44 protein-coding genes, 1 tRNA gene and 1 pseudogene (2 of these 46 cut by a window edge) are annotated in these 57,671 nt (G+C 26.7%); 28 read left to right on the forward strand and 18 right to left on the reverse strand.

The window, feature by feature from the left end; translation table 11 throughout:
• On the forward strand, positions 1–439 hold the final stretch of the coding sequence (locus HL033_RS00475; protein WP_218194464.1) for a hybrid sensor histidine kinase/response regulator. The gene continues 2,030 nt to the left of window position 1, outside the view; 439 of the gene's 2,469 nt are visible here — the last part of the coding sequence; its start codon lies off the left edge, out of view; its stop codon occupies positions 437–439.
• 61 nt (positions 440–500) lie between these two features.
• Positions 501–824 (forward strand): divalent-cation tolerance protein CutA, encoded by a 324-nt coding sequence (gene cutA / locus HL033_RS00480; protein WP_218194159.1) that lies wholly within the window; start codon positions 501–503, stop codon positions 822–824.
• A 188-nt stretch (positions 825–1,012) separates the two neighbouring features.
• Here cutA and HL033_RS00485 read toward each other — a convergent pair whose 3' ends face one another.
• The gene (locus HL033_RS00485; protein WP_218194160.1) at positions 1,013–1,867 is read right to left on the reverse strand and encodes a 4-(cytidine 5'-diphospho)-2-C-methyl-D-erythritol kinase; all 855 of its coding nucleotides are present in this window, start codon (positions 1,865–1,867) and stop codon (positions 1,013–1,015) included.
• Between the two features lie 336 nt (positions 1,868–2,203).
• Here HL033_RS00485 and dusB point away from each other — a divergent pair, with 336 nt between their 5' ends.
• Positions 2,204–3,172 (forward strand): tRNA dihydrouridine synthase DusB, encoded by a 969-nt coding sequence (gene dusB, locus HL033_RS00490; protein ID WP_218194161.1) that lies wholly within the window; start codon positions 2,204–2,206, stop codon positions 3,170–3,172.
• A gap of 419 nt (positions 3,173–3,591) precedes the next feature.
• Positions 3,592–5,502 (forward strand): RNA polymerase sigma factor RpoD, encoded by a 1,911-nt coding sequence (gene rpoD / locus HL033_RS00495; RefSeq protein ID WP_218194162.1) that lies wholly within the window; start codon positions 3,592–3,594, stop codon positions 5,500–5,502.
• A 332-nt stretch (positions 5,503–5,834) separates the two neighbouring features.
• Here rpoD and dnaG read toward each other — a convergent pair whose 3' ends face one another.
• Positions 5,835–7,586, reverse strand: a complete 1,752-nt coding sequence (gene dnaG / locus HL033_RS00500; protein ID WP_218194163.1) for a DNA primase — start codon at positions 7,584–7,586, stop codon at positions 5,835–5,837.
• 317 nt (positions 7,587–7,903) lie between these two features.
• Positions 7,904–8,929, reverse strand: a complete 1,026-nt coding sequence (locus tag HL033_RS00505) for a class I SAM-dependent methyltransferase (RefSeq protein WP_218194164.1) — start codon at positions 8,927–8,929, stop codon at positions 7,904–7,906.
• 209 nt (positions 8,930–9,138) lie between these two features.
• Here HL033_RS00505 and HL033_RS00510 point away from each other — a divergent pair, with 209 nt between their 5' ends.
• On the forward strand, positions 9,139–9,414 hold the full coding sequence (locus tag HL033_RS00510) for a DUF2610 domain-containing protein (protein ID WP_218194165.1): 276 nt from the start codon (positions 9,139–9,141) through the stop codon (positions 9,412–9,414).
• A gap of 530 nt (positions 9,415–9,944) precedes the next feature.
• Here the strand turns inward: HL033_RS00510 and HL033_RS00515 are convergent.
• Both HL033_RS00515 and HL033_RS00520 read right to left on the reverse strand, forming a co-directional pair.
• Positions 9,945–10,532 carry a TlpA family protein disulfide reductase gene (locus HL033_RS00515; protein WP_218194166.1) on the reverse strand — a complete coding sequence of 196 codons (588 nt, stop codon included), beginning with the start codon at positions 10,530–10,532 and terminating at the stop codon, positions 9,945–9,947.
• A 238-nt stretch (positions 10,533–10,770) separates the two neighbouring features.
• A complete protein-coding gene (locus HL033_RS00520; RefSeq protein WP_218194167.1) occupies positions 10,771–11,745 on the reverse strand; it encodes a ribonucleotide-diphosphate reductase subunit beta in 975 nt (324 codons plus the stop codon).
• 370 nt (positions 11,746–12,115) lie between these two features.
• Here HL033_RS00520 and HL033_RS00525 point away from each other — a divergent pair, with 370 nt between their 5' ends.
• Positions 12,116–13,795 carry a hypothetical protein gene (locus HL033_RS00525; RefSeq protein ID WP_218194168.1) on the forward strand — a complete coding sequence of 560 codons (1,680 nt, stop codon included), beginning with the start codon at positions 12,116–12,118 and terminating at the stop codon, positions 13,793–13,795.
• A 383-nt stretch (positions 13,796–14,178) separates the two neighbouring features.
• Here the strand turns inward: HL033_RS00525 and cysS are convergent, their stop codons facing one another.
• The 3 genes from cysS to HL033_RS00540 form a co-directional block, all read right to left on the reverse strand.
• Positions 14,179–15,561, reverse strand: a complete 1,383-nt coding sequence (gene cysS, locus HL033_RS00530; protein ID WP_218194465.1) for a cysteine--tRNA ligase — start codon at positions 15,559–15,561, stop codon at positions 14,179–14,181.
• On the reverse strand, positions 15,561–16,193 hold the full coding sequence (locus HL033_RS00535) for an exopolysaccharide biosynthesis protein (protein WP_218194169.1): 633 nt from the start codon (positions 16,191–16,193) through the stop codon (positions 15,561–15,563). Before HL033_RS00535 ends, cysS begins: the two co-directional genes overlap by 1 nt.
• A gap of 591 nt (positions 16,194–16,784) precedes the next feature.
• Positions 16,785–18,137: a phosphomannomutase/phosphoglucomutase gene (locus HL033_RS00540; RefSeq protein WP_218194170.1), complete on the reverse strand. Its 1,353-nt coding sequence runs from the start codon at positions 18,135–18,137 to the stop codon at positions 16,785–16,787.
• Between the two features lie 526 nt (positions 18,138–18,663).
• Between HL033_RS00540 and HL033_RS00545 the strand changes: the two genes are divergently transcribed.
• The 14 genes and pseudogenes from HL033_RS00545 to ccmE all read left to right on the forward strand — a co-directional run bounded on the left by HL033_RS00545 (position 18,664) and on the right by ccmE (position 36,210).
• On the forward strand, positions 18,664–23,451 hold the full coding sequence (locus HL033_RS00545) for an NAD-glutamate dehydrogenase (RefSeq protein WP_218194171.1): 4,788 nt from the start codon (positions 18,664–18,666) through the stop codon (positions 23,449–23,451).
• The gene (gene tatB, locus HL033_RS00550) at positions 23,444–23,755 is read left to right on the forward strand and encodes a Sec-independent protein translocase subunit TatB (RefSeq protein ID WP_218194172.1); all 312 of its coding nucleotides are present in this window, start codon (positions 23,444–23,446) and stop codon (positions 23,753–23,755) included. Before HL033_RS00545 ends, tatB begins: the two co-directional genes overlap by 8 nt.
• Positions 23,730–24,218 (forward strand): annotated as a pseudogene (locus HL033_RS00555) (response regulator); the annotation flags it as partial. The gene tatB and the pseudogene HL033_RS00555, both read left to right, overlap by 26 nt.
• 601 nt (positions 24,219–24,819) lie before the next feature.
• Positions 24,820–25,503, forward strand: coding sequence for a phosphatidylserine decarboxylase (locus tag HL033_RS00560; RefSeq protein WP_218194174.1), 684 nt, complete (start codon positions 24,820–24,822; stop codon positions 25,501–25,503).
• A 13-nt stretch (positions 25,504–25,516) separates the two neighbouring features.
• The gene (locus HL033_RS00565; protein WP_218194175.1) at positions 25,517–26,278 is read left to right on the forward strand and encodes a CDP-alcohol phosphatidyltransferase family protein; all 762 of its coding nucleotides are present in this window, start codon (positions 25,517–25,519) and stop codon (positions 26,276–26,278) included.
• A gap of 530 nt (positions 26,279–26,808) precedes the next feature.
• Positions 26,809–28,527, forward strand: coding sequence for a membrane protein insertase YidC (gene yidC / locus HL033_RS00570; RefSeq protein WP_218194176.1), 1,719 nt, complete (start codon positions 26,809–26,811; stop codon positions 28,525–28,527).
• 11 nt (positions 28,528–28,538) lie between these two features.
• The gene (locus tag HL033_RS00575; RefSeq protein ID WP_218194177.1) at positions 28,539–28,997 is read left to right on the forward strand and encodes a 6,7-dimethyl-8-ribityllumazine synthase; all 459 of its coding nucleotides are present in this window, start codon (positions 28,539–28,541) and stop codon (positions 28,995–28,997) included.
• Between the two features lie 5 nt (positions 28,998–29,002).
• A complete protein-coding gene (gene nusB, locus HL033_RS00580) occupies positions 29,003–29,524 on the forward strand; it encodes a transcription antitermination factor NusB (protein ID WP_218194178.1) in 522 nt (173 codons plus the stop codon).
• 22 nt (positions 29,525–29,546) lie between these two features.
• Complete coding sequence (gene uvrA / locus HL033_RS00585) at positions 29,547–32,405, forward strand: excinuclease ABC subunit UvrA (RefSeq protein ID WP_218194179.1); 2,859 nt, start codon at positions 29,547–29,549, stop codon at positions 32,403–32,405.
• A gap of 345 nt (positions 32,406–32,750) precedes the next feature.
• Positions 32,751–33,113, forward strand: coding sequence for an NADH-quinone oxidoreductase subunit A (gene ndhC, locus HL033_RS00590; RefSeq protein WP_218194180.1), 363 nt, complete (start codon positions 32,751–32,753; stop codon positions 33,111–33,113).
• Positions 33,104–33,625, forward strand: a complete 522-nt coding sequence (locus HL033_RS00595; protein ID WP_218194181.1) for a NuoB/complex I 20 kDa subunit family protein — start codon at positions 33,104–33,106, stop codon at positions 33,623–33,625. The genes ndhC and HL033_RS00595 overlap by 10 nt, the downstream gene beginning before the upstream one ends.
• Before the next feature lie 161 nt (positions 33,626–33,786).
• Complete coding sequence (locus HL033_RS00600; RefSeq protein ID WP_410522106.1) at positions 33,787–34,329, forward strand: complex I 30 kDa subunit family protein; 543 nt, start codon at positions 33,787–33,789, stop codon at positions 34,327–34,329.
• Positions 34,330–34,926: 597 nt separating this feature from the next.
• A complete protein-coding gene (surE, locus tag HL033_RS00605; RefSeq protein ID WP_218194183.1) occupies positions 34,927–35,688 on the forward strand; it encodes a 5'/3'-nucleotidase SurE in 762 nt (253 codons plus the stop codon).
• A gap of 102 nt (positions 35,689–35,790) precedes the next feature.
• Positions 35,791–36,210 (forward strand): cytochrome c maturation protein CcmE, encoded by a 420-nt coding sequence (gene ccmE, locus HL033_RS00610; RefSeq protein ID WP_218194184.1) that lies wholly within the window; start codon positions 35,791–35,793, stop codon positions 36,208–36,210.
• A gap of 497 nt (positions 36,211–36,707) precedes the next feature.
• Here ccmE and pyrF read toward each other — a convergent pair whose 3' ends face one another.
• The 3 genes from pyrF to leuS form a co-directional block, all read right to left on the reverse strand.
• A complete protein-coding gene (gene pyrF / locus HL033_RS00615; protein WP_218194185.1) occupies positions 36,708–37,391 on the reverse strand; it encodes an orotidine-5'-phosphate decarboxylase in 684 nt (227 codons plus the stop codon).
• Positions 37,384–38,166: a TatD family hydrolase gene (locus HL033_RS00620; RefSeq protein WP_218194186.1), complete on the reverse strand. Its 783-nt coding sequence runs from the start codon at positions 38,164–38,166 to the stop codon at positions 37,384–37,386. The genes pyrF and HL033_RS00620 overlap by 8 nt, the downstream gene beginning before the upstream one ends.
• A gap of 484 nt (positions 38,167–38,650) precedes the next feature.
• Positions 38,651–41,131, reverse strand: a complete 2,481-nt coding sequence (gene leuS, locus HL033_RS00625; protein WP_218194187.1) for a leucine--tRNA ligase — start codon at positions 41,129–41,131, stop codon at positions 38,651–38,653.
• A gap of 429 nt (positions 41,132–41,560) precedes the next feature.
• Between leuS and HL033_RS00630 the strand changes: the two genes are divergently transcribed.
• The 4 genes from HL033_RS00630 (at position 41,561) to thiC (ending at position 45,022) form a co-directional block, all read left to right on the forward strand.
• The gene (locus HL033_RS00630) at positions 41,561–41,881 is read left to right on the forward strand and encodes a helix-turn-helix domain-containing protein (protein WP_218194188.1); all 321 of its coding nucleotides are present in this window, start codon (positions 41,561–41,563) and stop codon (positions 41,879–41,881) included.
• Between the two features lie 73 nt (positions 41,882–41,954).
• The gene (gene rpoZ / locus HL033_RS00635) at positions 41,955–42,332 is read left to right on the forward strand and encodes a DNA-directed RNA polymerase subunit omega (RefSeq protein ID WP_218194189.1); all 378 of its coding nucleotides are present in this window, start codon (positions 41,955–41,957) and stop codon (positions 42,330–42,332) included.
• Between the two features lie 54 nt (positions 42,333–42,386).
• Positions 42,387–43,022 carry a Smr/MutS family protein gene (locus HL033_RS00640; RefSeq protein ID WP_218194190.1) on the forward strand — a complete coding sequence of 212 codons (636 nt, stop codon included), beginning with the start codon at positions 42,387–42,389 and terminating at the stop codon, positions 43,020–43,022.
• 344 nt (positions 43,023–43,366) lie between these two features.
• Complete coding sequence (thiC, locus tag HL033_RS00645; RefSeq protein ID WP_218194191.1) at positions 43,367–45,022, forward strand: phosphomethylpyrimidine synthase ThiC; 1,656 nt, start codon at positions 43,367–43,369, stop codon at positions 45,020–45,022.
• A 1,248-nt stretch (positions 45,023–46,270) separates the two neighbouring features.
• Here thiC and coaE read toward each other — a convergent pair.
• Positions 46,271–46,858, reverse strand: a complete 588-nt coding sequence (gene coaE, locus HL033_RS00650) for a dephospho-CoA kinase (protein WP_218194192.1) — start codon at positions 46,856–46,858, stop codon at positions 46,271–46,273.
• Positions 46,859–47,593: 735 nt separating this feature from the next.
• Between coaE and HL033_RS00655 the strand changes: the two genes are divergently transcribed.
• The 3 genes from HL033_RS00655 to HL033_RS00665 all read left to right on the forward strand — a co-directional run bounded on the left by HL033_RS00655 (position 47,594) and on the right by HL033_RS00665 (position 49,733).
• On the forward strand, positions 47,594–48,181 hold the full coding sequence (locus HL033_RS00655) for an L-threonylcarbamoyladenylate synthase (protein ID WP_218194193.1): 588 nt from the start codon (positions 47,594–47,596) through the stop codon (positions 48,179–48,181).
• A 2-nt stretch (positions 48,182–48,183) separates the two neighbouring features.
• A complete protein-coding gene (locus HL033_RS00660; RefSeq protein ID WP_218194194.1) occupies positions 48,184–49,068 on the forward strand; it encodes an AAA family ATPase in 885 nt (294 codons plus the stop codon).
• A 389-nt stretch (positions 49,069–49,457) separates the two neighbouring features.
• Positions 49,458–49,733: an HU family DNA-binding protein gene (locus HL033_RS00665; protein ID WP_218194195.1), complete on the forward strand. Its 276-nt coding sequence runs from the start codon at positions 49,458–49,460 to the stop codon at positions 49,731–49,733.
• A 17-nt stretch (positions 49,734–49,750) separates the two neighbouring features.
• On the opposite strand, the gene HL033_RS00670 is transcribed toward HL033_RS00665, so the two are convergent.
• Positions 49,751–50,461, reverse strand: a complete 711-nt coding sequence (locus HL033_RS00670; protein WP_218194196.1) for a pyridoxine 5'-phosphate synthase — start codon at positions 50,459–50,461, stop codon at positions 49,751–49,753.
• A 158-nt stretch (positions 50,462–50,619) separates the two neighbouring features.
• Positions 50,620–51,168: a nicotinate-nucleotide adenylyltransferase gene (locus HL033_RS00675; RefSeq protein WP_218194197.1), complete on the reverse strand. Its 549-nt coding sequence runs from the start codon at positions 51,166–51,168 to the stop codon at positions 50,620–50,622.
• A gap of 117 nt (positions 51,169–51,285) precedes the next feature.
• On the opposite strand from HL033_RS00675, the gene HL033_RS00680 reads away from it, so the two are divergent.
• Positions 51,286–52,200, forward strand: a complete 915-nt coding sequence (locus HL033_RS00680; protein ID WP_218194198.1) for a hypothetical protein — start codon at positions 51,286–51,288, stop codon at positions 52,198–52,200.
• Positions 52,201–52,807: 607 nt separating this feature from the next.
• Here HL033_RS00680 and dnaA read toward each other — a convergent pair.
• From dnaA to gatB, 4 genes are all read right to left on the reverse strand, one after another.
• Entirely contained in the window at positions 52,808–54,211 is a 1,404-nt protein-coding gene (gene dnaA / locus HL033_RS00685) for a chromosomal replication initiator protein DnaA (RefSeq protein ID WP_218194199.1), read from the reverse strand.
• Between the two features lie 868 nt (positions 54,212–55,079).
• Positions 55,080–55,886 (reverse strand): enoyl-ACP reductase FabI, encoded by an 807-nt coding sequence (locus HL033_RS00690; protein ID WP_218194466.1) that lies wholly within the window; start codon positions 55,884–55,886, stop codon positions 55,080–55,082.
• Between the two features lie 60 nt (positions 55,887–55,946).
• Positions 55,947–56,020: transfer RNA gene (locus tag HL033_RS00695), tRNA-Asp, on the reverse strand.
• A gap of 502 nt (positions 56,021–56,522) precedes the next feature.
• Positions 56,523–57,671, reverse strand: the 3' portion of a protein-coding gene (gene gatB, locus HL033_RS00700) for an Asp-tRNA(Asn)/Glu-tRNA(Gln) amidotransferase subunit GatB (protein ID WP_218194200.1). Its footprint extends 291 nt past the window's final position; the window shows 1,149 of its 1,440 coding nt (coding positions 292–1,440); the start codon falls outside the window, past its right edge; its stop codon occupies positions 56,523–56,525.

Genomic DNA, 57,671 nt, shown 5'->3' on the forward strand with positions numbered 1-57,671 from the left:
TTACGATTTTATTCAAGAAAATCCTAAATTATATAATAATAATACCAATACAATAGATAATAAAGAGCTACAATTTTCTGCTAATATATTACTCATTGAAGATGAAGATCCTATCAGAACACTAACATCAAAAGCACTAACAAAAAAAGGATTTAATGTTATAGACATAAGTTCTGGCAAAAAAGCTTTGAATATTATCAAAAATAACAAAATTCATGTTGTAATCAGTGATGTGGTGATGCCAGAAATTAGTGGGCCAGAAATTATACTAGATATACTAAAAATACAACAAGATATTAAAGTTATTTTTATATCAGGATATGCTGAAGAAGTATTTAATAAACATAAAAGCAGTGACTTTAGTAAAGCTAAATTCTTATCAAAACCCTTTACTATAAAACAGTTAGTAGAAACAGTACAAGAAGTACTTACATTATAAAATACTTGTATAAATTAAGTATTTAGTATATTTTGCTACTAATGCATAAGATTTTTTCCATATGAAAGACAATCTTGTTTTAATTTACACAACTATATCAAATAATAAAGCAGCATGTCATATGGTAAATATTTTACTACAAGAAAAATTGATTATATGCGCTAACATATTTCATAATGTAACATCTATTTATTATTGGGAAAATACAATAAAAAATAATAAGGAATATATAATAATCATGAAAACCTCAAAGCATTTATATGAAAAAGCACTTCAAAAAATACAAAATATTCACCCATATGAAATACCACTAATAACTATTATTAACCCATACACAACCAATAATAAGTTTATAGATTGGATGAATTATCATTTAACCAACTAATAAATACATAAATAGCACATTATAGTCGTTGTATTACTTAATTGCTGTCACAATAATTCACACTTTATAAACCACAAACATGTTATATATATACCTACTACAAGAAGACTTAAACCTTACAATGTAATATTAAATTACTGAACTTACATGCAAAATACTGCAATAAAATTCTCAATATAGCTAAAAACTTATGTGATAATTTCAGTATTATATATCCACCATCCTGGATATTTTAATTGGAGATTTCTTTCAGCACATGCAGCCTTATTTGCATCTTCAAACAACCCAAAACATGTTGATCCACTACCTGTCATTCTAGAAACTAAGCAACCATTACTTCTTTCCAAAGCCAACAACATTTCAGTAATATCAGGAATAAATTGCAAAGCAGTACTTGTTAAATCATTACGTGACTTATATATCAAATCCATCCAACCTTCTTGATTTGTAGGTAAATTATTCGCTATAGACTCAGAAAAATTTGATTGCTGATAAGCATTATAAACTTTTTTACTACTTAATGCTTTTTCTTTAGGAGCAACAAGAATAATATATTTAGGTAAACATAATTCTGGCAATGGTAATACGTTTTCTCCTATACCAGTAATAAAGGAAGTTTTTGACTCTAAACATGCACATACATCAGTACCTATATCTAGCGCTATTTTCTTAAGAGTATTCATATCAATGTTCCACAGCTTCCCTAGTAATCTCATAACAGCAGCTGCATCTGCAGATCCTCCAGCTAATCCTGCAGAAATCAATATATTTTTAATAACATTCACACATACATTAGTATTAATCTGAGAAGATTTCATTAAGCATTCTATAGCTTTCTGAATAGTATTATTATATTTACTCACTTTAGTAAACTTTGAAAAATATACTCCTTTCTTACTTGTATCTAATTCTATTTCTAGTAAATCATAAATCTTTACAAAAACAAACAAAGACTCTAGTAAATGGTAATTATCATCCTGTACCCCAATAATATGTAAAAATAAATTAACTTTTGCAGGAGCCTTTATTAAAAATTTCGACATAACTCACCTAATTAATTAACATGCCATTTATATTTACTAACTTTTTAGTGCATATCACATAAGGCATAATTTATCAACTAATAAATCAATTTATTCTTTTTGTTAATATAAAATTTATGCTATAGTGGCAATTTAAATATACATAAAATTAACATTCGTCAATTTATATGTGATTACCTATAATATTAGCCCTAATGTCTGGTATCACAGATATGCAATTTCGCTCAATAATTATGTTCTGGATTATTAGTACTTATCAGGTATAACCCTATTTATTCTTTTTGTTAATATAAAATTTATGCTATAGTGGTAATTACAATGTACATAAAATTAACAATGAATATTCGTCAATTTATATGTGATTACCCTGTAATATTAGCCCCAATGTCTGGTATCACAGATATGCCATTTCGCTCAATAGTTCAAGAGTTAGGTGCTGGGTTATTAGTATCAGAAATGATAGCAAGCCGTGCTATGATAATACAAACGCGTCAAAGTTTACAAAAAGCACAAATAACTAAAAATACATCTGTACAATTAGCAGGTTGTGTTCCAGAAATTATGGCCGAAGCTGCTAAATTAAACGAAGATATGGGAGCAAAGATTATTGATATAAATTTTGGATGTCCAGTAAAAAAAGTTGTTAACGGTTATGCAGGATCAGCATTAATGAAGGACGAAGTTACTGCAGCAAAAATCCTAGAAAGTGTTGTTAAAGCTGTAAAAATTCCCGTAACCTTAAAAATGCGATTAGGTTGGGACTCATCTAATTTAAATGCTCCACAAATTGCAAAAATAGCAGAAGAAGTTGGCATTCAAATGATTACCATTCATGGAAGAACGAAAACACAAATGTTCAGTGGAAAGGCCGATTGGAAATTTATTAATAATATTAAAGAAAAAATTAATATACCAATAATAGTAAATGGAGATATAAAAACTTTTGAAGATATTGATGAAGCTTTAAGTCAATCTCAAGCTGACGGTATAATGATAGGAAGGGGTGCATATGGCAAGCCATGGATTATAAATCAAGCATTACATTTTCTTAAAACAAGAGAAAAACTTCCTAATCCTTCTACTCAGTCAAAACTTAACATTATCATGAATCATTACGACCGTATGTTAACATATTATGATACAGAAACCGGAATAAAATTATTTAGAAAGCATTTAGGATGGTATAGTAATTCCTATGAAAATTCTTCAAATTTTAGAGCATACATTAATACAATAAGTGATCATAAATTAATAAAAGACAAATTATTGGAATTTTTCTCAAATAATACAGTACTTATGCATTGATTTAATTAAATTTATATAATTGCTAAAATAATGAAATTAATTTCACTTAATAAATTTAGTTTCAAATAACTAAATGTTTTTACTAATAAGCTATATTCACTACACTAAAGAATTAATAGTTATCATCAGTATTGTCCAAAATATATATATATATATTAATACTCGCTAATACATAAACTTTAATTTTACGTAAATTAGCAAATAGTTTTTTTATACATAAAAATAAACAATTAGATTTTTTATATTAAGAAAATACTATAGATACCAAGTGCTTTTATATAAATAACATGTTAATTTACTATTGGATAGAGTCTTTATCATATTAAATTTAAAAAATGATCTAGTTACTAGACATATTATAAATTTTATGATAGGATTTATGCCTTATTTTTTCATATATTTTTATTAGTTGTTTTCTTATGAAAGATTTGCAAACAGACAAAGAGCTTATTAAAAACCTTATTAGCAAGGGTATTAAGCAAGGCGGTTTCGTTACTTTTAATGACATTAACGATTCATTTTCTGATGGTATATTATCATCAACTGATATTATAGATGAGACTATCTCTCTATTACAAGATTCTGGTATTAGTGTACTTGAGCAAAGTGATGAAGATGAAGCTAATAGCATAGTTGAAGAAAGTAGAGTAAAAGACGAAGAAGATGATACTAATATCAAATCTTGGGATTTTGGACAGACTGATGATCCTATACGCATGTATTTATGTGAAATGAGCTCAGTAGAGTTATTATCTCGTGAAGGAGAGATTGAAATTGCCAAAAAAATAAAATCAGAAAAAGTAAACATGCTACGGTCTTTAATTGAAGCACCTTTAGTTTTACGAGCATTTATGTCATGGAGGGATGATTTAGTAAATGGACAAATTATGCTCCGTGAATTAATAGATCTAGATGCTAACTACAAATGCGAATTTCCTGAAGGTGAATTCACTGATGATGATACCAATTATCATAATAAGGATAGTAGTAATGAAGTTAGTGATGACGAAGATATTAGTGATGACGAAAATATTAGTGATGACGAAAATATTAGTGATGATGAAGATATTAGTGATGATGAAGATGATGAATCAACACTTGTAAATGCATCTATTATTGAAATGGAAAATGCTTTATTACCTAAAGTCATTAATATCCTAGATTCAATAATTGCATCAGCGGAACAAATTTTAAATTTAAAGAAAAAAAGAAATACACATGACGCAGAAGAGTATCATGATGAGCTATACAACAAAATACATGATGATATTTGGGAAATGATCTCACAAATAAAACTAAGTGATTCAGCTGTTTTATCAATAACTCAACAAATTTACAACTTAAATAAATCAATATCTATAGAAGAAGCAAATATTATTTCACTAGCTGAAAGCTATGGAATAAATCGTAAAGAGTTTTTAGATGCATACAGTAGCAACACTGTTTTTGAAAAAAATAATGCATCACCTCAATGGAACAAACTTTTAACAAATGAAGCACAAACTTTAGTAAATATATATAATAAAATCAAATTATTATCAGGTGAGAATAATCTACATGAATTTAAAACATTAGTAGCAAAAATTCAAAAACATGAAAGAGCAGCAAATCATGCAAAACAAGAAATGATCAAAGCTAACTTAAGGCTAGTTGTATCAATTGCAAAAAAATATTCTAATCGTGGGTTACAATTTCTTGATTTAGTTCAAGAAGGAAATATAGGATTAATGAAAGCTGTTGATAAATTTGACTATAAACGTGGTTATAAATTTTCAACCTATGCAACATGGTGGGTAAGACAAGCTATTACTAGGGCTATTGCTGATCAAGCAAGAACTATAAGAATTCCTGTACATATGATTGAAACTGTAAACAAAATTAATCGTACATTAAGACAAATGCTTCATGAAATGGGTCGTGAACCTACACTTGAAGAATTATCGGCAAAATTAAATATTAATGTTGATAAGATACGTAAAGTAATGAAAATTGTTAAAGATCCTATTAGCCTGGAAAGCCCTATCGGAGATGATGATAGCAGTACATTTGGTGACTGTATAGAAGATAAAAGAGCAGTTAAACCTGAAAGTGCAGCAGTGTTAGCAGATTTACGGGAAATTACTACAAAAGTTTTGTCAACATTAACACCAAAAGAAGAAAGAATTTTACGTATGCGCTTTGGTATAGGTAGAGGAGGAAAAGATCACACATTAGAAGAAGTAGGAAAATTATTTAATGTTACAAGAGAACGTATACGTCAAATTGAAGCTAAAGCTTTAAGGAAGTTACGTCATCCAAGTCGTGCTAGAAAACTCAGAGGATTTTTTTAATAAGTAACACTTCATAATTCTGTAATTTAATACTTCAATTATATTTTTTGTTAGGAAAAACTTTAGAATCTAATATCAATAAATCACTAGTAATTTATTGTGTTTGCTCCTGGTATATTAATATGTATTTTTTAAATTGTAAAAAAATTTTGTATTTTAAAGTGCTTCAATAAGTTTAATATTATATTTTTTAATAATTAATCTACCAGAAAACAATTTTCTACAAAATAAAATTACATAATTTTTTAAACATCATCAACAACTAAAATATCACCGATATTATTATACAATGATTCAGTATACATTTAAACATTCTACTTTATATAAAATATTTAATATCGCCATAATTCTTTTAATTTACTATCTATAATTTGTGCTTGATTAGAAAGTCTTGCTGCAATTTCATCTTTCCCTTCCAGCATTAGTTTTAGTATTTCTGACTGAATGTCCTGCAATTGCTGCAAAAGTATTATTTTTTCCCATTCCTGTTTTACTAAATGTATTTTACAATTAGTAATCATACATCCAGAATTATCAATTGCATTTAATATCACTGTTAAAATTGTGTATAAATTATTATTTTTTAATTCCATAATCAATATATTTTTAGATAACTTATCAAAATATATACTTTGTATATTAATAATATGCTGTTGTAATTTATAAAAATCATTATTATCAATTTTAAATCTAGCAAATTGCTCAAAAATTATAGGATCATTTAATAATTCTGGATATTGAACTATAATATATATAGCTTTCATTTGATTATATTCTTCGACACACGATTGAGGAGTAGTATTTATGAATTTATGTACCATAAACCCTCCTATGGTGGATGACGTACTTTTTAATGCAGAGTTTGTATAACTATTTTGTAATTTTTTAATTTGTTGATAAAAAAAACTTTTATAATACTTTGCAATATGTGTATCACTTATTTCTGCAACATAAGAATTTATCTTACCTTCAAGAATCAAACACTGTTCAGGTTTTATTTGATTATTAATTTTTAAACAAGATAACTCATACTCCCATATAAAATCTGAAGGCAACTTTGCATTATTAATAATAAACTGTATATCATCAACAGAACCATTCATACAAATATCACACGGATCTTTTCCTGATTGACTAGTAATAAATTTAATATTACGTCCAGACTTAATAACCGATAAAGCAAGATGTAATATCTTTAATAACGATGAAAATCCTGCATCATCCCCATCCATCCATACAATAATCTCTGAAGTTATAGCCCACATGCTATCAAGATGTTCTTTATTCATTGACGTACCTAGCAATCCAACTACATTTTCTATTCCTAATTGATGCATTGCCAAAACATCCATATAACCTTCTACAACTATAATACATCCCTGTTTACGGGCACTAGTAACTGCAAAATGCATTCCATAAAGGATATTTCTTTTTTTAAAAAATAGATTTTCCGCAGAATTTAAATATTTTGGATTATTTTTGCTATTAATTACTCTTCCTCCAAAAGCAACTATTTTTCCAGAATAATTAAATATGGGAAACATTATTCTCTCATAAAAATACTCTCGTTCTCCCTTATTTAGCAACCCAGCTTTTTGCATACTTTCAATTGTAGCATTATTGGATAGTAAATGATCTTTTAATCCACTACTTGGAGTATACCCTATTTTAAATTTTTGTATTATATTGTCAGAAATCCCACGTTTTTCTAAATATTCACGTGCTAATTTATTATTATGTAATTGACTAATAAACCACTCACAAGCCATACGAGTTATTATATAAAAACAATCTTCACTACTATTTCTGATAATATCAACATTATAAATTTGTGCTAAATATTCAAGCGATTGCTTAAAACTCATATTTTCAAGATCACAAACAAATTGTATTACATCACCATGTGCACCACAGCCAAAACAGTAGTAGAAACTTCTATCATCATTTACTGTAAACGATGGGGTCTTCTCATTATGAAACGGACATAACCCAATGAACACGTTCCCTTTTTTTAATAACTTTATTCTTTTAGCAACAACATCTGATAGCTTAGCCTTACTTTTTATTAATTCTGCATATCCCATTTACATAAAGAGTTACTTATATATATAAAGATTATACTCAAGATACGACTTTTATCAGTATTTAATTTATAAAATATCAAAACTTATATAAATAATGATGATGAATCAACACTTGTAAATGCATCTATTAATGCTTATACATTTTAAAACTCAATTACATTTACTATATAAAACAATATTATATCATGCAAAGAATTTATACATAAGTAAGATAGACCATATTTTATCTTAAAATAGCATTTCATCAATTATGTACCTCGTATTATAACAAATATTTTACAATAAAATATCTGCTGTATTTATAGAAACTACACAATTCAATATTCCTTTATTACATAATTAATCATTAATACTTTAAAAAGGGTTCCCATATTTTCTGTAAGTCGTAAAAATGCACTTTTCAATTCCTGTTGCTGCTTCTTTGTTGAGTGATTCATTAATATTTTTAATCTTTCTTTAATACCAAAATAATATAAAAATTCCCTTTGAGTAATAATTGAAGACTTTACTTTTTGCAAATTATTTTGTAAAAAAGAAAAATCCACATGAGCTGTAATATCACATTTACCAATATCTTTAAGAAAGAAGTTATATTGATGATTTTTTACAGACTGTATGGTACTTACATATGGAGGAGGATATGTATATCCATAGTCAATAATTATTCCTGCTCCTCCATACTTTACAATTTTATTTTCCATTAAAGTCAACAAAACTCGTCCATCATCAGATATTTCAATAACTGATCCTTCCATCACAGAAGCAATATCAAATATAAAGTTCGTATCCTTCTGTACAACTTGTAATGTATTATTTTTTAATTCAACATAATTTTCTTTCCATATTCCTGCATCATAAACAAATTGTTTAATGGGTAATGCATCAAATACTTCATTTGCTATAAACAATACTGGTAATTCAGGAATTGTTGTAATATCTTTATGCCAAAATACCTGATAATTTTTTAAAAAGTGTTTTTGTATTTCACATAGCATAGGACTTATTTCAATTAAATGAATATCCAATGCTTTAAAACATTCATCAAAATTCTGCAATGTTCTAACAATATCACTCATTAAAGTTCCTCTTCCTGGACCAAGCTCTACCAAAGCAAATTTTGATGGAAACCCAATTTTTTCCCAAGAATATAATACCCACACTGCTATTATCTCTCCAAATAATTGACTTATTTCTGCAGCAGTTATAAAATCCCCTGTTGCCCCAAAAGGCATCCTATTCATATAATAACCATATTCATAATCATATAATGCACTTCGTATAAATTCATCCATTGAAACACAATTTGTATTTTTAAATATTTTATGTATTAAAGCAGAATGCATAATATATTAACTTTTTGTTTATTATTACATGATATAAGTAGTAAATTATATTATAAATTAAAGTTATCACCTAGTTTATTAAAGAGTTAAATAATTGTTATCGTATACGTAATTTAGATAGAAATTATAAATATAATAGAGTATTATATAAAGCAGTATCCATATCAATAATTTTAATATATTTACATAAATAATAAAGGGTATGTAAAATGCCAGGAATAAAAAAATTTATGATTCCATGTGAATTTGGAGGACAAACTTCACAATTTACTATATACATAGGAGAGCCAAAAGTAGAATTGCATCCTATACATCATCAAAGTCATTGGTTAGCTAAAGAGCGAGGTGGCAATATACCAGAAAAAATAATTAATAGCTTAGAAAGGCTATATGAACTATCAAAAAAAAATGGTATCTGTTTTGCTGATCTTTGTGTATATGCATTAAAAATTGTAAAAAAAAGCAATACTACTACCGATTCATAAAACAAGTTATTAAAATACTGAAGCAATTTTTAATTAAATAATACATGTAATATGTTTATTTTATAGAAAAGCTATACATAACTTATTTATTTGGAATAATAGATCCTATCAAAACTTTAGCACAAAATGCTATAATAACTACGATCAATAAATATTGATAAGCTTATATATATATGAAGTATATTAGCCTACATTAATATATAAATTTACATTATTGCTTATAACAATAAAATTGTTCAGCATTTATTCTTTACATTACAAAAACATTTCTTGTACTATAGTCCTTACAATCTATAAGATATACAGCATTTCCTTTTTTATATTTAATATCATATTATATAAATGGTAAACTACCTTATCAGCATCAAAATATTTTAGCATTAAGAATGCTATAAAAAAACCAGTATTTTTATGTATAATGTAAGAATTATACTTACTTTTTTTTGTACTTATATTTTCTTGTCAAGACTTGCAAATTTAATTTTCAAAATCTAAACTTTTAATACAATATTTTTTACTACATTATCACCTTATGACACTTGCTTAATATTATTCATCTTTTCTAAAAGAATTAAAGCATTTACTATATCAGCATTATACCACTTCATATAACTACTTACTTTACCAACAATAACCTTATTCCTATTCACAATTAAAGTAAATGGTATATTCTTAATATTAAAATATTCATATAATTTACGATCACGATCAAAATAGATATTAAAATTTATATTATGGACCTTATAAAAAGATTTAGCAGATGTTATATATTCAATATTAGTAAGAATGGGAATAAAAGTTATATTAAATATTTCATGCTGTTTTAAATACTGGTTAATTTTATGAAATTCTTCCATTAATATTGAGGACTCAGTGCTCCAAGGAGCCCAAAATGTTATTATTAAAAGCTTATCATGAAAATCTTGAATATAAATCTCTTTTCCATCCTCTGTAAAAAATGGTAAATTTACCATTTTTATTCTTTCTATTGACATTGAATCAATAAAAGCACTAGGCAATCCTAAGCTTTTCAACCCATTATCTACTAGTAATGCATCATTTGCAGTCAACTGACTACTTAATAATAAGATACATATTATAATAATTAATACTCTCATAAATATTCAGCATCTCTCTTTAATATAAGTTACCTTCCTATAAATTATATTTACAGAAGTTAATAAGTAATATCACTACAAATTTAGGTTATTATAAGTATAATAAATACATCCCATGATTTTTTTAATAATCTTTAAACATTTCTATATATCCTATTATAGAATAACAGGTCATGCACTATCATCAAAAAGCTTATATAATTAATTCCATACATAACAAAATATCTTTTTTAACACATCAATGATCTTGAAATGCTTCTTCCCATGTACCCTCAGTAGCAGCACGAGTATACTCAGTAACCCTATTTTCAAAAAAATTCGTATGTTCAACTCCATTTAAAATTTCATCCAACCAAGGGAGAGGATTAACATCTATATTATAAATAGACTTTAAATTCAGCTGCATTAATCTACGATTTGCAATATAACGTATGTAACTTTTTACTTGCTCAGCAGATAATCCTTCAACATCACCACAAGCAAATGCTAACTTAATAAATTCATCTTCTAGAGACACAATAATTCTACATGCATCATACAGCTCTTGCTTCAAGCTATCATCCCATATCTCTCGATTTTCTTGAATAAAAGTATTAAATAACTTAATAATTGATTCAGTATGTAAAGTTTCATCCCTAGCAGACCAAGCAATAATCTGACCCATGCCTTTCATTTTTCCAAATCGCTGAAAATTTAGTAAAATTGCAAAAGATGCAAAAAGTTGTAGTCCCTCCGTAAATGCACCAAAAACTGCTAAGGTTTTTGCTATGTGTCTTTTATCATCCTTTTTACATTCTTCAAATCTTTGCATATAATCATATTTTTTTTTCATAACCTCAAACTTTAAAAAAGCTTGATATTCAATCTCTGGCATTCCTATTGTATCTAATAAGTAAGAATATGCAGCAATATGAATTGTTTCAATATTCGAAAATGCTGATAACATCATACATATTTCTGTAGGCTTAAAAATATTAGAATAATGCTTCATATAACAATTATTAACCTCTATATCAGCTTGTGTAAAAAATCGAAATATCTGTACTAAAAGATTCTTTTCCTTTTCGGAAAGCATAGTTTTCCAATCTTGTACATCATCTGCAAGAGGAACCTCTTCTGGAAGCCAATGTATTCTCTGCTGACATAACCAAGCATCATAGGCCCATGGATAATTAAAAGGTTTATAAATAGGTCTAGCATCTAATAAGGACATTTATGTTCACCCTCCAAAAAGCATATTACCTAACCATACAAAGAACTTATAAATTGTCAATAAGCTATATAGTAAAAAAATTTACTGCATTATAATAAATTAAATTTAAAATTATTTTTTAAAATATTTAAAATGATTCTTTTATTTTATGAACGATAAATACGACAAGTTGCAATGTTTGTGTTACCGATATCTTACTATAAGGATGTGATAGTCATAAGTAATGCATATTATCTAATCATGTCAATAAGCTATATAGTAAAAAATTTATTATATGCAATAAATAATTAAATATAGTAAAAAAATTTATTGCATACAATAAATAATTAAATTATTTATAAAATATTAAAAAAATTTATTATTTTATTTTATGAACGAGAATGATCAATATAATGATGAGATGGTTATCAATAATGTAAAATTTGATAAATATATAGTAAAATCATTAATCAATGAATTAATAGATAGCTTAATGCTAAACAGTTTACTAGATCCATTAAATATAATACAAGCATCAGTAATGACATTACTTCATGATAATGAAAACTTTGCAAGTTTTCAAAGTAAAGCAGTAGCATTACTTACAGAGTACTGTTATTGGTGGGTAAGTATTACATCACATACTAATATGGTAATACCTGCACTTTTTGATAAAAGAACATATTCATCCATATGGGGAAGCATAAAAAAATTACACACAATATATCACAGTGGGATATTTACTTATTTAGTAGACAAAAATCATAATGTAGTAATTCAACATTGCTCATCTTACAAAGGCATCAGAGAAGTTACTTCTAAAGTCAATCCATATTTAAACTTATATTCTCAGTATACTATATTACATATACTAAAAACACAATACAATAATGAACTTAATATGTCTTTAAATTTACCTTTTTTACAACGCGCATGCCCACCTATGATATATAAAAGAAATGAATACATATATCAAACCATAAGAAAAAATATTATAACAACTCTTTATAATAGCTTTATACATTACGGAAAACATTGCGTAATACGTATGAGATTATGTTATTTAAATAACTTCCTAGATAATTTTTGTGATCCCATTATACATCCTATACAAAAAGCAAAGGATGTACGCCTCTATGCTGACATGATATTTCTTACTACACCACTTCCTTCTAACAATAAACACATTATTCTAGATGTAGGATGTGACATAGCATTTATTGGAAACATATCAAAGGAAGTTACTATCTTTTTATACACCAGTAATATAATTGTTAGAGGAAAAGTAAAAGGATTAATATTTAATTTATATGGTAACATTAGTATCCACACTCCTCAAATTCATGTACCTGGAATATTTTCTGCTTTTGGTACTGTTTCAGTTAATAACACCATTATTTCTAAACCAAATACAATTACACAATTCTCTCAAAAATCAATAAATGACATAATACACGTTTCAGATTTACACAAAAGAATTAAAGACATCAAAAATACTAGTAATGACAATATTCCTAATGATAGAGATGATCCATCTATTAACGCTCTAAAAATATATAAGCAATATTTTTGCAATTTACCACCACATCCAGTAAGTAACCCTACTACAAGTTTAACATCTGTTATAAATAAAATCTTTTCTGAAACACACTCACCTTCTACACCATCAACTGCTGAATCATTACCTTCTACATCACAAGCATTCACTTCTACACCATCAACTGCTGAATCATTACCTTCTACATCACAGGCATTTACTTCTACACCATCAACTGCTGAACCATTACCTTCTACATCACAAGCATTCACTTCTACACCATCAACTGCTGAATCATTACCTTCTACATCACAGGCATTTACTTCTACACCATCAACTGCTAAATTATCACCTTCTACATCACAGGCATTTACTTCTACACCATCAACTGCTAAATTATCACCTTCTACATCACAGGCATTTACTTCTCACTTTAAATTATCACCCTCCATATCACAGATTTTTCCTTCTAGTCAAATCTTAGTTAATAACTTAAAATCTTGCCTTGATTTACCACATAGTAAAAACACATAAACCCTATATTTTAATGCAGTAAAATAATATTTAAGCTATTAATAATACTAGATTAAAGCACATTTCATCACATGATTCATTTAACCCTACTGTATTTTTTTTTGATCAAATCAATTTAATTTCATCATAATTTTTTACAATTATCAGATTTATTAATAATTAAGTTTCACATTATTATCATATAAAATTTTATGTTAAGTTTAAATTTGATAAACTATTTTACCTTATCACATATTACTATCTTATAACGAATATTCCAAAAAAAAACACTACAATATATAAATTATCACACTTAGTATTTCAAATGTAAAACTTCATTATACTTTGTCAAATTTAAAAGAAATTATAAAAATATATCTATTCCACAATAATTAAATTAATAATTACCTTTTATACCACTTTGTGGAACCATCCTTATCATCAGATAACACTATACCTTTTATTGATAAAATTTTCCTAATACTATCAGCTGTCTCAAAATCTTTTTGTTTCTTTGCTATACTTCTTCGTTGAATTAGTTTTTCTACATCACTATCAGAAGAAATACTAAACCATTTTTCCCAAGAAGATTGAGCAATACCTAAAAAATTAGCACTTTTTTTTAAAACTTTTACTAAAAAACATTTATCATGCAAATTTTGTGTTTTATGAATTCGAGTTGTAATATCATATAATACTGAAAGAGCCTTAGGAGTATTCATGTCATCTTTTAAGTATTTTATAATTTCACTATGTACTTCAATATCATCCCCTAATTGCTCATACTTATCACTCGGCACACAAGATATAGTACTATAAATTCTATTTAATGCTTTACCAGCATTTAAAATAGCTACCTCATTCCAGTCAAGTGGTTTTCTGTAATGCGTACTCAAAAACACATACCTTATCACTTCACCTTTTATACAATTATCAAGTAAGCTTCTCACAGTAACAATATTACCTAATGACTTACTCATTTTTTCACCATTTACTGTTAAAAACCCATTATGAATCCAATGTACAGCATATTTACTATTAGGAAAAATACAACAACTTTGTGCTATTTCATTTTCATGATGTGGAAATTGTAAATCAGCTCCACCACCATGAATATCAAAATCTTCACCCAAGCAGTCATAGCTCATGGCCGAACATTCAATATGCCAACCAGGTCTACCTAATCCCCATGGACTTGGCCAATAACTCATTAAACTAATATCTAATTCTGTCGCAGGCTTCCATAAAACAAAATCACCTGGATGTATCTTATCAGTATCAATATTAACTCTATTACCATAAATCATATCATTAATATTACGCTTAGATAATTGTCCATATGACTTATAAGACTGTATATTAAAATATACGGTACCATCTTTTACATATGCATGTTTACTAGTAACCAATCTCTCAATCAACTGAATCATAACTTGCACCTTTTCTGTTGCTTTTGGTTCAATTGTTGGTGATAAACAATTAAGATGACTTATATCATCATGAAATGATCGTGTATAATAACTAGTAATATCTTTTATTGTTTTATTGCTATTTTTTGCAGTATTAATAATTTTATCATCAATATCAGTAATATTTCTAACATAAGTAACTTTATTATATAAAGTACTCAGTAATCTAAATAATACATCATATACTACTATAGATCTAGCGTTACCTATATGAGCATAATCATATACCGTAGGTCCACAAACGTAAAGCTTAACATGATTTTTATCCAAAGGGAAAAATTGTACTTTTGCTGCCCTTAAAGTATCATATATTTTTATCATGCAAATCTAGATAGAAAAGAAAACATACCTAATACAATTTTAGGACCAGCTATAAGAATTAGAAAAGTAATAAATAATCCAAAAAACGCTAATAACATCCCTAAAATTACTAAAATACCATCTTTATTTAACATACCAAGAGACATAAGAGATATACCCCCAGCAGGAATAAAATTAGTTAATGGGAGAGGTATAGCAATTGAAATAGCACATAAAAAAGAAATAAATGCAATAACTTTATCTCCAATATTATTAAAAATAAATAAGATTCTAGGTCTGGTAAATTTTTCCATTTTTTTTAAAATAGGAGCAGTTTTTTCAATGATCATAGCTAAAGTTGTACGTTTAAAAGACTTTCTTTCTAACCATCTTGGTAACCAAGGAGATTTTAATCCCATAAGCAACTGTAGTGAAAACAAAAGTAACGGCATAGATAAAATCGTTGTATATCCAGGAATAGTTGGCAAAGGTATTGATAGTGGTAAAGCAAACAATAGCATTAATACACCAAACCCACGTCCATGTAATGCTTCTTTAAGCTCAAATAACGTAATTTTATCTGCATTAATAGAGCTATTAACGCTTACCTCCTTTAATAAATCTGATATAGCTTTTTTATCTCCGCTCATTATATCTGCACTTATTTTTCTATAACATAAAAATGTATAAAATGCATAACATAATAGAGAGATTATGTATAGTAATTTTTAATATTAAAACAAATCTCTTATATGTTATATATCATTATTTTGAATGTTTTATCTTAAAAAACATCCTATTTGCAATTCAGACTATTGATAAGTAAATTCACAAAAATCAAAATTCATATACCACTTCACATAGTATCATGAGTTAATTTTCGAATGATCTCTATTAAATAATCTGCTAATACAAAGCATAAGCTAATAAATTTCTGTAATATTCTTTTGCATCTAATTTCCATTAGAATCATATTTACCAAGATAATGCCACAATATTCTTTTAACAATAAATGATAAGACTACCTGATGCATTTAATGATGTTATTTTTATTTCATTTAAATGAATAAATAAACAAATAACTACTCTGAAATAAATAATGTAAGCAATAAACTATAATAACTTATAAAAAATAAGGTTATAAAATTTTGCTAAATTTCGTTTTATATGAATCCTTTTTACCATTATGTAAAAAAATTCACAGCAATACCTTATTGACAATAATTAAGTACATAGTTTTTTTATAAAGCACATTGTATATAATAATATAATAAATTTTTAACATATTTTAAATTAGTTAAATTAGTACCCTCACAACGTATGGTAATCATATTTTCTGTATTTGAATTCCTTACAATCCACCAACCTTTATCGCCTATTTGTACCTTTATTCCATCAATATCAATATATTTTATATTTTTATTATCAAGTATTTGTTTTAAATTAGTCACTATATTAGCCCAGGAATTGCTCTGTATTTTAATTCTCATTTCTGGAATTATATATAATTTAGGTAAATTACCTACTAATTGCGTTAAAGTCATCTTTGTTTTAAGTAAAATATTAATCATTCTCATCGCAGCATACATTCCATCATCATATCCTAGTTCTTCAAAAAACATATGTCCACTGATCTCACCAGCAAACTTTGCATGTTCATCACGCATTTTCCTTTGCATAATAGAATATCCCGATGCACAAGCTATTGCTTTACCTCCCAATTTATCAACAATATCCTTTATAATTTCGCTACTTTTTATATCATAAATTATTGTACTTCCCGGACATTGCGTTAGAATATCTTCAATAAAGATCATCATAACATGATCATTAGTAACAATATTACCACAATTATCTATAAAACAGACTCTATCACCATCTCCATCAAATACTATTCCTATATCACAGTTATTTTTTTTAACTGTATTAACTATTTGACATAAATTCTTATGTACTGAAATATCAGGTAAATGTCCTGGAAAATAACCATCTATTACTTCATTAATCACTATATGATCATGCATATATAAAATTTTTATTACCTCGTAAACAACACTAGACATTACCCCATTACTACAATCCCAAGCTATTTTTAATTTGTTCATCTTTACATTACTAAAAACTTTCTCAAGACTTGCCAGATAAGAAGAATTAATATTAATATCGATAACTACACCTTTGTTATTAGCAATATCACTGCACTCATATCTATAAAGAAAAGTCAATATTTCACAACCTTTAACTGCAAGATTATTATTCCCTATAATCTTAAATCCCTGATATTCTTGAGGATTATGGGAAGCTGTTACCATTATTCCTCCATTTGCATTCATAATTTTATTTGCAAAATAAAGCATAGGAGAAGAACATAATCCTAATTTTACAACTGACGAACCTCCATGAATTATGCCGCTAGTAACATTTTTTGCAAATTCATAAGCATGTACTCTTCCATCATATCCTACACAAATAATAGATCCTTTACCTATAAACTTAGAAAATTTTATACCAATTTCATAAGCATCACTAATATGTAAATTACTTCCAACAACACCTCTAATATCATATTTATTAATGATAGATTTATTTATCATATAGAAAACTACTTTAATTAATGCATATCCTATTTATAAAACATAATGCATATTTTATTTATAAACATCACCAATATAGTAAATTACTTCCAATAACGCATATTATATTTTTCTACATTAAACTACACACAAATAATTATTATCCTACAAATCTAAAAAATTTAACTAACTTCATAAAAAGTAATAACATGCAATTTAAACAATACTCTTAATACTATAAGTCGCACTGATAAAGAAAAATAAATATCTCACAATTTTCAACTACAAGATTATTTCAATATCATCCTTGATTTTTTATAAAAACATGATACGCTGTTACTATTGCTTTTTCATGTTTGCATTCATGGCTTTATTGATATACTAAAAAGTATAATCTGATCATATGTTAATAAAAAGCTACCTTTTTATAAGAGAACACAAACTATTGGAATATCAAAAAAAATAATTACATTGTGTTTTAAGTAGTATATAGTATTTTAATATCAATAATATATAATTAATTCCTAGGCTATTGAGATTAACAACAATGCGCAGCAACAATTATAGCTTTAATAATAAAGTAATTGACTCTATGTTATTATTACTAGAGCAAGATAACAGTAATTCGCATAATCTGTTAAAAAATTTTATAAAAAAGTTTTATAACTTTTCCTATAGTAGTGATGTTGAATTAAGTATTAATTTTTTACTGTATTCAGTTAAAGATTTATTTGATTTTATAAAAGAAAGAGCAAAAAATGAAAGTAAAGTACGAATATTTAATATTAATAATAAAGATATAATTCAAGAAAACTTAACTATTATTGAAACAATTAATAACAACATACCATTTATTATTGATTCAATTATTATAATACTAAAGAAATATAATTTATCAATATATCATTATACTAACGCTGTTTTAAATATTAAAAGAGAAAATGATGTAATAGTAGATATATTAAAAACCCAATCTTGTGCAAATGATAAAACAAATGAATCAATTGCATATTTTATTGTTAATACAATTGATAAGAATACTCAAGCAATACTAAAATCGGATATTAAAAAAACTCTTACAGCAGTACACCAATGTGTTCAAGATTGGCATTTGATGTTAGATCATATAAATGTCATACTTAATAACTTGAAAACAAATAATTCTCACCAGGAAATATGTCAATTTTTAAAGTGGATACAAAACGATAATTTCGTATTTTTAGGATATGAAGAATATGTTGCAAAAAATGAAAAATTAGTCATCACTAATTCTAGTAGTCTAGGATTGCAAAAGATTAATGCTACTTCTCAGCCAATCAAAAACATACCCGATTCCAAAAGTCACTTATATATTATACAATCCGATATTATATCTCATGTTCATAGACATGAATACATGATTTGCATTGGAATAAGAACATTTAGTAATACAGGAGTATTATTAAAGGAAGAGTGTTTTTATGGTTTTTTCGCATCCGTTGTTTCTTTTCAAGATGCAATACATATACCAATAATACGAGAAAAAATACAAGCTGTTGAACTTAAGTCAGGATTTATAAAAAAAGGGCATAATAATAAGGCATTAATTGCTATATTGCAAAGATTTTCTAGAGAGGAGCTATTTCAATTTTCTGAAGAAGAATTATTTCAAATTTCAATGGGAATTTTATTTTTATCTAGCAATCCTAAAATAAAATTATTTATAAGAAGAGATATTAGTAACAATTTTATAAATTGTATTATCTTTGTCCCTAAAAACTTTGCTAGTACAGAATCAGCAACAAAAATGAGTAATATTCTAGAAAATATGCTGCTAGGAAAAGTTGTTACTCAATACTACAGTATGTGTAATGAATCTGATTTAGTTAGATTACAATTTATGCTAAAAATCAGCGATAATCTTCCTAATGTTTCAGAACAGGAAATAGAAGTACAGCTTATAGAATCAACAAAAAGATGGGAGGACAGGTTATATAATGTTTTATATAATAAATGCGGTTACGATTTTTCACAATATTTAAATGCATTTCCTGTAAGTTATCAGGAATACTTTGATCCTGAAAGTGCATATCACGATATCATAAAAATTAACAAAGCACTTCAGCACAACACTAGCGAAGTAGATTTATACTTAGCAGAAAATAATAATCACTATCAACTAAAAGTATATATTCCAGAACAAGAAAATCTAAAACTTTCAAAAGTATTAAATATTGTTAGAAAAATGGGCGTCAATATATTATTACATTATAGTTATAATATTGCTATTCAAGGTAATTCTATATGTTTACACCATTTTATATTATCCAACACTAAAGAATCACTTAATTACAATAGTATTAAAAAGCAATTTGAAATTACACTGAAAAAGATTTTTTCTAAAGAGATAGAAAATGACCTCTTTAACAACTTAGTAATTTCAGCAAATTTAAATTGGAAAGAAGTACTACTTATAAGGTTATTAAGTAAATATTTAAAACAAATTTCATTTAGTTATAGTCAATCATATATACGCAAAATTCTTATAAAATATCCAGATATAATATATCTATTTATTAGATTATTTGAAATAAGATTTGATCCAAATTTAAATACATTACGCAAAGAACATGAAGCTATAATACGGGAAAAAATCAAACAGCTTTTTACAAATGTAATTGATATTGTACATGATTACATCTTACAATGTATTTATTCTCTTATTTTAGCAGTGTTGCGTACAAATTACTATCAAGGAGATAAAAGTTATTTATCAATAAAAATAGATTCTAGTAAAGTTCCAAATATACCTTTACCATGTCCTTTTAGAGAAATTTATGTATATTCAAGCATGTTTGAAGCAATTCACTTGCGTGGGGGTAAAGTCGCTAGAGGAGGCATTAGATGGTCTGATAGAATAGAGGATTTTCGCACAGAAGTGCTAGGATTAATGAAAGCACAAATGACAAAAAATTCTGTTATTGTACCCGTAGGCTCTAAAGGAGGTTTTATACTTAAAAACCCAGCAAAGGATAAACCTTTAATTGATTATGCAATTGAATGCTATAAAAATTTTCTTCGTGGTATTTTAGATATTACTGATAATATCATCGATGATAAGTATATAACTCCAGATAATGTTATTAAATATGATGAATATGATCCATATTTAGTAGTAGCAGCAGATAAAGGAACTGCATCTTTTTCTGATTATGCTAATCAAATTTCACAAGAATACAATTTCTGGCTAAGAGATGCATTTGCATCTGGAGGATCTATCGGCTTTGATCATAAAAAAATGGGCATTACAGCTAAAGGAGCTTGGATAGCAGCTAATAGACACTTTTGGATTATCGATAAAAATATTCAAGAAGAAATATTTACGGTTATTGGAATCGGTGATATGTCTGGTGATGTTTTTGGTAATGGAATGTTATTATCAAATAAGATATGTTTATTAGGTGCATTTAATCATCTTCATATTTTCATCGACCCATCTCCTAATCCAGAAAAAAGTTTTTTAGAACGTCAACGTCTTTTCTCAATACCTGGTTCATCTTGGGAAGATTATAATAGAAGTATAATTTCAAAGGGTGGTGGTGTTTTTTGTAGAAAGTCAAAATCTATAACACTTACTCCTGAAATGAAAGAACGTTTCCATATTAATAAAGATCAGAAAGAGATTTCACCTGATAATTTAATTACTTACTTGCTAAAAGCTCCTGTAGATATGATATGGAATGGAGGAATAGGTACATACATTAAATCTTCAAAAGAAAGCAATGCTGTAGTGGCAGATAAAGCCAATGATAATCTACGAATCAATGGCTGTGATGTTAAAGCTTCAATGATTATTGAAGGTGGAAATTTAGGGTGCACACAACTTGGAAGAATAGAGTATTCTAATACAGGAGGAAGAATTAATACAGATTTTATAGATAATGCAGGTGGGGTTATTTGTTCAGATTTTGAAACTAATATTAAAATATGTTTAGAATTAGCTGTAAAAGATAAATTTATCTCTTTTGATAAGCGTAATATAATACTGGACAGTATAATAAGTGATATCCCAGCAATCGTATTAAACCATCACAATAAATTAGAAACAAAAGTTTTAATGTTAGAATGTATGCAATCTCAAGAAAGAATAGATCAACATCATAAACTTTTGCAGCATTTAGAAAAAATCAAAATGCTTGATCGTAATATAGAATTCTTACCTAGTGATGAAGAAATTACAAAAATGAGCTCTGAAAAGCGAGGATTTAATGCTCCTCAAATTGCAGTTTTGATAGCTTATACTAGAATGTGCATTAAAAATGAAATCATGTCATCTGATTTACTTCAGCACTCTACAAATTTTATTAATTTATATGAATCTCAATATCTGCTATCATATTTTCCACCATATATAAGAAACAATTTTGAAAAATACATCAAACAACATACACTTAAAAAGGAAATATTAGCAACTTGCATCTCTAATGATATTGTAAATAGAATGGGATGTGTATTTGTTCATCACATTGAAAGTATGGGTATTACAGTTGATAATGTTATAAGGGTATATATAATTATTACATATATATATAATATAAGTGAAATATGGGATGAATTAGATAAAATAGACAGTAATATTTCAATAGATTCTTATGTTACAATTGTTCGAGAAGTTCAAAAATTTATAGGACAGGCTACTTTTTGGTTCTTTAGAAATTTACATAAATTTGTAGATATTGAAAAAAAATTAGATGATTTATCATCGAAAATTGTACTATTAGAAAAAAACATGACAGATATTATTTGCAGTAAATTAAAAACAAAAGACAGCAATACATTGTATAACAATATACCTCAAGAAAATGGTATAAACCCTAAAGTAATAAAAAAAATTAATAACCTAAAATTCTTAATTTCTGGCTTAGATATAATTTATCTAGCAGAAAATACCAATATACCTATTGTTATAGTTGGTAAAATATACTTTCATCTCAAATCTGTATTAAATTTTAATCGTATACGTGAGCTTGCATTACAAATGGATTCAAGTTCTTCTTATTGGCAACGTATAGCAATCAGAAATCTACTAGATGACTTAAGTGATTATCAATCTATTATCACAGGAAATATTATAAAACATATAGAACCATTAATAATAAATAACAATAATCAAAGTAATACTGAAGTTATAGTTAATAATTCTATTACATCATGGTGTGTTCAGCACCAAAGCCAACTTAATAGATATTATAGCTTTCTCAATGAAATTAATACAACACAACTTGAATTAAGTAAGCTTATGCTTATAATAAAGTCCCTAAGTGTTTTTACTTTAGAGAAAGATTATAATGTTTAGCATTGGATTATCAGAAATAATAGTCATTATTGTAGTAGGATGCTTAATGCTTGATCCTAAGAAATTACCTCACGTAATTAAAGATATACAAACATTATACAAAAAAATTTTCATTATAAGACAAGAGCTAATAAATACAGCCAAAAGTATTAATATATGCGACATAGATGACAACGAAGAAGAAAATGTTATTAAAAAAAAAATAATTGGCAATGACGGAAATGTGTATGAAGCATATGAAATAAAAAATCTAATCAATAACAAAGAAGCAAAAAGCTATGACAGCAAGAATACTAATAGTTGATGATTTAATAGCAAATATCAAATTATTACAAGCAAAGTTAACACAAGAGTATTACGATGTAATTGTTGCAATGAGTGGAGCAGAAGCAATAAATGTTGCTAAAAAAAAACATCCAGATTTGATACTTCTTGATGTGATGATGCCAGATATGGATGGATATGAAACATGTAAAAAATTAAAAGCTGATCCTTCAATAACATATATTCCTATTGTCATGATTACAGCACTTGATAATACATCTGAAAATAAGGTAAATGGTATTAATGCCGGAGCTGATGACTTCCTTACAAAACCAATTAATGATTTAGCATTATTTGCTAGAATTAGATCATTAACAAGATTTAAAGTACTTGTAGATGAACTTAGATTAAGAGGGAAAACTAGTACTGAAATTAATGCATTAGACAATAATATCATGCATTATGCCAATCAGATTGCTAATGGGAAAATTTTAATCATAGATGGCATCTTGACAATAACGTAGCAATGTCCATTATTGATCCTCTTACAGGATTTTTTACGACAGAGATCTCTTTAATCTCCTTCCCTACTACATGATATATAAAATAATTTTATAATAAATTAATAAATATTTCGGATTTTAAATCAACAAATTAAGTAAAATGCCCATAAAAAATTTTTTATTATTAATAAAAATTATATACTTTTAACAAACTATATAATATCAATGCTTTACAAAATACAATTACTACAATTCATTATAGATTTACCTATATTATAAAAATAATATTTTTTTAATCTATATAATGCTATAAGTAATAAATGTATCTTTCATAGTAAATAAATTTATCAGTAAAAATAAACATATAGTAAAATTATATTACAAATCACAAGTTATTTGTAATTTCATAAAATATATCATGATCAATTTATCAAAAAAACCTAACTAATATAACATTTACTATTAAATCTTAATTAATATCATTTTTAATAAAAATTCATTATAACAATATTTCCATAATAGAATACTTATAAGTAATAATTGCAATCAACGTAATATTTTTTATAATAGAAATGTAAAAAATACATTTAGGTATACAAGAATGCACATTAATTTAATTCCTAACATTAATAAGGAAGGATATATGTTTATTATAATCTCTTTTTTCCTATCGTGTGCTGGGTTTTCTATTTCTTGTGGACTAGGTATGGTATTTTTATTTATAACATTACTGTGTATATATTTTTTTCGTGATCCTGTACGTGTTGTTCCACAAAATAATAAATATGTTGTTAGTCCTGGAGATGGGACAATTTTAAAAATAAAGCAGGTTATCTCCCCTATAGATAAATCAACTGTTACTTGTATAAGTATATTTTTAAATGCTTTAAATGTACATGTTAATAGAATTCCTGTGTCTGGAACTATTCAATCAAAAGAATATAAAGCTGGAAGATTTATCTCAGCAACATTTGACAAATCAAGCGAAGAAAACGAAAGGCAAAGACTTGTCATCAAATCTACAGTAAATGATTATATAGTAATTGTTGAACAGATTGCAGGATTAATAGCGCGTCGCATAGTATGTAATGTACAAGAAAATCAAGAAGTGCTATTAGGAGAAAGGTTTGGTATAATAAAATTTGGCAGTCGTGTCAATCTATATTTACCCTCTGATATCATGACACTTGTCACCGAAGGTCAGACAGTTACAGGAGGAGAAACTATAATTGCTGATCTTACAAAAGAATTATCAACTTATGATACTACTTTCAAGTACATTTAAATATTTGGTTGTTATGTATAACGACAAAAGCAATAAATCTTATCCAATTGCTAAATTATTTCCTAATCTTATAACTTTATTAGGATTATGCGCAGGATTGACATCCATAAAATTCACTTTTATTGGAAAATGGGAATTTGCTGTTACTTTTGTTATTGTTGCAGCAATTATAGATGGTATGGATGGCAGAATTGCACGATTTCTCAAATCTACTAGTGGATTTGGAGCACAATTAGACTCTTTTGCAGATTTTCTCAATTTTGGAATAGCTCCAGCTTTTTTATTATATTTTTGGCTACTGAGACAAATTAAAGTCATAGGATGGATGCTAGTCATGATGTTCATCATATGCATGTCTATTAGACTTGCAAGATTTAATGTTTCATTATACGAAGAAAATAAGATTGACTGGCATAAGTTTTTTTTTGTAGGTGTACCTGCTCCTATAGGAGCAATACTTTCATTAATACCAACAATGCTTTCCTTTAATAATAGTAATCATTGGCTTATAGAAAATATGCTTAACAAAAATGTAATTGCTATATATTTTATGGTTATTGCTTTTTGTTTAGTAAGCAACATTCCAACTTTTTCCGCAAAACATTGCTATATACCAAGGAATTTATCATACATTTTCATCCTATTTCTAGGGGTATTTATTATATTATCCATCACAAATCCCTGGATTACTTTTCCGGTTTCAGGATTAATTTACGTATTATCTATTCCATGTAGTAGTATATTTTATATGTACATATCTTATAAAAAACGTTAATATGTTACATAATTATAAGTAATAGGCTACCCCTATTCATAAAATTAAAAAGCAAATGTATCCATTATTGTATATAAATGTGTATAGAATAATTGCATAGCAACACATTGCTATTTTATAAAAACATTTAAGTTATTCAATGAAATTTACTTGGCAATTAAAAAAATAAATCATTAATAATATATCCTGAATCATTTATATAAAAATATATTAATAATCCTACTGCACTACCAGTAAGTAAGTCATTTACATATATTTTAACAAATCTTCATTAAAAAAATTTATTATACAACATAAAATTCACACTTGTATCAGCTTCATTGCATTAATCATAATTAAAAAATGATATTAAATTATTATAAATAAACTCTAATGTGGTATAGTATTATAAATGTTTTCAAGATTAAAGAAAATGGTACTAATTTTTTATAAAATATGAAAAATTATTTAATAATACATTATTGCTCTCAAAAATTTTATATGTTAAAATAGCTTTTATCTAAGCTTTATCAAAAAAATTAATTAGTATTATGTCTGATATTCGTAATCTTATATTAGCAGTTGTTATATCTATTATACTTGTAATGGGATGGCGCTTAATATATGAAAAGTTTTTTACAGAGCACAACATACATAAAAGTACTAATGCAGATTCCATGATTCCAGAAGTTGATAATGAGCTTTTTGAGTATAAAACAAAAAGTGAAATCATAAGTCAAAGTTCACGCATTAAAATATCTAATGAAGAAATAAATGGTTCCATTTCAGTCAAGGGTGGAATAATAGACGATATCACATTAAAAAATTATCATACAAATACAGACAAAAAATCCAATGGAATAACTTTATTATCTCCTCAAGGAACAGAAAAGGCATATTTGGTTGAATTCGGATGGATAGATCCAAGTAACACAATAAAATTACCCGATAAAAACACTACATGGAAATATAATAATAATGAACTCACAAGCAATAATTTTATTAATTTATACTGGGATAATACACAAGGTATTGTGTTTAAATTAAAAATTCATTTAGATAATTATTATATGTTCAAAGTAGAACAAATTATTGAAAATAATACAGACTCAGCAGTGAATTTGATTCCTTATGGACGTATAAATAGGTTGCGTAATTCTAATGATCAATCACATTGGATATCGCATGAAGGTGCTGTAGGTGGTTTTGGAAATGTGTTAAAAGAATGGACTTACAAAGATATGATAAATAAAGAAAGTATTAAGTATGTTCCTGAACCTTCACATAAAGAAAATTCTTGGATTGGATTATCTGATAAGTATTGGTTTGTAGCTTTAATTCCAACTAACATTGGCAATAGTAAAGTCACTTTTCATGCAAAACATGCAGTTTATAATCAAGGACATTATTTTCAAACAGATTTTAGTAGATCGTACCAAAAAACATTGCCTCATTCCTCTTCTCATATATCAAGTTACTTATTCGTTGGTTCAAAGAAACTAAATATACTTGATAAATACAAAGATACACTCAACATACCTTTATTTGATAAAGCCGTAGATTTTGGCATTCTATACTTTATAACCAAGCCTGTATTTTTATTGCTTGAATACTTTCATAAAATAATAGGGAATTTTGGATTATCAATACTTATGTTAACTATTTTAATAAAGCTAGCAATGTTACCGTTATCGAATAAATCTTATATTTCCATGTTTAAGCTCAAGCAAATTCAACCACAAATTTTAAAAATTAAGGAATTATATAAAAATGACACCTTAAAAACAAATAAAGAAATTGCTTTATTATTTAAAAAACATAACGTGAGCCCTATTTCAGGATTTTTACCAATATTAATACAAATTCCTGTATTTTTTGCATTATATAAAGTTTTATTTATAACAATAGAAATGAGACATGCACCCTTTTTTTTATGGATAAAAGATTTATCAAGTGCTGATACAGCAAATATATTAACTTTATTTGGAATGATAAAATTTACTCCACCAATATGCATTGGTATATTGCCAGTAATTTTAGGAATCACTATGGTAATACAACAAAAAATTAGCGATCATTCCTATGATAAGGCACATTATAATATAATGAAGTATTTACCCTATATATTTATATTTATTTTTTCTTCTTTTCCAGCTGGATTAATAATTTACTGGATATGTAGTAATACTATTACTATTTTGCAACAATTAGTAATAAAGCATTTTATACTAAAAAAATCTCAATATGCTACAAAAATTACTATAGAATAATAGGATAAGATATGTCAGATAAATTAAATAATGATATAAATCTGTTAATTGTTATTGCAAATTTTTATCCTGAAATTTCAAAAAATATGTTAGATGGAGCAATTACGCAAATAAAACTGTATCATATTAACATAGTTTATGATATAATTTATGTACCTGGATCATTTGAAATCCCTGCAGCAATTACCTTTGCTATTATGAGTGATCGACAAAAATATGACGGATATGTAGCATTAGGATGTTTAATTAAGGGGTTGACAGATCATTATCACTATATATCAAATAGTGTATCTATATCACTGAGTGAAATTGCAATACAACATGCAGTTCCTCTAGGATTTGGGATAATTACTGCCAATACATTGGAATTAGCAATAGAAAGGGCTGATAAAAATAAAATAAATATTGGTGGTAAAGCAGTACAAGCAGCATTAAAAATGATAGAATTACATAGAAAATTTTTAAGTTAAAAATTATGCAAAATAATAAATTATCATGGCACTCTCAAAAAACTGCAGCTAGGTTTCTTGCAGTTCAGGGTGTATATTCAATGATGTTTATTAATTATTCTCCTGTAGATATTGATAATTTAATCGATTATCTACATGAAATGCAAGAAGTACTCAACTTAGTAAAGGCTGACAATAAACTTCTATCAAAAATATTAGAAACTATTATTGATTATTCTTCCAATATAGATGATATAATATCACAGCATCTTAATGAAAAATGGTCTATACAGAGATTAAACTTAATTAGCTTAGCAGTAATAAAAACAGCAATATGTGAATTAATATGCTATGATACTGATGCGGGAATTATAATTAATGAATACGTGAATATTTCTTCGTCCATTTTAGAAGATACGGAAGTAAGTTTCGTTAATGCTATATTAAATAAAATAAAAATAGTACACCCAGTTGATATATTACGTGTAAATAATGATATATTAAATAATGTTACTAAATCTATGACAACAGTTATTAATTCACTGTAAGCTTTTGTATGGTAATCTATAAATGAATAATCTTATATGTATACGCAATGCTAGGGAACATAATCTCGACAATATTAGTGTAGATTTGCCTAAAAATAGTTTAATTGTTATAACCGGAGTTAGTGGATCTGGTAAGTCAAGCCTTGCATTTGACACAATATATGCTGAAGGACAAAGAAAATATGTTGAAAGTTTATCTTCATATGCACGACAATTTTTAGATTTATGTCCAAAATCAGATGTAGAATCAATAACTGGTCTTTCCCCTGCAATATCAATTAATCAAAAATCTTCTTTTAGAAATCCACGCTCAACCGTGTCAACAATTACTGAAATTTACGATTATTTACGTTTGATGTATGCTAAAATAGGAATCCCTTATTCTCCAACAACTGGTAAGCCTATATTTCGACAATCAGCATCTCAAATTATAGATCATATTTTCAATTTACCTATAGGAACAAAAATTGATATACTTGGAATGATCATAAAAAATAAAACAGGTGACTATTTTAAAGAAATATACAATGCAAAAAAACAAGGATATACTCAAGTAAAAATTGATAGTAAAATATATGATATTAATCATATTCCACAGTTAGATACAAATAAAAAACATAATATTTATGTGATTATAGATAGAATATTAATTACAGAAGATAAATCTAATCGTATTCCTAAAAGTGTTGAAAATGCATTAAAAATTGGTAAAGGAATAATTCATATTGAAATAGTAAACTTACCAAAAGAATACTATGATAAAAAGTATATTAATAATCAAATTTTAGTCTTTTCTGAACATTTTGCATGTCCAGAAACAGGGTTTTCTATTAATGAAATAGAACCAAGATTATTTTCATTTAACACTATTTATGGCTCTTGTAAACATTGTACCGGATTAGGGAAAAACTTCACTACTGATGTAGCTCTCGTGATACCTAATGAACAGCTTTCAATACTTGAAGGTGCAATACATCCTATAGGCCCAATAAACCCTTCAAGTATACATTATAAACCTAAAAATATTATAAACTTTAGCAGTTATTATACATCAATAATTATATCTTTATCAAAATTATTAAAGTTTGATCTATCATTGCCATGGAATAAATTATCAGATTCAATTAAAAATATTATATTATACGGTTATAACAATACTGATACTTCATCAATCAATAATAATTTTGAATTTAAAGGGATTATCAACATTTTAAATACTAAATCAGACATTGCTATTGAAAAAATATCCGAAAAATATTCTACTATCACTACATGTCACCATTGTAATGGATTAAGATTATCACCAGAAGCACTATCAGTAAAAATAGATAATAAGAATATTGGTGAATTATCTTTACTATCAATAGATGAAGCAATGTTATGGTGTAAAAATCTACCATCTAAACTTACAAATCAGCACAAACTTATTGCTTGCAAGCTATTAGATGAAATAATAAAAAGATTAACTTTTTTACAAAATGTAGGACTAGGATATATTACTCTTAATCGTGAATCCAAAACTTTATCTGGAGGAGAAAGCCAAAGAATAAAATTAGCATCACAAATCAGTTCCGGTCTAACAGGAGTATTATACGTATTAGATGAACCGTCAATAGGACTGCATCAACATGATAATAGGCTACTCATTAATACATTGAAAGATCTCAGAGATTTAGGTAATACAGTAATAGTAGTTGAACATGATGATGAAACCATGATGAATGCAGACTATATTGTAGATATAGGACCTGGAGCAGGTCCACATGGAGGCAAATTAATAGCTCAAGGTACTCCAATAGCTATTATGAATAATCCAAATAGTATAACAGGACAATACTTAAGCTATCAAAAATTAATACCATTATTTAAAAAAAATAAAATTTTTAATAAGTGGATTGAAATCAATAAAGCTTCTACAAATAATTTACGTAATATAGATGTAAAAATTCCTATTGGTGCATTTACATGTATAACCGGAGTATCAGGAAGTGGTAAATCAAGCTTAATAACTAATACTTTATATAAGTATGTTATGAATAAACTACATGATGTACATTATTCTTATGCAGGATGTAAATCAATATTAGGATTAGAAAATATAGATAAAGTAATAGAAATTAACCAGTCGCCCATTGGGAAAACCCCTTTATCAAATCCTGCAACTTATATAGGTCTTTTTACACATATTAGAACATGGTTTGCAAGTTTACCATTGTCTAAAGCAAGAGGATATACTATAAGTAGATTTTCTTTTAACACAAAAGGCGGGAGATGTGAAGCTTGTAAAGGAGACGGTTCTATAAAAATAGAAATGCATTTTTTACCAGACATGTATGTTAAATGTGAAGAATGTAAAGGATTAAGATATAATCGAGAAACTTTAGAGGTAACATATAAAGATAAATCAATAGCTGATGTTCTAAATATGACAGTTGATCAATCAGCAGAATTTTTTAAAAATTTACCTATAATAAAAGAAAAACTTACATCTTTACAAAATGTAGGAATGGGGTATATTACAATAGGGCAATCTTCCACTACACTTTCAGGCGGAGAAGCACAACGTATTAAATTATCAAAAGAATTATCAAAAAGATCAACTGGTAGTACTTTATATATACTAGATGAGCCAACTACCGGATTACATTTTAACGATATTAAAAATTTATTACACGTTTTACACAAATTATCTGATTTAGGAAATACTGTAATAGTTATTGAACATAATTTACATGTTATAAAAACTGCTGAATATATAATTGATATAGGCCCAGGCAGTGGAAAAAATGGAGGACAAGTAGTAGCATATGGATCTCCAGAAGAAATCGTTACAAAATTTCCCGAAAGCCTTACAAGTAAATATCTTAAATCATATCTTTAAATATAACACGTCTATAAAACTTTTGTTTTACTCTTTACATAATAGACAGAAAAATTTACCATGGATATTAATTCTTATCATTTTACATTGTGCTTATATCATAATAATCATTCCTTTATAAAAATACCATACATTATAATTACTTTTTCTGATTACTTTCAATTACTAAGTAATATAGTATTACAAAAGACAACTTTTCTTTGCATAAATATGAATCACTTAATACATAAGTATTATGTTAATAATATTTACAAATATACTATTTTTTAAATTATTAATAATTGACATAAGAAAAAAAATTTGCAAAAATTAGAATTTACTTATTAGTTAGTTAAGAAGTGCAAGATGCATAAAGTTAATGAGTATTTGCCTATATTAATTTTTCTAGTTATTTCTGGTTTTATATCATGCTTATTTACAATATTACCAATGTTTTTAGCAAATAGCAGTTTTACTTTTGAAAAATTATCCCCTTATGAATGCGGATTTAATCCTGTTGGAAGCTCAAGAAAAGTATTTGATGTCAGGTTTTACTTGGTGGCTATATTATTTATCATATTTGATCTTGAGATCGCATTTTTATTTCCTTGGTCTATATGTTTATCTAATATTGGAATAAATGGATTTTTATCTATGATGATTTTTTTATCTATACTCACTATTGGATTTATTTACGAATGGAGTAAAGGTGCATTAGAATGGAAATAAAAAAAATACAAAAGCAGGACTTAAATTTACAAGAAGAGTTCTGGCAAAATCATAATAATCAGGGATTTATAGTAACAAAGTTCTCTGATTTAGCACAATATGTAGTCAAATGGTCACGTTCTGGTTCATTATGGCCAATGACTTTTGGACTTGCTTGCTGTGCAGTTGAAATGATGCATACAGCTGCTAGCCGTTATGACTTAGATAGATATGGTGTTATGTTTAGAGCAAGCCCAAGACAAGCGGATGTTATGATTGTAGCAGGTACTCTTACCAATAAAATGGCTCCCGCCTTGCGAAAAGTATATGACCAAATGACAGATCCAAAATATGTTATTTCAATGGGAAGTTGTGCTAACGGAGGAGGATATTATCATTATTCTTACTCTGTTGTTAGAGGATGTGATAGAATTGTACCTGTAGACATATACGTACCAGGATGTCCTCCAACTGCAGAAGCGCTATTATATGGAATTTTATGTTTACAACGTAAAATTACCCGTAAAAAATAAAATTTATTAAAACACCGCTATAATTTTAAAATACATATAAACTTATCTTATAATCCTAATATTATTAGCTAAATGATAAAATCATTATTTACCATATATCATTTATACATATATAATGTTTTTGTAAGGTTTCAAATTATAATAGGAATAAAATGTCTATCATTAATGAATTTATTAGTCATATTTATATTTCTTTAAATCAAAGCTGTAAATTAAGAAATGATAGAATATTAGAGATACAACTAACTAATGAATCATTATATGATAGTATGCTATTTTTACGCAATGACTCTAAAATCAGATGCAAAATCTTAACAGATATTTTTGCTGTCGATTATCTAGATAGACTTGAGTTAGTATATATGCTTTTAAGCATTTATTATAATGTTAGAGTTTGTTGTAAAATATCACTAAACAAAGGTGAGCATGTTCCATCTATTACCAAGATTTTTAGCACTGCAGAATGGTTTGAAAGAGAAGTATTTGATATGTATGGAATAATTTTCAGCAATCATCCTGACTTACGCAGAATATTAACAGATTATGGATTTCAAGGACACCCCATGCTAAAAGATTTTCCACTTAGCGGATATACAGAAGTAAAATATGACTTGGCTACACAATCTGTATCATATCAACCTATAGATTTACCTCAAGATTTTCGCAATTTTGATTTTTTATCTCCATGGAAAGGAGAAAAATAATTTCCTTATAACATTTACTACACAATAAATTTAAATGCTTTTTTATAATATACAAAATATTATAATAATTAAGGTATTGTCTCTAAAAAAACTATATAATTAAGTATTATAATCAATTCATACAATACCTTTTAATCAATATACTATTTACTTATCCTCAACAAACTTATAGGCCATTCTTAACACATTCAATACTTGCATCAGATTTATATAATAATTTTCTTACATATAACTACCATTAAACACTAAACTACCGCTTATATTAACATACTTTATAATTTACTAAATAACATAATAATATCTACCATAACATTAGCACAAATTATTTTAAAACTAAGCTTTATCAAGCATATAATTTTACTAGAATTATACCTATGCTGAACTAGTTACTTATACACCCTTTTTAATAAGGGCCTTATAATATATGTTACTATATTATAAATCCATATCTAATATGTACATTCTTCTTACTATAAAATATATCTGTAAATGCCTTGCAATTAAGGGTAAAATTCATTATGATTTTGCATAAACATTAAGTCACCTTGAAAAGATATTATTAATGCTTACGGCTAATAATTTTAAAAGGATGCAAATATGAAGATATTATTAACTAATGATGATGGGTTCCATGCTGAAGGAATTAAAGTTTTGCAAGAAATTGTATCAAATATTGCATCAAAAATATGGGTAGTGGCTCCTGCCGAAAACTACAGCAGAGCAAGCAGATCCATAAATCAAAATGTACAAATCAATGTACAAAAAGTAAGAGAAAATGAATTTATAGTGCATGGCACTCCAGCAGAAAGTGTTTTTATAGGCTTACGAAAGATTATAAATGAAAAGCCAGACCTTATACTTTCAGGTATTAACCACGGGTCAAATGTTGGCAATGATATAATTTATTCCGGCACAATAGGTGCAGCAATAGAAGGTGCAGTAATGCATATCCCATCAATTGCCATTAGTCAGGCATATCAAGATCAAACTATAAAATGGGAAAATTCAAGAAAATTTTTACTAGATATCATTCATAAATTAATGAATAACACTAACTGGAAAAAATCAACTACCATAAGTATCAACATTCCATGTGGAGATGTAAAAGGTATTCAATTTGTTGAACAAGGAGCATATTTTTCCTGTAACAATATAGATGTTATACAAACAGACAATTATAGTCAATCCTATGTTATACGTGAAATTTCACCTAAAAATCAATATTATAAACTTAATAACAGGAATATAGCAGCACTATATAATGGCTATATAGCTATTACACCAATAAATACTGATATGACAGATTATAATATGTTAAATTCCTTAATTCAATTTAATGACAATCAACAATGTATTTAATACTTGCATATTCTATAAGTTTATTAGCACTTTTTTGTCTTAGTGCTGTTATAATTGTTGATTACTTAGCTAGTAAAAAAAAATTAGATAAAATTATTAAAGATGAAACAAATACATAAAAGGTTACTATTTATAATAATATCTTTCACTCTTTTTGGAATTGTAATACTCATAGTATTAACCCAACTCAAAAGCAGTATTTCTTTTTTCTACACAATAAATGAAGTATTATCTGAAAAAATGGTAAATAACAAAGGAACTTTTCGTATTGGTGGAATAGTAGTCAAAGGTAGTATTAAAAAAAATAATAATACTATTACATTTAATATAACGGATTTAACTCAAGAACTTACAGTAATATATCAAGGAATATTACCACCATTATTTCTCGAAGGCAGCAATATTGTAGCAAAGGGACATATGAGTAATGGTGTATTTATAGCTCAAGAAATATTAGCAAAACATGATGAAAATTATATGCCAAAAAAATACAATCTCTCAACTAATAATAAAAACAATTAAAAAAAATTATTAATACAACAGCAAATTAAAAATAATATCACTTTTACAAAAAATAAAACATTCATCAAAAAAAATAATACGGTCATAAAAAAACATTATTGAAAAAATAATCAAAGATAACGTACAATGACAAAAGAAATCCTAAAAAAATATCCTAACATATATCAATATGAATTTAAGAATGTTTTCATATAAAATTAATCTTATTAAGAACATTAATATATATAGTAACAAAAATATTTTATTATCAATACAAAGTACTTTCACATCACATTTGCTTTAAAAACAACATATAATAACTAATACCATTAAAATCTTTTTTTGTTATAAAAAAGTAAATCAAGAGAATATTCAAATTCAAAACTAGCTGTAACATAAAACACCACAGTATTCCATAACAGCAAAAGAAACTTAAAAAAAATCAACATAAAACACAACTATTAATAGATTTAATATGGCTATTCTGACTATTTTGTATTATGCAAATTTATAACACATTAGCTATATATATTACTTAAAATATTTTCTATCGTACAAATTGGATCATGACTTTGAGTAATTGGACGACCTATTACTAAGTAATTTGCACCATCTAATATTACTGTCTTAGGATCACTAATTCTTTTTTGATCACTATCATTATACATTATACGAATGCCTGGTACTATTAATTTTAAGTCACAATATTTATTACGTATTTCTTTAACTTCATAAGCAGAACACACTATGCCTTTTAATCCAGAATTAACCGCTAATTTTACCAAAGAATCAACATATACACTCGTATCTTGATAAATTCCCACATCTCTTAAATCATTATTATCAATACTTGTTAAGACAGTAACACCAACTAATAAAATAGTGCTATCAAGTAATACATCCATAGCTCTAAGTATCATTTCTTTGCCGCCACTTATATGTATAGTCATCATTTTTATGTTAAGATCTTTTATTATACTAATAGCCCTTGCAACAGTATTTGGAATATCATGAAGTTTTAGATCCAAAAATATAGGAATATCTAACTGAGACATCACCTTTACACCTGATATTCCATGAGCAGTAAAAAATTCCAATCCTAACTTAATCATAGATACTTTACCTTTTATCAATTTTGCTAATTGAATTGCATTATCTATATTTGCTGTATCTAAAGCACATATAATAGGATTATCAAGCATTATAATCTAATGAACATTTATTAAATAATCTAAAAAAATTTTCAGTTGTAATTTTACTAATATCATCGATATTTTTATTATAAAGTTTCGATAAATACTCAACTATAATTCTCGTCATAGCAGGATGATTTTTTTGACCTCTATAAGGTTCAGGACATAAAAATGGAGAATCAGTTTCAACTAGAATCTGCTGCAAAGGTACCATTCTTGCGATTTGCTGTAATTCTATAGCATTTTTAAAAGTTAATATACCTGAAAAAGAAATATATAACCCTAAATCTATAACATGCATAGCAAGATCTTTTGATGATGCAAAACAATGCATTACTCCTTTAAATTCTTTTAATTTCATTTCTGATGTCAAAACTTCCTTCATTCGCATATCAGCATTTCTTGAATGAATAATAACTGGTAAATCCACTTTACGTGCAGCATCAATATGCAGCAAAAAGCTTTTTTCCTGTTTATCATGTGCATCATATTTATAAAAATCTAATCCTGTTTCACCTATACCAATAACCTTTTTATTATTTGCTAGATCTACCAATTTTTCTACGGAAATAGATTCCCCTTCAGCACTATTAGAAGGATGTACGCCAACAGAAGCATATACCTGCTTATACTTATTTGCAATTTCTAATAAATTAGAAAATTCACTAATAGTAGTACAGACAGTCTGCATTAATAATATACCTTTTTTCTCAGCTTCATCTATAATGTATTGAATTTCATCAGAAGAAAAATAATTTAAATGACAATGCGAGTCTACTATCATAATACCTAATTTTAAAAATACAAAAATTGTTACTTATATAATACTTTTATCACAGTAAACAGCTATAAATATTATACAATCACTACACTCTATAATAAAGATCTATTCATAAGCTATATCAAAACATCAATAAATAAATATTACTTACTCTCAAACTGTAAAGACTCATTACAAACAACCAATTCATCATTAAAAGCATCAATACAAATATTACCTACTATAAAACTAATGAAACTTTAATACAAAATGATTAATTTATCACCAAAAGTATTACAGATAAATGTTTTACCGAAAAATAATTTAATTATACCTTATTTAGATATCATACTACTAATTTACAAAATTATTTAATAATGATCATATAGGTAATTCATCATTTTTATTATTACTACATTAAAGCATATTAATATAACCTTTATCATATCAGTTATAATCTCTATATTTTATTCTATATTCAAAATATATTAAGTTAAGCAAGTGATAACTATTCTGTTATAATGTTCACTACTTTATTAGGAATGATATAAATATCTTTTACTTCTTTATTAGTTATTTTATATTTAACTACATCAAGAGACATATTTTTTAACATTTCATTATCTACATTAGAAGCAACTACTAGTGTTTTACAAAATTTTCCATTTACCTGAACAACAATTGTTACATTATTACTTATCAATAGCTTCATATTAACATTAGGCCAACTTTTATTACACAACATACCATCTCCTCCTATTAACTCCCATAATTTTTCTGCAATATGTGGAATAAACGGCTCTACTATCCTGAGTAAAATAAACACTCCTTCATTTATGACTGAATAAGAAATAGTTTGCTGCTCTATCATATTAAAAATTATATTTGTCATTTCTCGAAACTTTGCAATCACACAATTTAGTCGATAATATTGCAAATCACTATTAACACCATCAAGTATTCTATGTATATGAGAAAGATACTCTAACTCATGATTACTAATCTCACTATTATCAAATTTAGTATTAATTTTATCATTAGTACTTATAATATCCCATAAACGATTAATATATTTCCAACTACCTTTTACTCCATCATTTGACCAATCAACATCACGATCAATAGGCGTATCAGATAATATAAAAAGTCGAACTGTATCTGCACCATATTTTTTGATAATCTTAGTAGGATCAATAACATTTTTCTTAGATTTACTCATTTTCTGTGATCTTCCAGTAAAAACATATTCCCCTTTACGCATCATTTCTTTGGCTTCATCAGGAAATAAATAATTACCATTTTTATCTTGGTAAGTAACATGACATACCATGCCTTGTGTAATTAAAGTAGAAAATGGTTCATTAACACTAAAATACCCACATTGAGTCAGTATTTTACAAAAAAATCTTGAATATAATAAATGTAAAATTGCATGTTCTATTCCACCTATATAACAATTTACTGGTAAAATTCTATTACATGCTTCTTTATCTATTGCGTTATTCATTCCACAAAATGCAGCAAAATACCAAGAAGATTCAAAAAAAGTATCAAAGGTATCTGTCTCACGTTCAGCATCTGCCCCACAAATATGGCATTTAACATATTTCCAAGTAGGATGATTAGCTATAGGATTTCCCATTTCACTAAAATCTATATTTTCTGGCAATACAATTGGTAGATCTTTTTTATCTACTGGAACAATACCACAATGATTACAGTATATAACAGGGATAGGACATCCCCAATAACGTTGTCTAGATATTCCCCAATCATGTAACTTATAATTTACTGTACGTTTGCATTTATTCATTAACTCAAGTTTTGCAATAATGCTTTCTTTTGCATCATTAACTACCATTCCATTTAAAAAATCAGAATTACCTAAAATTCCATCTCCTATATAAGCTTTTTTCTGAATATCAATATCATTACAACTAGGAAAAATAACTTGAATAATTGGCAAATTATACTTTACAGCAAATTCAAAGTCTCTTTGATCATGAGCTGGACATCCAAATATCGCTCCAGTACCATAATCTGATAATACAAAATTAACAACATAAATAGGTAATAATTTATCTAACAAAGGATGTTTAACTAGTAATCCTGTATTAATCCCTACTTTTTCATCTTTATCTAAAGTTCTACATGACAATTGAGTAATACTTCTTATATCTTCTACAACATTTAAATCTTGTATCAAATCTAAAACAGAATGATCAACCGACACTGCACAAAATGATGCCCCAAATAACATATGTGGCTTTGTAGTAAAAATTTCTAAATTTCTATTATAACCTACTATATCAAAATCTATTACTACACCTTCAGATTTACCAATCCATTGTTCTTGCATTAACTTGACTTTTTCTGGCCATTCCTTCAATTTTGTAAGGTCATTTAACAATTCTTCTGCAAAATCAGTAATTTTTAAAAACCACTGTGATAATTTACGCTTTTCAACTAACGCTCCAGATCTCCATCCTCTACCTTCTATAACCTGTTCATTGGCTAAAGTAGTTTGATCTACAGGATCCCAATTAACCCATGACTCTTTACGATAAGCTAACCCAGAATGTAAAAAGTCAAGAAAAAATTCTTGCTCATACCTATAATACTCTTGATGATGTGTTGATAATTCCTTTTCCCAATTATAAGATAACCCTATAGACTTAAGTTGTACTCGCATATTATCAATATTATTTTCAGTCCATTCTCTAGGGTGAATACCATAAGAAAGAGCTGCATTTTCCGCTGGCAATCCAAATGCATCCCATCCTATAGGATGCAAAACATTAAACCCACAAGCACGCTTATATCTAGCAATAACATCACCAATCACATAATTACGTAAATGTCCCATATGTATATTACCAGAAGGATAAGGAAACATTTCTAACACATAATAATCAATTTCCTGATTTTTAATTTTAAAATTCCATTTATTCTGAATTTCTTTTTCAGTTAGCTCAAAATCATAATTCATTATTAATCTCGTATAAATTTTATACCTTATTGTACATCCATAACATAATCACTACTAAATATTCACCATGTAATACATAATAATTATGTTACTTATAAAAAACATATTTAAAAAAAATAAAAAAATTTATTTAACATTACATAACCATATATTATAACAAAATTCCTTCATCAATATTCATAAAAAATATTTCTAATGTAACTAGAAAGATATACTAATATCATAAGATATAATATATTTTCTTTCATATTTATTAAATTATTAATATAATGAATATAAAAATATATCTATTCTATAAAAATTATACATATATATTTTATATATATAAATAATAAGCTTATTTTATATAAAGTAATTTAATACTATTTTTTAATAGCATAATAAAAAATATGAATTTTCTAATTATTTTTATTAAATGAGGAATTATATATGAAAAACAACGAACATAATGGACAAAAAATTAAGTTTCAAATATTAAATATCATAAAAGAAATAATACAACTCAATCATTGGAATCAAATGACTGCTGCAAAAATTTTAGGCGTAGATCAACCAAAAATTTCTCAGATTATTAACGGTAAAACAGCAGGATTTTCATTAGAAAGACTGCTAACTTTTTTATTAAAACTAAATTGTAAAATTGATTTATCAATATCGACTCAAAATAATTCAGGATTAATTCATGAGAATCAATCAAAAGATAACTTAGATTACATAAATTTAATAATACTGCCACAGGAAAATCTTTGAAATAAAAAAGAGCATATTGCATAATTTTATTAAAACGATATAATTGCCTATATAAACTTATAATATTTTAACCATGAAAAAAACTACAATTGAAGACTGCTCTTATCATTCCAATAATCGCTTTAAATTAGTCATATTAGCAAGTCAAAGAGCACATGAATTAAGTTCAGGATCTCATTCAATAACAGATTATCAAAGTAGCAAGAATACCGTTATTGCTTTACATGAAATAACAGAACAAAAGTTAAATATTAATTCTCTTTTTAATTTAGCAGTACAAAGATGTAAAAAATACCTAGAGGGCTTTATCACTACTGATAATGTTTTACATAATAGTAAGCAAGATATTAACATCTTTAATAATAAATCTAGTAATCAGCGTAATATTGAATCCAACTTTATAAGCCAGGATCAATTTTTATCAGGCAAAAACAATAATTTAAATAGCTAATAAGGAATTCATGGATACTAAAATTTTATGTTATTATTTTAATTAAAAAGTGCTATGATAAATAATCAGCAGGACACCTCATGGCAGAGTATAATAAGTGATACACGTCCCTCAGTAAGTAAAAAAATACAGTATCAAAAACACAATAGCAATACTCCTAATATTATTCAGAAAGAATATTTTAGCAAAAGTTTTAAAAAAGATACTATATTACTAAACACCAACAAATCATCACATGAAAGATTAACAACATACCCACATAAAGCAATATTACCGTATTATTACTGCAATAATGAACCACGCATCAATGTTCAAGAAAAAAATTACAATATAGAATCCGGCACTTTTAACAGTATCAGTAATAGTACAAAGGTAAAAATAGATCAAGGTAAATATCATATAGATAGTATACTTGATTTGCATGGTTATACTCATGATGAAGCATATTACCAATTATTAAATTGTATTACAAAAAATTACGATTTAGGTAATAAATGTTTACTTGTGATAACTGGATGGGGAAGTAAATTCTCTGGTCATAATAGCATTAGAAACAGTTTACATAAGTGGCTACAAAATGATAAAATAGCTAATTTAATGTTATATTACAAGCAAGCTATTGCTGCTCATGGAGGCAAGGGAGCGTTTTATTTATTACTTAAGACTAAAGATAAATACTCTCGTTACTAAATAAGCTATAATTTATAAGAACACATATGTAAAATAAAACATCATAAATAGTCTTAATTTATGTAAGGATTACAAAAATCTAAGTTATAATTTTCTTTATATCATGCTAATTTTATATATTTATCACATGAACAATATGATTATTAGTTCTAATTCGTGGTGATTTATATTAGATGGAATTACTGCTCTACCAGAGGCAATTTCTTGTCTAACAAATTCTGGTGTAATATTAGAACAATTAATATTAAGTAGCGAAACAAAAAATTATATCTTAGCATATCAAACTAGATATTTATAGAAGTATTCTGTATAATACTATTTAAGTATACACAACACTGAAATTTATGAAAATACAATATAACGATGCATTTCCTTCATCTCATAAAATATATGCTATAGGTAACATTTTTAATAAAATTAGAGTAGGAATGCGCCAAATTAATATAAAAAATAATACTGATAGCATATTAGTATATGATACTTCTGGTCCCTACAGTGATAGTAAAATTAATGTCAACATTAAACATGGTATTAGTAAAATCAGAAAACATTGGAATACTTATAAGGAGGATACCATACAGTACAAAAAAAAAATACAACATAATTCATGTACACAATTCCCACAAGTCAATCATAGTGCTTTAAAAAAAAAGGATCACCCTATCACTCAATTATTCTACGCACAGAACAATATTATAACCCCTGAAATGGAATATGTTGCTATTAGGGAAAATACATTACGTACACAACATTTATGCAAAAAACTTAATATTAATTGTTCTAATATTACACCAGAATTTGTTAGACAAGAAATTGCCTCTGGTAGAGCAGTAATTCCATCTAATATAAACCACCACGAATTAGAACCAATGATCATAGGTAAAAACTTCTTAGTCAAAATTAATGCAAATATTGGAAATTCTGTGCTCAGTTCAGGAATAAAAGAAGAAGTAGAAAAAATGATAAACGCTATTGCGTATGGAGCTGATACAATAATGGATTTATCAACAGGTAATGATATTCACAACATTAGAGAATGGATTATCAGAAATAGCCCTGTACCTGTAGGAACAGTACCAATATATCAAGCATTAAGTAAAGTAAATGGCATTGTAGAAAAACTTAATTTCGATATCTTTAAAGAAACACTCATAGAACAAGCAGAACAAGGAGTAGATTATTTTACAATACATGCAGGAGTGTTAAAAAATTACGTTCAATATACAAAAAATAGAATAACAGGTATAGTCTCACGCGGCGGAGCTATCATGGCACAATGGTCTAGCTTTCACAATAAAGAAAATTTTCTTTACACTCATTTTGAAGAAATATGTAATATCATGAACAGTTATGACATAACCTTTTCTCTAGGTGATGGACTACGTCCAGGATCTATAGCTGATGCAAATGACAAAGCACAATTTTTAGAACTAGAAACTTTAGGAGAACTAACAAAAGTAGCATGGGAACATAACTGCCAAGTAATGATTGAAGGACCAGGACATGTACCACTTCATCTTATTAAAGAAAATGTAAAAAAACAATTCTTATTTTGTAAAGAAGCTCCTTTCTATACACTAGGTCCTTTAACTACAGATATTGCTCCAGGTTACGATCATATCACTAGTGCGATCGGAGCAGCAATGATAGGTTGGTATGGTACTTCCATGTTATGCTATGTTACACCTAAAGAACATTTGGGATTGCCTAATAACAAGGATGTAAAAGATGGTGTAATCGCATATAAAATAGCTGCACATGCAGCAGATTTAGCAAAAGGTAACCCTGCAGCATATATAAGAGATTATGCTTTAAGTCAAGCTAGATTTGATTTTAGATGGCATGATCAATTCAATTTATCCATCGATCCTATAACAGCTAAAGCATTACACGATGAATCCTTGCCTGCTAAAGGAGGAAAAACTGCTCATTTTTGTTCAATGTGTGGGCCCAAATTTTGTTCAATGAAACTAAGCAAACAATTAAAATATGATCAATAAGTACTAAGTGAGTATTTAACATGAAATGACGAGCTACTTATTATAGCAATTACTGAATAAAGATTTACAATCGCAACAAAAAGCCAAAAGTTGCCTAATTTTTTAAACTAGAAACCAAGATTTCCTTTGTATAACACATATTAACAAGTAACTAAATAGTCAATTCAATATTATAATATAAGATACATGATATCATATGACATAACTATTCATACATTTTTACATAAAAATAACTTTTAACATAGTACTTCATTCATATAATTAAATGCCTTCCACTTATAATAAAAATCCACTTAAATAACCACTAGAACTTATAAAAATAACTCAAAACATTATATGTTACAAGTAGTAACAGTATTTCTTTTAATGTATAACTTAGCATATCAATATACCAAATTTGTACTTTTTATAATAAAAATATAAAATAACCCTGTAGATAACTCCATCCAACAATAGCATATGTACTATTTATACAGCAATACAACCTAAATTTCATTATTTTCTAACTAAAGTATCAGAGTTATTATTTTAAAAAAAATACATTACATTTCTTAATTAGCTTATCTTCAAATTATGTGCTTATAAATATTATACTTTTATACAATAATCATATTATATATTTTCAATACTATACAAAAAACATGAAATCTTCAAATCATACATAATATACAATATGTCTTACTTGCATCTCTAAGCATAACATTCTTATACACATTACATTTCTTACTAAAGACCTTATTATAATGTATTAAATACAAAAAACATGCTTTTTCGTACCCTACACTTACCTACCTTACTTTCTAAGTACAACTGTTACAATATAAACCTTTATCATGTTTATTAACATGATATATCTTCATAATCTTAACTCACAATATTGCATTGAACCTATATTTTAAAAATTACTACAAGGATTTATTACATAATAAAATATATAATTCCATTACACATTTTTCAACAATTACTATATATATAAACCTCAATTTATATAACTCTTATTAATTTCTCTTCCTGCTATATCTATTTCTGATTACACAAAACACTAAATAAAAAAATGATTTAACATTATAAGCAAATAATTTTTTATAATCTTTCTTTTCATGAAAATGTTTTTTACATCATTCTAAGTAATAATAGCATTATCTTCTATCAAAAGCCTACTTTACCTAAAAATTTCAGTAAGCAATATAATACACGTTATATAAAATTATTAAAATGTAACTATATTATAAACCAAACATAAGTATACTAAGTAACATAATGCAATATCCTTAAAATTTTGCTGAATATACCTTTTCTACCTAATCCTGAATTAATACTAAAATGAGATTTTTTTTCTCTCGTACATTCAGAGATTTGAAGTTCATGTATAAATTTAAGCTGTTTCTCAGGTATATGTCTACTGTTTAACCGTTGTTTACGTATAAAATCACTGGCATATATATATATAATAAAATCACAATAATAATGAAATTTAGCTTCTATTAATAACGGTATATCAAGCACTAAATATTTAGAAATTCTATGTCTATTATGCAAGAACAAAAATTCTTGCTGCTTACGTAAAACTATTGAATGTATCATTTGCTGAAATGTTTTCCATACATCACTATAACAATAAAAATGCTTAGCAAGTACTTTTCTGTTAACCATACCATTCTGTACAGAATCTGGAAAGCACTTCTTCACAAAATCCACCACTTGATTATCATATTCGTATAAATGATGAACTACTTTATCAGCATCAAATATTTTAGCATTAACAAGTTGTGCAAAACAATTCGCAACTAAACTTTTCCCAGAACCTATACCACCAGTTAATCCAAAAACTACCATTTTTTCTCAATAATCTTATAACACTTATACCCTTATTAATAGCATTTATAAAATAATATTAACACCTAAATAATACAACCAACTAACCTGTTCACCATTTACTAAAACAAAACTTTTTATTTTTTCATACACCCACAAATATTTTTAACAAAAACACCTACATAATTATCAAACTACGTACTATATAAGCATTAATATATAGAAACTAAAATTACATATAATGTAATTAATCAAACTAGTATTCTATAGTAATAAGTTTATATTATAAAAACAAAACTTTTCATTATCTAACTAAGACTACAATTACATAAACAACGTTATTACTAAAAAATTGTCTTACATCTAAAAAGATAATACCTTACTTTTTAAGTAAAAGTATATTGAAAACATTTATTAAAATCTTGAATTTATTATTACTTGACACTAATAATATTTCCATGCTCGTTTTACTTTTTATTAGCTAATTATAGCATTGCATTAACTTTTAATGTTCTGGAGGTTCTGGATATATATCTGTTATATCAAATATTGCTCCTAAATTAGGCTCTAAAATGCAACAATGCTTTACTTAATTACCCTTTTTGTTCACAACTTAAGATCATTAGTTTAGATAATGACTCTAAAGTATTCTTTAGTATAATTTACAACTTTATGATATACTACCTACTTTATATATATCAATCATTTGCTAACACAAAATATGTATGTAATTAAAAAAATTTCTACATTTTCTATATGATACTACAAGTTGTCAGCTTATTAAAAAAAAATGAAATAGTTTGCTTTCCAACAGAAACAGTATATGCCTTAGCATGTTCTGCAAAAAATGATTTTGTAATTAGTAAAATATATTCTATTAAAAATCGCCCTATCACTAAACAAATGTCACTATTAATGAAGGACATTAACCAAGTAAGCATGTTTTCACATCTTAAAGAACAAGATTTAAAAATTATACAACATCTTCCTAAAGGTAAAATAACATTTGTCCTACCACTACATAATCGCCACTACTTACCAAAAAAATTTTTTAAAGACACTATAGGAATTAGAATATCAGATCATCCTACAGCTTCAAAAATATTACATTTATTCAAAAGCCCTATTATCGCAACAAGCGTTAACATAACTGGCTCATGTAGCACATCAAAAGCAAGTAATATTCCGGATATAATTAAAAAAAATATTTCAATAATCATAAAAGATGATACGCTAGTAAGCGGTATAGAGTCAACTGTCATTGATCTAATGTCATACAAAATATTACGATCAGGAATTGTCCCAGACAAAGAAATCTATAATATATTTCAAAATATACTATAAATATGAAAAATATCATAGGACATGAAACAGTAAAAAAAATTCTTATTAGTAATACCAACGTTAATTCATGGTTAATACATGGTAAAAGAGGTATAGGTAAAGCAACTTTATCGTATGCCTTTACAAAATACTTGACACAACATGATAACTTAGAAACACATCCAGATGTTATGGTTATTAATACAGATAATGAAGAACTTATAGGAATAGATGTAATAAGAAAAATGAAGCAATTTTTAAACTTTAGTTCAATAATATCTAATTATAAAGTAGCAATTATTGATAGTATTGATAATTTAACTATTAATGCCATGAATGCTATGCTTAAAGTTTTAGAAGAACCTTCAGATAATTCAATCATTATACTTATCAGTCATAATATATATAATATTCCAATAACTATAAGGTCTCGTTGCTTTGTAATACATTTACATGATTTAAGTTATGACGAAACAAAGCAGGTTATCAGTATTAATTTTCCAAATATACAGCTTACTAATGAAATTGCCTACTTGTATTTAGGAACTCCTGGAATGATTACAGATAATATTGATGACGAAGTAACCTTATATTACAATCTCATAGAAATAATAAATCATAGAGATTTAAAATCTATAAATGATGTTATTAACACAACAGTACCTCTATACAAAATAGAGCGCATATTACTTACTACAATTTCAGAAATAATAAAAAAAGCCGTAGGTATTACAACTAAATTCAATACCCAATTTGTAAATTGTTTTACTCAACAAAATATCAACTCTCTACTTAACGGATATTCAAAGATACAAAATATAATATCTACATCAAAAAATATTTACTTAGAAAAAAAAGCAACTATGATCAATATTGTTGACACTATAATGCATATAACATCATATTAAACTTATTATTTTATATATATAAAAGTCTTTACTCATTATCTTTCGTAAAAAAAATATCTAGACAAAGTAAAATAACAACTTACATTTAACATTATCCAATGTCACTAATTACAAAATATTATATATTACCTCCTTATATATTATTATGATTTTTTTTATAAACATTACACTTTCTACTAAATAGGCATTTAATCATAAAAAAATAAAGTATTGTATTATGCATAACAAATTAAATATTTAATATTTTTTACATCAAATTAGCGTATTTAGCTCAAAAAAACACTACTTTTAATAATGCTTTAAATAATAACAACAAATTTAGTTGACTATATACACTAACTTAATATCCTAGGTCTATATTTACTTATATCAAAGTAGGAGTTTTATCTATGAGCAAAGAGATGATAGTTAGAGCATTGATGTTAGGTCTAAATTTAACAAAAAAAGACTCAAGTAATGCTTATGATATTGTCATGTCAACAATAAAGAGTACGCTAGAGACAAGTCAGTCTATTCGCTTACATAATGTTGGTACATTGCACGTCATTCAGTGTGCAGAAAAAAAATATCACAATCCAAAAACTGGAGATTTAGAAACACTTCCACCAAAGAAAAGAGTAAGATTTAGATCTAGCAAAAAGCTACTAAATATAATAAATAGTTGATAAAATAAGTTTTTACATTAGCACGTAATGACTTTTTTCATCTTCTGAACTGAATACCCAATGCCATGTATAATAGATTCAGAAATTAAAAAGTGCCCTATATTAAGAGCTGATATATATGGTATTTTAGCTATTATAGCAGCACTTTTATAATTTAATCCATGGCCTGCATGGCATTCTATGCCTTGAGTATAACTATAGTAGGCAGCTTGTTCTATCTGGTGTAGACTTCTTGACGTCATATTATTACAATATAGACCAGTATGTAATTCTATAGTACGTACAGAAAGTTTTTTTGCATAGTTGATTTGCTCTATTTCAGGCTCAATAAAAAGAGTAACTTGTATATTAATTGCATGTAATTTACAAATCATAGGTTCTATAATGTGATACATTTCTTTAAGATTTATTCCACCTTCTGTTGTCATTTCTTTTCTATTTTCAGGAACTAAACATACAGATTGTGGATGCACTAATTCTGCTATTTTTAACATTTCATCAGTTGCTGCAATTTCTAAATTTAAGGGAGCATTTAAGTTATTCTTTAATTTAAAAACATCTTGATCATTTATATGTCTACGATCTTCTCTTAAATGAATAGTTATAAAATCTGCTCCATGCTTTATAGCTAAATTTGCGACTTCTAAAACATCAGGATAAGTAGTGTTTCTAGTATTACGTAAAGTTGCTACGTGATCAACATTAACTCCTAAAATAATATCTTTCATAACGCCTCTAATTAATAATTAGTATAATAACTTTATTATTTTCTCTCTTGCTAAGATAAAATTCTTTACTATTCAATACCTAAGTCTTATTTGAGAAAATAAATAAGCAGTCAACTTTTATAACATAGTAGCAAAAATTATTTCATATATATAGTCTTCTAATTCTTATTTAAGCTATATCCTCTTATTTTAGTAGAGGACATATCATAAGTTACAGATCTAACAAAACTCCATCCATATAATTCTTTTATCAATAACCCCACATTTACATAACGTTGATATTGAGAATATGAAAAACAAGATTTTAATGCATTATAAACATAATTTTTACGCTCAAATACTAATATTGGAATAAGTTGACAAAAATCCTTCCATCTATACCACTTATGAAAAAATAGTAAATTATCAGAACCCATTAACCATATAAAATTTACATTATAATACCTTCTTTTTAAGTATGTAACCACATGATAACTATAACAACTATCGACATAAATTACTTTTACTCTTTTATAATCACAAGTAATTTTATTAGCTAATAATAATCTTTCCTCTAAATTATACTTACTATTAAATTTTAATGGATTTTGTCTCGTTAACACCCACCACAATTCATTTAATTGTAATATCTTAAGTAAATTCATAGTAATATGCAAATGACCATAATGTGGTGGATCAAATGAACCACCTAATATTCCTATTCTCATAATATCAATTCAAAAAAAATGTACACTTTTTACAATAAATGTGTTATCATAATTTAATATATAAGTACATATTCTTTTAAGGTACCATATGCCATGTTTTCTAATAATTTACCCCAAATGAAAAATCATGTTTTACAGCAACGTATATCTAAGATAATTAATGAAACAGAAGATACTGTTAGTGCTCAAATACAATCCATTATAAATCAACACAAAACTCAGCATATAGATACATTAAAGCAAAAACTACAGCGCAACCCTAGTAATCAAGAATGCAATCAATACTTAAAGCAGAATAATCATAAAATACAAAATGATGCTCATCTAGAATTTGAAAATCAAATTCATAAGTCTTTACAAGAAAATATAGGCATAGAAAAGACAAATATAGTTTTTGCACATGCAAATAAAAATACTAATATATACAAGAGACGTCATATAATTTATGGACTATATAGGTTATTTTTAGTAGCAGAAATGCGTCTAATGATGCTAGAAGTAAATAATGAAAATTTTCAAAAATTAGTTCAAACAGTTGAAGCTTGTTCGTATATAAAATCAGATCTTACCGCTCATGATATACAAAATATTAAACAACAAATATTCACATATAAAAGGAATCATGCTAGTATACTAACAAAAGTTAAAGAACAAGTTGGAGACTTTCTTGACATAAATCCTTCGAATATATTAGGTTCGTTAAAAGAAAAAATGAACTTTCAGCAATATAATCAAGACACTAACGCCCCTGAGCATAAGGATATTGTATTTAAAAATATGGTAAATACACCTATGTCCTTATTATTTCTAATGTTAGGATTATGTCTTAGTGGTTTAGCAACTGCTGTAGCGCTTGTATTCCCTTTAATAGTTGTTGGACAAGCTGGCATGGTACTAAAAAAATATCTTAATGACACAGAAGAACCAAATATACATAATGCTGCTAAATTTGCATCTGCACCAACATTCAAAGCATTGCCCAATCATGTATCCCGTATAGAAAAACAAAAGGATAATTCTCAGTGCAAATAATGTTCTACATATACAATTTGTAATATAAGTTATTTATAAGTATGTAAAATTTATTTTCTTATAAAGGGACAATTTATGTAACGTTAATTATTAAAATATATCGTTGGTATTTTTTGCTTATTAGCTAGTATATGATAGTTACATAGCATCTAATTTAATTAATCACAATACTTTCATTAATAATATAAATAGCTACAATAATTATTTAATTAATGATACGTTTCTCAATTAATTAAGCTCAACATAATTATTTCCATAATGCTAGAATTTTTTATTTGTAAGTTTACTATACTTTTTTTAAACTATCTTCCTCATTTATCAGATAATTATATAAATTTTTTAATATAAAAGTCATATCAATTTAAAATAAGAGCTAAACTATATACTTCCATATTCTTAGCACCTTAGTCGGGAGAAACGGTGACTTTGGAATCAGCTAAGATAGCTTAGCAGATTTTTAATTCAAATAAAGTACATTATAACAATGTTTAATAAACTTATTATATTAATAAACTATTAATTCCATTTTTTTATCAAAAATAAAAAAATACCACATAAGCACTTCAATTCATATAAAAATAAGACAAATAATGATATATTACATACACTACCTCAACATTCGCATTAATAAGTTAATATCATCATTTAACTTACTATCCATACTTATAAGCTTTTCTATTTGTTTAACTGCATGAATAACTGTTGCATGATCTCTTCCACCAAAGCTTTTCCCTATATCTGGTAAACTTTTTTGTGTTAATTTTTTTGCTAAATACATTGCAACTTGCCTTGGCCTTGCAAGAGTCCGCAATCTTCTTGTAGAATACATATCTGATATCTTTATATTAAAATACTCAGCAACTTTTTTTTGTATAACATCAATTGTTATTGATCTATGATTTGCCCTTAAAAGATCTGATAAGATATCATTAGCTGATTCCAAAGTCACGCTTCCACCAACTAAAGAAGAATGTGCTACAACTTTATTTAACGCACCCTCTAATTCTCTAATATTAGATTTTATATTTTTCGCTAAAAATTCTAATACTTGATTGGGAATACTAATACCCATCTTTTCAATTTTTAATTGCAAAATTCCCAGTCTCAACTCAAAAGTCGTTTCATTAATATCAGCAACAAGACCCCATCCTAACCTAGATTTTATCCTATCTTCAACACCATCTAAATCACTAGGAGATCTATCAGCAGATATAACTAATTGCTTATTTTGATCTATTAATGCATTAAAAGTATGAAAAAATTCCTCTTGTGTACTATCTTTACCACTAATAAATTGAACATCATCAACCATTAAAATATCAACTGAACGAAACTGCTCTTTAAAAAGCATTATATCCTTACTTCGTAATGCCGTTACATATTGATACATAAACTTTTCTGCAGAAAGATATGCTATTTTTCTTGTTGATGACAATCCTAAAACATACCAGGCAATAGCATGCATTAAATGAGTTTTTCCTAACCCCACACCTCCATATAAAAAAAGAGGATTACTCCCAAATATAGGAGCAGATGATTCAGCCACTCTCCTAGCAGCAGCGAAAGCTAATTCATTTGGTTTACCAACAACAAAATTATCAAATGTAAATCTTGGATCCAGTGGTGAACTAAGATGATCATAATTGCTATTAACTTCATGATCTGTTAATTCATCACTTTTAGATTCAACCACTGAGTGAACAACAGGGTGATTATTATATACACAAATATCTATAGAATAAATATTAGGATTTTCTGTTTGCCAATATTTTAAAATCTGATCTATGTAATGTACTAATATCCATTCTTTTATAAACCTAGTAGATACTGATAGTATTACTTTACCATTATCACTTCCAGAATAGGCTAAAGTACTTAGCCAACTATCATATATAGCATTACCGTACAAATTGCGCAGTTTTCTCTGAACATTTTTCCAAATTATTTGATTATCACTTTGTAATCTTTCACTGATACAATCACCAATAACTCCAGCACTACCATCACTCATAACACAACCTTAGAAAAATATAGCAAATAATACACTTAAAGTCATTAAATTAAAAAAACAGCTAAAGATAGAGTTATATTATATTACATAAATAAAAAATCATCTATCAATTTCACTGTTAGATTTACATAAAATGACATTCTTATAAAATATACTTCCATTATCATTTATAGAACATACACTATAACTTTTATACATATTAAAATATATATAGTGTACTATTAATGCAACCTTAAGTAATAAATTTATTATTACATTCAAAAAATTTATCACTCTTATAATGATTAAAAGAACTCAATACAGTAACTAACTCTACTACACTTAAAAATACAATGTAAATATCACAAAACAGCAATTATAATAAATACATATTGATATATGCTGCTTTACTACAATAACTAATAATCTACATAGTATAATTTCTATACATTTAATAAATGATATTTTAAAGATAAGATTTAATACCCATTTATTATTTTAATTTATTATTATAATCCAAAATTACCTTATCTTTATTATCTAGTTAATACTTAGTTTATATTTAGCACAACACTTATAATAACTTGCAAAGATTTTTCCTAATCATAAATATACTATATAACACCCACAATAAATATTCACATATAAGAAGAATAACACTATACATTCAAACTTAAAAAACAAATTAGAAGCTTTCTTACAATAAATGCCCCAAATATATCAAGCTTGTTAAAAACACAAATAATATAACTAATATCTCATAATATTAGAGATTACATCACGAAAAACATATCTAAATACTCATTACTTTGTTTATTAAGTCATTAATTTAACAGCTATCCTAGCACTTATTCATAATTACTAAAGAAGCATGATAAACGCAATACACCTATAATTTACCTTCTGTATAATGAATATCAGGAGCATCTATCATTTTCATTCCTATAACATTATAACCATTATCAACATACAAGGTTTCACCTGTAGTACCCCTTCCTAAATCACTTAACAAATATAGAGCTGCTCCTCCAACATCATCAAGCGTAGTATTACGACGTAATGGTGAATTAAATTTATTCCATGTTAAAATATAATGAAAATCCCCTATTCCTGCAGAAGCTAAAGTTCTAACAGGACCTGCAGAAATTGCATTTACTCTTATTTGCCGATTTCCTAAATCAACTGCTAAATACTTTACACTTGCTTCAAGCGCTGCCTTACATACTCCCATCACATTATAGTGTGGTACAACCTTTTGAGAACCATAATAAGATAAAGTCAGTATACTACCACCATTAGGATTCATTAATTCTTCAGCCTGTTTAGCAATAGCAGTTAATGAATAACAGGAAATATGCATTGATGTTAAAAAATTATCAAGTGAAGTATCTATATATCTACCCTTTAATTCATTCTTATCAGAAAAAGCCACAGCGTGGACAATAAAGTCTACAAATTCCCAATTATCCTTTACCTTGCTAACCATATTGCATATTGAATCTATATTACCAACATCACAAGGAATCAATAACTCTGCATCCACAGAATTAGCTAGAGGCTCAACCCTTTTCTTAAAAGTTTCAGATAAATATGTTAATGCTAACTTAGCTCCATGCATAGACAATGTCTTAGCGATACCCCAAGCTAAAGATCTGTCATTAGCAACACCAATAATTATACCTTTTTTACCTTTCATTATATCACTAAGCACTACTTCTCCTTTAATGTACGTCTCTTATAATGACCTACATAAATGCGGGAGTGACGAGACTCGAACTCGCGACCTCAAGCGTGACAGGCTTGCGCTCTAACCAACTGAGCTACACCCCCTCCCATATTAGTACGATACACTAATTAAATAGCATGGTAATAACTTATAAAAATATTGTCAATAACGTTTTAAAACTATTCATAATCCTTATCTAAAATATATAAAACTGGCTATAACATTAAAATACTATTTATTATACTAAACTCATATAAGTATAACTTATCATTGCTTTACTATCTGCACTTATATCTTACTTTATTACTGATAGATGCTACATTTATAATGTAATACATATAAATAATATTATAATAACTACTTTATATTATATTTAGCAGATATAAAACAATCTTCTATATATTTAGAATTTATGTATTAAGCTTCTATTTTACAAACAAATAACTTGTATTAAAAATAATACAAGTAAGTAATTATCATTTTAATATAACACATATAACAAAATCAAATAAGTACAGCCTATAATTAATATTAGTAAATTCCTTCTATAAAAACTATATTTACTCTTCTTATATTAAATAAGCTTATCATTGAATAATAAATATATTATATTAATTTCTTCTTAAGAAGAGAATTTACCAATTGCGGATTAGCTTTGCCATTTGTTTCTTTCATTACTTGACCTACAAAATAACCAAATAATTTATCTTTTCCTTGCTTATAATCATTAACTTTATCTGCATTATTCTTAAGTACATTATCTATAATACAAGCAAGCATATCCTCATTTTTAATTTCCTGTAGACCTTGTTCTTCAATTATTAATAATGGCTCTTTACCTGTATCAAACATTACATTAAAAACTTGCTTTGCTATTTTTCCAGAAATAACATCATTTGACATTAAAAGTAGCAATTTAACTAAATCTTCAGCTTTTATTGGAGATAATTTGATAGGAATATTTGCTTTATTTAATTTACCAAAAAGCTCACCTATTATCCAAGAAGCAGCTAGCTTAAAATTTTGTTCTTCTGCTACTACTTTTTCAAAATATTCAGCAGTATCTTTATCTGAAGATAAAATTTCTGCATCATAAAGCGATAATCCAAAATTTTTAATATATCGAGCTTTTTTTGCATCTGGCAACTCTGGTAAAGATAGCTTTAAACTATCAATAAATTCACTAGTAAGTGTTATAGGCAAAAGATCAGGATCTGGAAAATATCTATAGTCATGTGCATCTTCTTTATCTCTAATAACTCGTGTTTGCCCAGAATTTACATCAAATAACATTGTACTCTGCGTTAAAATTCCCCCACAATCTAATATTTCTATTTGCCTATTACTTTCATATTCTATAGCCTGCATAACATAACGTATGGAGTTTAAATTCTTTATTTCAGATCTTGTACCAAAATTCTTATCTCCTACAGGACGAACTGATACATTTGCATCACAACGTAAAGAACCTTTTTCCATATCACCATCACAACAATTAATAAATCTTAAAATCATACGTAATTTTTTCAAATATTCTGCTACTTCTTCTGGAGATCTCAAATCAGGCTCAGAAACAATTTCCATTAAAGCTACCCCAGCTCTATTGAAATCTATATATGTATTATTTTTCTCATGTATACTTTTTCCTGCATCCTGTTCAAGATGGATTCTAGATATTCTTATTTCCTTTTTTGCAGATTCTTCTAAAACAATTTTACCATTACTTACAATAGGATAATAAAACTGAGTAATTTG

Origin of the sequence: Neoehrlichia mikurensis (assembly GCF_019186785.1) — a bacterium.
Classification (GTDB): domain Bacteria; phylum Pseudomonadota; class Alphaproteobacteria; order Rickettsiales; family Anaplasmataceae; genus Neoehrlichia; species Neoehrlichia mikurensis.

Coding starts and splice junctions, on each gene's coding strand:
- cutA (WP_218194159.1), top strand. CDS start 501: ATGAAAGACAATCTTGTTTTAATTTACACAACTATATCAAATAATAAA.
- HL033_RS00485 (WP_218194160.1), bottom strand. CDS start 1,867: ATGTCGAAATTTTTAATAAAGGCTCCTGCAAAAGTTAATTTATTTTTA.
- dusB (WP_218194161.1), top strand. CDS start 2,204: ATGAATATTCGTCAATTTATATGTGATTACCCTGTAATATTAGCCCCA.
- rpoD (WP_218194162.1), top strand. CDS start 3,592: ATGAAAGATTTGCAAACAGACAAAGAGCTTATTAAAAACCTTATTAGC.
- dnaG (WP_218194163.1), bottom strand. CDS start 7,586: ATGGGATATGCAGAATTAATAAAAAGTAAGGCTAAGCTATCAGATGTT.
- HL033_RS00505 (WP_218194164.1), bottom strand. CDS start 8,929: ATGCATTCTGCTTTAATACATAAAATATTTAAAAATACAAATTGTGTT.
- HL033_RS00510 (WP_218194165.1), top strand. CDS start 9,139: ATGCCAGGAATAAAAAAATTTATGATTCCATGTGAATTTGGAGGACAA.
- HL033_RS00515 (WP_218194166.1), bottom strand. CDS start 10,532: ATGAGAGTATTAATTATTATAATATGTATCTTATTATTAAGTAGTCAG.
- HL033_RS00520 (WP_218194167.1), bottom strand. CDS start 11,745: ATGTCCTTATTAGATGCTAGACCTATTTATAAACCTTTTAATTATCCA.
- HL033_RS00525 (WP_218194168.1), top strand. CDS start 12,116: ATGAACGAGAATGATCAATATAATGATGAGATGGTTATCAATAATGTA.
- HL033_RS00535 (WP_218194169.1), bottom strand. CDS start 16,193: ATGAGCGGAGATAAAAAAGCTATATCAGATTTATTAAAGGAGGTAAGC.
- HL033_RS00540 (WP_218194170.1), bottom strand. CDS start 18,137: ATGATAAATAAATCTATCATTAATAAATATGATATTAGAGGTGTTGTT.
- HL033_RS00545 (WP_218194171.1), top strand. CDS start 18,664: ATGCGCAGCAACAATTATAGCTTTAATAATAAAGTAATTGACTCTATG.
- tatB (WP_218194172.1), top strand. CDS start 23,444: ATGTTTAGCATTGGATTATCAGAAATAATAGTCATTATTGTAGTAGGA.
- HL033_RS00560 (WP_218194174.1), top strand. CDS start 24,820: ATGCACATTAATTTAATTCCTAACATTAATAAGGAAGGATATATGTTT.
- HL033_RS00565 (WP_218194175.1), top strand. CDS start 25,517: ATGTATAACGACAAAAGCAATAAATCTTATCCAATTGCTAAATTATTT.
- yidC (WP_218194176.1), top strand. CDS start 26,809: ATGTCTGATATTCGTAATCTTATATTAGCAGTTGTTATATCTATTATA.
- HL033_RS00575 (WP_218194177.1), top strand. CDS start 28,539: ATGTCAGATAAATTAAATAATGATATAAATCTGTTAATTGTTATTGCA.
- nusB (WP_218194178.1), top strand. CDS start 29,003: ATGCAAAATAATAAATTATCATGGCACTCTCAAAAAACTGCAGCTAGG.
- uvrA (WP_218194179.1), top strand. CDS start 29,547: ATGAATAATCTTATATGTATACGCAATGCTAGGGAACATAATCTCGAC.
- ndhC (WP_218194180.1), top strand. CDS start 32,751: ATGCATAAAGTTAATGAGTATTTGCCTATATTAATTTTTCTAGTTATT.
- HL033_RS00595 (WP_218194181.1), top strand. CDS start 33,104: ATGGAAATAAAAAAAATACAAAAGCAGGACTTAAATTTACAAGAAGAG.
- surE (WP_218194183.1), top strand. CDS start 34,927: ATGAAGATATTATTAACTAATGATGATGGGTTCCATGCTGAAGGAATT.
- ccmE (WP_218194184.1), top strand. CDS start 35,791: ATGAAACAAATACATAAAAGGTTACTATTTATAATAATATCTTTCACT.
- pyrF (WP_218194185.1), bottom strand. CDS start 37,391: ATGCTTGATAATCCTATTATATGTGCTTTAGATACAGCAAATATAGAT.
- HL033_RS00620 (WP_218194186.1), bottom strand. CDS start 38,166: ATGATAGTAGACTCGCATTGTCATTTAAATTATTTTTCTTCTGATGAA.
- leuS (WP_218194187.1), bottom strand. CDS start 41,131: ATGAATTATGATTTTGAGCTAACTGAAAAAGAAATTCAGAATAAATGG.
- HL033_RS00630 (WP_218194188.1), top strand. CDS start 41,561: ATGAAAAACAACGAACATAATGGACAAAAAATTAAGTTTCAAATATTA.
- rpoZ (WP_218194189.1), top strand. CDS start 41,955: ATGAAAAAAACTACAATTGAAGACTGCTCTTATCATTCCAATAATCGC.
- HL033_RS00640 (WP_218194190.1), top strand. CDS start 42,387: ATGATAAATAATCAGCAGGACACCTCATGGCAGAGTATAATAAGTGAT.
- thiC (WP_218194191.1), top strand. CDS start 43,367: ATGAAAATACAATATAACGATGCATTTCCTTCATCTCATAAAATATAT.
- coaE (WP_218194192.1), bottom strand. CDS start 46,858: ATGGTAGTTTTTGGATTAACTGGTGGTATAGGTTCTGGGAAAAGTTTA.
- HL033_RS00655 (WP_218194193.1), top strand. CDS start 47,594: ATGATACTACAAGTTGTCAGCTTATTAAAAAAAAATGAAATAGTTTGC.
- HL033_RS00660 (WP_218194194.1), top strand. CDS start 48,184: ATGAAAAATATCATAGGACATGAAACAGTAAAAAAAATTCTTATTAGT.
- HL033_RS00665 (WP_218194195.1), top strand. CDS start 49,458: ATGAGCAAAGAGATGATAGTTAGAGCATTGATGTTAGGTCTAAATTTA.
- HL033_RS00670 (WP_218194196.1), bottom strand. CDS start 50,461: ATGAAAGATATTATTTTAGGAGTTAATGTTGATCACGTAGCAACTTTA.
- HL033_RS00675 (WP_218194197.1), bottom strand. CDS start 51,168: ATGAGAATAGGAATATTAGGTGGTTCATTTGATCCACCACATTATGGT.
- HL033_RS00680 (WP_218194198.1), top strand. CDS start 51,286: ATGAAAAATCATGTTTTACAGCAACGTATATCTAAGATAATTAATGAA.
- dnaA (WP_218194199.1), bottom strand. CDS start 54,211: ATGAGTGATGGTAGTGCTGGAGTTATTGGTGATTGTATCAGTGAAAGA.
- HL033_RS00690 (WP_218194466.1), bottom strand. CDS start 55,886: ATGAAAGGTAAAAAAGGTATAATTATTGGTGTTGCTAATGACAGATCT.